Source organism: Trichocoleus sp. FACHB-40 (assembly GCF_014695915.1).
GTDB classification, from domain to species: domain Bacteria; phylum Cyanobacteriota; class Cyanobacteriia; order Cyanobacteriales; family FACHB-T130; genus Funiculus; species Funiculus sociatus.
Genome location: NZ_JACJPF010000060.1, coordinates 1 through 57,671 on the forward strand (window position 1 = coordinate 1; position 57,671 = coordinate 57,671).

A 57,671-nucleotide genomic window follows, 5' to 3' on the forward strand; every position below is an offset into this window, starting at 1 on the left:
ATCACAGATATCTGCAAAGGCTTCGACAATGGCTAATTGAGGCATCTGGTCTCAGGCTTGGGGAGATGACCTAACTACCATATCAGTCACTCAGTTAGAATGAAATAGCCCTGGATTGTCTATGAGGATTTGAAGATTGCCAACATGGTCAAGAATCATCGCTTGGCTAAATCAATTCAGGATGCTAGTTGGTATCAGTTCACTCAATGGTTAGACTACTACGGGAGAATCTGGGATAAAGCAGTAGTGGCATTTTCACCCCACTATACATCTCAAGATTGTTCTAATTGTGGCTGGAGAGTGAAAAAGTCATTAAGTACCAGAACTCATTCATGTCCCTCATGTAGTATTGAGATTTGCCGTGATACAAATGCAGCAATAAATATCCTCAAAAAGGGTATGGGGATTCTAGGCATAGAATGGCAAAACAGTACCTTTGGGCAAAAGGGATCTGCCTCGCAAGAGGGAAGTCCTGGGGAGAAGACCGCCTCTATTGCAGAAGGGAAACCTTCTACAGTAAGCGGATTTCTGTGAACCAGGAATTAGAATCCCCGACCGTAAACGGTCGGGGAGTATGTCAATCTTCACTTAAGCCAAGTAGGAGAGGGTTAGAAATAATTGTAAGTTGGGTTGAGCTGCCTCAACCTACGCAAAATTTGGTACTTTGAGCTTCTATCCCTCCAGTATTGCCCAAGCCCCAGTAAAAATCCCCAAAATATCTTGATATTTTTTTTGTTACTTACGTATAAATACAGTTTATTTTTTAGTAATTACTTAGTTCAACATTAGCCAATCTTGATTTAATCTTTATGGATTAATTAATAAATTAAGGTTATAAATTTAATTAGATAAATTCAACGCAAACAAAGGTTTGTCTATTCTATGAAACTACGGAATATTGCTACTTTAATTGCTGGTATGGCTGCGAGTCTAGGACTGATTTCTATAACTGGACAACAAGCTAATGCGGGAACGTTATATCAAAGTTGGAACTATAGTATTGATGCTTTCAATGATGGCTCTGGTGGCTCGGCTTATGACATCAAAGGCATGGCAGTTAAGGAAACCGCTGACAGCATTTTTGTAGCGCTGACTGGTGGTATGCCATTGACAGGCACTTACGCCAGTGCTGCTGTTGACAAAAACATCGGCTGGGGCGACTTGTTCTTCAACTTTACGGGTAATAATTTTCAAACTGCTAGTGATGCAAAAAGTTTGTTTGGGATTCGCTTTGCAGGGACAAACGATTCTAATGCTTCCAGCACTGGCATATACAAAAATGTCCAAGCAACTAGCGTTACTGGAATCAATAATGGATACAGCAGTTTGCAGCAATACAATGATGCTGGATGGTATAAAACCAATACTCTAGGCACCGATTTGCCAACCAAAGCTGATGCGTATGGATATCTCGGTCAAGGCTCAGTTCTCAATGTAATTGGCTCAGGTACAAAAGTGGGCGATATTACTATGCTCACCGCCGGGGCTTTGACTGCTGCTGGACTTGACTTTGCCCACTTCGCTGCTAGCGGCACTGAAACCATTGGTTTCCAGTTTAGTAAATCTCTCTTTGGTAACGGTGACTACTTAGCTCATGTGTTTGTAGAGTGTGCTAATGATGGCGTTGCACTGGCGGGAGAACTTAAAGATGTGCCAGAACCAACTGGGCTTGGAGGTCTTGCTGTAGTAGGTTTAGTTGTGGGTGGCTCTCGACTAAGCAAGCGTCACCGGGTGAGGGTGAGTGTAAATTAAGCTTCTTAAGAAACCCAAAACGTAGAAACCGGGTAAATTAAAAGTTACCCGGTTTTTGGCATTTGATTTATCTGCCCTTAAACACACACAGAGGAAACCAGCTTGACGATATGCGTTAGCGTAGGAAGAAAGAGTTGTTTTCCAGTGTGCTGTGTTACTTCATAAACGTCCTGCTATACGTGTCGGGTTAATCGGTTGCTTGTTGATTTCGTTAAGTGCTTGCGCCAACAGCGCTAATCAGGAAGCGCTTGAGCGATCGCTCGCAGCAGACCCTAAACTTAAAGAAAACCCTATTACTCTGGGAATGCCTGCTCCCAACAATCCTCAGAACGATAAACTGGCAGGTTTTCCAGCAGAAATACCCCTTTATTCAGATGCTCAGGTGCAAGAAGTCACACCAGCGACACCTGACTCTGGTCAAGGTCAGACAGCCCGTTTTACAACCGATGCTCCCAGTAATTCAGTTCTAAGCTTTTACCAGCAACAGTTTCAATCTAATAACTGGGATTTAGTCAGCGAGTCCGAAACGGGTGGCACAGAAAACACATTGGTAGCTCGTCAGAATAACCTGCAAGTTACGGTGTCCGTCGAGTCAGTTTCTGGCACTAGCAACCCCACGCCTACGCCCACTCAATCCGCTGTTGGTAACAATTCAAACATAGCCACAGAATTTACTATCAGCTATAGCCGCGATGCCAGCGTTGCCACAACACCTCAAGGGAGTAATTTAAAAGATATTTTCACTCAGCCAGCTAGTGAAAATCCCGCTCCCTCAACTAGCTCATCAGTATTCACTGATATAAATAAAGCACCCCAAGAATTACGTCAGTACGTAGAAGACCTAGCAGCATTGGGGGTACTTACTCAAGAGCCAGCTGGCTCCAAAAATAACTCAACTGCCAGCGGACAGTTTGAACCGAATAAAACTATCACCCGCCGACAATTTGCACGGTGGCTAGTTGCAGTTAATAATCAAATTCATGCCAATAATCCAGGCAAACAAATCCGTTTGGCATCAGATAGCGCTCAACCAGCTTTTCAAGACATTCCCCGAAATAACCCAGATTTTTCAGCTATTCAAGGTTTAGCGGAGTCGGGGTTAATTCCCAGTCGATTGACAGGTGATGCTACCGCTGTTCTATTTCGCCCCGATGCACCTCTAACCCGCGAAAATCTGATTCTCTGGAAAGTGCCTCTAGATACGCGCTCCTCTTTACCCACAGCTTCAGTTGACGCGGTGAAGCAAACGTGGGGATTTCAGGATGCAGGCAAAACTGAACCAAAGGCTTTGCGGGCGGTGTTGGCGGATTTCCAGAATGGAGATTTAGCGAATATCCGGCGAGTTTTTGGGTATACGACGTTGTTCCAGCCGAAAAAACCTGTAACTCGTGCTGAGGCAGCTGCGGCTGTGTGGTACTTTGGCGCTGAAGGTGAAGGAATATCAGCTCAAGATGCTTTGCAGAGTCAGCGTCAACAAAGCCAGCCATCACCTACACCTTTAAGTTCTCCAAATCAGCAGTAAATAGTGATGTAGGTTGGGGAGCCACCTCTTTCATTGAGGTGCGCTCCCCTTTCAGTTACCTTCTAACGCAACCAACCCCAATTCATGCCTTGAGATTTAGGCACAGGTTGCAAATTTTTAGTTTTACTTGTAGGCAATTTTAAACTTTTAATAAGTTGATCGTTGTCATCAATTATCAGAATTTCCTCCAGCGCCTCATTGATTTTCCAAGAGTTGGGATCGGCATTAATGCGCTTATTTAAAACATCCAACTGAGTATCAAGGATGGCTTGAGCTTCCACATCATTTTTGGCTTTAGCTAATTTTACTTGTAACACTTCTAATCCATCTCGAAGTACGCTAATTTCTGAGGAATTAGGCAGATTTTTAACTAGCTGAGTGATGGCGGCTTGGGTTTCTTGAGCCAATGCAACTTGATTCCCTGCCGATGAAGGCACGTCAGAAACACTTGGTGTAAAGAACATTAAAGCGGAAGTAACAAGACAAGTTACGCACATATTCGCTCACTCCTCAAATAAAGTTCGTTATCTCTGGCGGTTTTGCGGTCTTTGCAGTTAATTTTACAGACATTTTTTCAAATGCCAACCCTGAAGTGATATGATTGCTCTGCTCAATCGGTTCTGGTGAGGAGCAGCCACCAGAGTTAAGGGGAAAGTTCGGTGCAAGTCCGGCGCTGTCCCGCAGCTGTGATGAGGCATTAGTTACAGCCTCTAAGTCAGAATGCCCACCGATGCGAGATAAAGGGACTGGGGAAAATTCCCAATTCCTAATTACCAATCAACAGTAAAGAATTTGATACATCTGCGAGGTACAGATTATGACTAAAATTAAACACTTTAATTTCTTCAAGCTACTGCCAAGATACACAAGCGTCGCTGCTTTAATCGGGGTTGGCTGTTTAATTGCCCAAAAGCCTGCTTATGCTCACCATTCTATGGGCGGTAACGTACCTTCTAATTTCTTTGAAGGGTTCCTCTCAGGGCTGGCGCACCCGCTGATTGGCTTGGATCATTTTGCTTTTGTGATTGCTATTGGGTTACTGGCGGTTGGCCAAGTGCAGGGTGCACTGATACCAGCGGGATTTGTTCTAGCAGCAATGGTAGGAACTGGGATTCATTTACTGAGCGTTAATTTACCAGTAACAGAGATAATTATTGCTGTAAGCGCGATCGCATTTGGGGCGATGCTGGTAAAACAAAATAAACCTAACTGGATTTTACAGATAATTTTGGGTGCGATCGCGGGTTTGTTTCACGGTTACGCTTATGGTGAGGCGATTATCGGTGCTGGGATGACTCCGCTATTTGCCTACTTACTGGGTTTTACTTTAATTCAGTATGGCGTTGCTTTTGGTGCTTTCCGGTTTGGTAGTGCCGCGATTGGGAAATTTAACACTCAACGTTTATCCTTTCTGCAACTCGCTGGTTTGGCTATATCCTCAATTGGTGTAGTATTCCTCGCTTCGTCAATTAGTTAGTCATTATTAAATGACGTTTGAACGTTTCAACTTGACAAATTGACAATTGATATCAAGTCTGGTTGATTAACCGTAATTTTCTGGAACCCGGAACCCCACTCTCAACCCCTCCCCGCAAGCCAACTGGGGAGAGGTTCTTTTATTTTGACCTACAAATTATGTGTGAAATGGCAAACTAACCAAAGGCAGAAACGCCAAAACTAACCACTTCCAAGACCACATATTATTAGGGCATCGTGGCAATGGCTCTTGTGAGAGAAGCGCTTCTATGCGCTCCGTCAAACGATTTGGGGGGGCAACAGAACTGAAAGCAGCACAGAAGTTCTCTGATTGAATCGGTGAACGACTCCCCACCCAAAGCAGAGATTCAGCTAACACTAAAGAATCTACCTTTTGTGCCGCCCATCTATCCGCTCGTAGTTCCCGCAAAAGCAAAAGTTCCTGCCACAAACTTTCTGTATTCGGTAGAAACGATGTAAGCGATCGCATCCATCCGAGCCAGAAAAACCAAAAGGTATCCCGATAATAATAATGTCCTTGCTCGTGGGCAATTACAGCATCGAGATGATCCGTATCCAACATTTCCAATAATCCCCGGCTAACGACTAATTCCGGTTCCCAGAAACCAACCTGGGCGCTAAATAGAACGTTTGCGTCGAGAAAACGAACTGTGCCATCAAGTTCGATTTGGGGATAAGTGCGTGTTTGTCGCACAGAACGCCATCCCTCAATGGCTAATTTGAGGCATAAAACGACAGCATACCCTAGAAAGCTTAGAGCCAGAGAATAGCTGAACCATCCGGTTTGCAACCCTCCCATTTGTCCGTTGGCACCCATGCACAGCAGCGCGATCGCTGTCATTATGAGTAACAGTGGCCCAAATAGAAATGACCAAAGCGCTGTTTGCCAACGTTCTTGCCAATTTCCTACAGGATAAGACCATCGCCATCTCAGAAACCAAATCAACAAGAGCGCAAAAAGAATCATCACTAAGTGCATTACTTTTACTCCTCTCTAGCTTGGCGTGCAGCTGCCAGACGAAGCGCGATCGCTTCTATTTGCTCTAAACTGGCAGAGTCGAGACTATCTGCGAAGGCGGCCACTACATCGGGGTTTCCCACTGCCAAAAATTTGTGTAACTGATCGTGAGCTTCTATTACCTGCGCCTGGGAGCGAGAAACTAAAGCTCGCCAAGAAAATGTACGTTCTTTTTTATCACAAGCAAGCCAACCTTTCTCAGTCAAGCGACGCAGTACCGTTGTGACTGAAGTATAAGCTAACTCTCGCTCAGGATCTGCCAAAATGCGTTCGTGTACGTCCTTTACGGTGGCAGAACCAAGTTCCCAAATGATACTCAAAATCTCTCTTTCCAAAGGCCCCAAGGACATTTGTTTAGGGCGGTAGTTGGGCATCGAAGCCATATTATCAAATCCAATTAAATAGTTATCTTGTCGGTAAGGTTGCTAATCACAATTAGTTAATAATTGTACCATTTGTCTTAAATCTTAATACCCAAAAGCAACTTATTCCTAAATAAATTAGTCCCTGTATAATCAACCCTTCATATGTAACCTGTAGGACAGGCTCTCATAGCCTGTCGCTCTCGTAACTAGGGAGCGCTACAAACAAAGATATATTTCAAACTTGTTTAGGGGTTATATAACGCTCTTGTGTCACTCTGGGAAGAGCATAATCAGGAAAAATCTCTGAAACCCCAATTCTGCCTATGATAGCGCCTAAAGTAGAGTGACAAAAGAGCGATATAAAAGTAAATAAAGTTGATATTACTGATACTTCAAATCAAAAAGCAGGTAAAAGATGGAAAATCTCGACTTTTCAAAAGCTTTCCAACAAGGACAAGTCCTCAATACCAAATTTGGTATCAGGGTGTTGAGATCCTATCAAGTCGGGAAACTGCGCTTAACTTCTGGGCGTTTAGTAGCTTGCGATCCCTTAGCTTTCCTCTTAGGGACAGTTCCCTTTGCTACCCATTTTAATCCAGGGTTGTATCCAGTTATTTTAAGCGTTGCATATAACGAAAATAATGAGGAACCTCAACTTGCTTATGCGATGCTACGCCTTGATGAACAAACCCCTGTGCGGTGGGAAATGGCTACTAGACCTGGTGAGAGCTTAAGTTTTCTAAAAGAAGGAGAAATATTTGGCTACGGCGTTGATAGTGGAATTGGTTGCTTTATGGATGAAGATGCTGCTGAAATTCTTGTTGAAAGTACATGGGAGGCAGAAACAGAAGAAGAAGAATTGGTTACAAAGCTAGAAAATTTATTAGATGAAAACATAAGCCTTGGTTTTCTATTGGCTAATCTCATCGTAGATCAAACCACTGGAGCAAATATTATTGCATTTACATCGGGTTTAGGCGACGGTTTTTATCCTAGCTACTTTGGCTATGACGCAGAGGACAAGATTGTTAATGTTATCACTGATTTTTGTTTTTTTAATAGCGCAAAAATTACATATAGTAGTTATAGATGAGTTAAGAACAATGTGCATACTAATGCAACGCTCGGAAAATTAAATTTTTGGTGATTAGTAAAGAACTTAAACAGCCACTTGACGACAGAAAACGATTTGCTCCAGATGCCAACATTTTCTCAAAATGTAAAGTTGGCGATTACAAGTAGTTAATAATTGGATCATTTGTCTTAAATGTTAATCCCCAAGAGCAACTTATTCCTAAATAAATTAGTCCCGGTATAATCAACCTTTCTTATGTAACCTGTAGGACAGGCTCTCATAGCCTGCCGCTCTCGTTACGAGGAAGCGCTACAAACGAAGATATATTTCACAACTTATTTAGGGGTTATATAGCAATCCTCGGCAGAGTTTTGAGCCAGCCGTTCAGATAGCCGACTTCGTAAGCATTGTCGGCTATCTTGCCTTCACGAGTTATTTAGGACTGCTATAGCTTTACCCAGTCAGTGTGCTGGGTTTCGTTTTCTAAGCTCAGGCGTGACCGATCTCCGTAATCTTTTCGCTACCCCGGTTTTTTCTGAAATTAGCAAAAGCTTTACAGAAAATTCACACAAACTATGTATATTTTGTGTATAAATACACAGAAAAAGTTTTAGAGTTAAAAAATAGCAGAAAATAAAGGAAGGAAAATGGCCATGCAAAAACAAATTCTCGCCGCAGGATTTTTCCTCTTATCTTTCATGTTGCCGCTGAAGGCAACGGCAGCAACATTATTTAGCGGGCTTTACGTATTTGGCGACAGTATCTCGGACACGGGTAATGTTTTCAATGCCTCGACGGGTCTAAACGCAAGCAATCCCAATATCCCAATCATTCCTCCTAGCCCTTTCTACTCTAATGGACGTTTCTCCAATGGCCCGGTATGGGTAGATTATCTTGCCCAAGATTTAGCTTTAAGCCTGACTTTGTACACTGATCCCACTTTGGGTACTCAGCCAATTCAAGGCATAAACTTTGCTTTCGGCGGTGCTACCACAGGAACTGATAACACTATTTTTCCTCTTTTACCAGGATTGCAGCAACAGATTGGATTTTTTTCCAGTCTGATACCAGCTTCTCAGACTGCTGACAAAAATGCTCTCTATATAGTCTTGGCTGGGGCTAATGATTACTTGCCTACACAAAGCAGTTTTAAGCCTTATACAGAACCTGACCAAACCATCGAAAACATAACTTCTGCGGTTAGATCCCTGGCTGCACTTGAAGCTAAAAATATTATGGTAGTTAACTTGCCAGATTTGGGCAAACTGCCGGGTACCCTCCCAACTCCGGATGCTGATAGGCTCAACGCTTTGACACAAAAGCATAACTCCAGTTTGTTCAAAACTCTGGATAATTTGAGTGACGATTTAGCGCCCGATGTTAACCTAATTTCCCTGGATTTTAATTCGGCATTTAATGACGCGATCGCAAATCCAGCAAAATATAATTTCACGAATGTCACTGACCGTTGTTTATTCAACCCTCAATGTACGAATCCTAACGAGTATTTGTTTTGGGATCAGATCCACCCGTCAACTGCAACTCATAAAATACTGGGACAATTAGCCTATTCAAGGTTGACAGCACCAACCGAACCTGGAAAGAGCGTTCCAGAACCGGCTTCGGCGCTTGGTATATTAGCTTTTGGTGCTTTAGGTGCGGGTTCGGTGTTGAAAGGTAAACAGAAAAAAGTCAGAGTAGGTGCGACTGAAGTATAAATGTTAAATGGGTAGAAGCATCCCATTTTTGGCAACGCGATGCTCCAAAAACAAAGCCTGTCAACGCAACGGCTAGAATAAAGCCGACGCACCGTCTAGGCTTTGTTTGTTCGCCCTTAACTTTAGTTGTCAGGCGTTTTTACTTGTAAGCATGACTTTGTTGGATTACGACAATCTTTTCCAAACGATTGAAGAATTAGTGCTGCACCATTCTCCCAGCGGCGCTGAGGGAGAAATTGACCAGTTGTTAATCAGGCGATTTCAGGCGGCTGGCGTGGAAGTTTGGCAGGATAGTGCAGGTAATGTAATTGCCAAGATTGCGGGACAAAATCCACAAAAAGCGATCGCTATCACCGCCCACAAAGACGAAATTGGTGGCATTGTCAAACAAGTTGGCAAGGAGGGACGGGTAGAAGTTCGCCGTCTTGGAGGCGCGTTTCCTTGGGTTTATGGCGAAGGCGCTGTAGACTTACTCGGAGACGAGCAAACGATTACCGGAATTCTCTCTTTTGGATCGCGTCACATTTCCCACGAATCCCCCCAAAAGTCCCAGCAAGAAGATACTCCGGTGCGTTGGGAAGATGCCTGGGTGGAAACTAAATGCACTCTCCCAGAACTAGAAGCAGCAGGAATTCGACCGGGAACCCGAATGGTAGTCGGGAAGCATCGCAAGCGCCCGGTCAGAATGAAGGATTGGATTGCCAGTTATACGCTGGATAATAAGGCATCTGTGGCGATTTTGTTGGCGCTGGCGGAAACTGTAAAAAAGCCAGCAGTTGATGTTTATTTGGTGGCTTCTGCTAAAGAAGAAGTTGGCGCAATTGGCGCGATGTACTTTACCCAGAAGCAGCACGTAGATGCTTTGATTGCCTTGGAAATCTGCCCATTGTCGCCGGAATACCCAGTTGCAGACGGAGTAACACCAGTATTGCTTTCTCAGGATGGCTATGGCATCTATGATGAAACGCTCAATTGGCAGATACGGCAAGTAGCGCAAAAGCTGTTTATTCCGGTGCAATTGGCGACGTTGAGTGGTTTTGGCAGCGATGCCTCAATTGCGATGAAGTTCGGTCATGTTGCTCGTGCAGCTTGTCTCTCCTTTGCGACGCAAAACACGCACGGTTACGAGATTGCTCATTTGGGAGCGATCGCTAACTGCACCCATATCCTTTGCGCCTACTGCGAAACAGAATTTGCTAATAGCTATTGATCCCCGCAATTACCTACAATGAAGCTACCCATCCTGTGACAGATGTGAGCCACGTATGTCGAAAACTGTAGCCGACGTTATGAGCCGCGACCCTATTTTGGTGCGGACTGACACGCCTCTCAAAGAGGCTATCCAAATCCTGGCAGAACGACGCATCAGCGGTCTGCCAGTGGTGGATGAAAATGGAAAATTGGTGGGGGTAATCTCAGAAACCGACTTGATGTGGCAAGAAACCGGGGCGACTCCCCCCGCTTACATCATGTTTCTAGACAGTGTGATTTATCTGCAAAACCCAGGCACTTACGAACGAGAACTGCATAAGGCGCTGGGGCAAACAGTCGGGGAAGTAATGACCTCTGATGCAATTACAATTGCACCTGATAAATTCTTGCGGGAAGCCGCCGCGCTAATGCACGAGCGAAATGTGCGCCGTTTGCCAGTGATTGATCAATCAGAGCAAGTGATTGGTATCCTCACTCGTGGGGATATTGTGCGGGCAATGGCGGCAGAAATGTAGTACCTGTCATTACTCACCCTAAAGTAGGAAAGTAAAATCCTCACCCAACGTTTTAATCCAACCTTCAGACATCTACGACAACTAACAACAAATAATAATGAGCATTACCCCTGAGTCTGTTAAAGAATTGCTAGGTTCAGATAATTTTGGTGATCGCATCCGTGCGATTAACCAGTTGCGCCAGTTGGAAGTGGCGATCGCATTTGAACTAATTCAACCTGTTGTTACTGACAGTAATACCAGAGTTCGATATGCAGCTGTCAGCCAGATGGATACGCTGGGACACCAAGATTTAGAAAAAAGTTTAACAATATTACGCGATCGCCTCTTCCACGACCCTGAAGCCGACGTACAAGCTGCTGCTGCTGATGCGCTGGGAGCGCTGAAGCTAAAAGATGCCTTCTTAGACTTGCAGCAAGTTTACCAGCAAAGCCCTGAATGGCTCGTCAAATTCAGCATTATTGCCGCCTTGGGGGAGATGGGCGACGAGCGAGCTTTTGACCTATTACAAGAAGCCCTCACCTCCGATAACGACCTGGTACAAACAGCTGCTATTTCCTCACTGGGAGAACTGGGAGATCCGCGAGCAGTTTCCCTCATCGTTCCCTATGCTACCCATCCAGACTGGCAAATCCGCTACCGAGTAGTACAGGCGCTTCACAGGCTAGGCGGATCAGAGGCACGCTCTACATTAGAAGCTTTGGCAAATGATCAAGTCGAGCAAGTAGCCGAAGAAGCCAAAACTTCTTTAAAATCCGTCTCCTAGCCTGTCTAATAGCGTTTGTAGTGTTGCCGATCGCACCGATTTGAGCAAGCGTATACTAACCTAAAAAAGTTTATTTTCACAGCTAGGGCGAAGCATTTACCAAGTTAACCAGAGCTTAATCTCCAAACTTGGATACAAGTGCTTCGCCTGTTTTTGCAGCTATCTAATTAAGTATTTTCCCATAGAAATTTTTAATTACAGTTACTCGTTGAGCAAATATCTCAGTGTTTTACGAAAAAATATGATTTGAGCATCAGTAATTTGACGGATATTTTTATTAGTTTTATTTATTCCCAAACAAGGAAAATTGAAATAATTAAATATGGACTTATTTCATCCCCCTTTTACCCCAACTTTATAAAAATCTCCCCAAAGTACGAAACATTTTGAAGAGTAAGTGAAGTTACATCCGCATTCTTGCCAACCTCTAGTAGTAACCCCTATAGTGAGAATAACAAAAGCAATCAAGCTTATTTACGCGACCTACTGAGTTGAGAATTCAAAGCTAGAGTGATCCCTTAGATAACTGAGTTTCGTCCATCAGGTGCTTAAGTAGTTTCCAAGACAATCATCCTTAACACTCAAGCAACTTGCCCGGTTCTACTAAAAAAATAGTCACTCAACTCAAACGCTAAATATGCGGAGATTGAAATCTTGAAAACCACCTCGATCCTCAAACAGAACCTCATGAAACTCAAGCAAGCTTCAACTATCGTTGGTTTACTCGCTAGCAGCGCCCTCGCGCTCTCTGTAGCTCCCGCTCAAGCATTTAACTTTAATTCCGGCGCTGATTTGGGAGGCTGCGCGGCTGTTCCCCTGGAGAATCTCGGTAACAATACGGCTTCTGCTTCTGGTCTTTCTTCATGCACCACTGATGACGGCATTACACTTACAGCTGGTGCAACTAACCCGGTTTCCGGTGGTGCGAAACTGACCAAGAAAGAAGTTAATGGAGTCAAGGGTGTAGGTGTATACAACGATTCCAGCAAAGCAAATCTTGGAAGTCAGCAAGAAACTGACTTCGGCGAAACCCTCACCTTATCGGTTGAGAAACCTACAATATTTGAATCCCTCGATTTGTCTTTCCTGTACAAGAGAGGCGAGTTCGGCGACTTCCTCAACGAAGTTGCTCAAGTTACAGCAGGTGGGTTTACTGGAACCCTAAAGGTTCTTAGTGCTACTCAGGCTCAGTGGAACTGGAACGGTATAGAGCAGTTAGTCACCGCATTAAGCCCCTCTAATAAGTCTGGCGGCGGCTTGTACAGTATTCTGAATCCTTTCGGAAATGCAGCAGTTTCCAGCATTGTATTGACATCTCCCCAGGAAGCTGGAACAAGTTACAGATACAGTGACTTTGCTCTAGCAGGAGCCAAAACAGCTTCAGCTTCCGTTCCTGAACCAACAACTCTTGCTGGTCTGGGACTTGTAGGTGGGTTGTTAGTTGCTTCTCGTCGTCGCAAACGTAGCCAAGCTAGCTAGTTTTGAATTCTCAAGCAAATTAAATATAATTGGGGTGAGAAGCAGAAGTATGTTTCTTGCCCTGATTTTTTGAGATTATTTCTCAAGCAAGCGAATCTAATGTAGGGTGATTGATTGACAAAACTCTATCACCCTCACCCCTAATCCCTATCCCTCTGGGAGAGGGGAGCGAATCCGAATCTTGTTCCCTCTCCCTGTAAAAGAGGGCTGGGGGGAGGGCGGTTTGGGCAAGAGCTATCTTTGATTTATCAGTCAACCAGCGAAAGTAGGGTGGTTTCTTCCCACCCTACTTTCTTATCTTCAAAGATTGACTCCACAGGTAAAAAGGACTGATTAAACTACTCAGTGAAAACTCCATGTCACAAGCAGCAGCAATATCTGCTTTCTGAACTACTTGATACTTGACGAACAGGTAGATGAATTTCCGCAAATCGTTAATGATATAGATGGGAAAAGCAAAAGGTCTCTGCCAAACTTTTAGCCGAATCATGCGGATATGGTGTCGAGCTAAGCCAATCCCGCGTACAACAGAGATTAAGTAGTTTCGCTCCATTCGCCAATGGGGAATTTTATGAGCAATCTGCATCTGTGGGTTGTACCAAATCTCCCAACCAGCATTCTGAATATATGAGAGTGCTTCTAAGTCTTCACTAGCTAACATGGATTCCCCCACTCTCCCCTTGAGAATAAGTTGGCTAGGTACATTTTCAAGCCATGCTTGCTGGCGGACGACTAATCCTGAACCAGGAGGCAACATTTTGTTATAACGTTCATATATAAATGCTTTTGAGCCGCGATCTACAATTGCTAGGAAGCAGGCTACTTTTTCAAAATCTTCAGGAGGATTAACCTCAAACTCACCCTTGATGCAACCGTTGTAGGCTCCAGCTTTTGGATGCTCCTGACCAAAACTATAAGCTACTGCAACCCATTCAGGGTTCGGTAAGTTATCGTCATCGAGAAACCCGATGAATCTGCCTTTAGCTTCGGTAACGGCTCGTTGTCTGGCAAATGCCAGTCCTTTTTGAGGTTCAAAACTGTATGCTATTGGATACGCTGAAGACCAGTTAGATTGGTAGTCTTGAACAACTTTTGCTGTACGATCAGTACTATTGTTGTCGATTACAAGAATTTCCCAGGAAATCTGCTCTGTATGAATTTGCGATCGCAGTCTTTCCAAAACTTCTGGTAATCGGTTTTCTCCGTTGTGAGTACAGATTGCCACCGTAAAGTCAACCATTATGAAAAAATAACTGTTGTTTAACGGGAATTACACGATACAAAGCTTTCTGAACTCTACTATATTATAATCTGTTAACTATTAAGCCTGCCTACTTAGCTAGAAGTAATATTTTTTGAATTAAAATTAAATATATTTTTTACTTAAATTTTATTGGTTTATATTATTCGTTAGGAATTAAACCAAAACCATCTACAATAAGTGCCAGCCAGCCTGACAGCGATATCAAAGCGTAGTGCCTCAACAAAAATCATACATATATGAATGTTTCCCCTCCTGAAAACCTTAAAGATATTCTGCATAAATCGTTGGCTAAACTAGAAAGATTTGAAGAGTGTGCCTTACTAGACTATCCTAACTACTTAAATCTAGGCGACCATCTCATATGGATGGGGACTATACTTTACTTAAATGATATTTTAAAGACAAAAATTAAATACGTCGCCAATCTTACAAATTTTTCTGGAGAAGCAATGGAAAAAGAGGCTGGAAATGCTCCTATTTTCCTCAGTGGGGGCGGTAATTTTGGCGATCTCTGGCCTAATATACAAAAGTTTCGAGAAAAAATAATTACTCAATACAAAGATAAACCAATTATAATTTTACCTCAAAGCATATACTTTGCTAATCCAGATAACTTAAAAAGGTCAGCAGAAGTCATTAACCAGCATCCAAATTTAATTTTATTTACTCGCGATAATTATAGTCATAAAATCGCTATTGAAAATTTCTATAACGCTCAGGTAATTCAAGCGCCTGACATGGCATTTGAAATGCTGGGAATGCCTGGGTTACAATTAAATTATAAACCTAAAGACTCAATATTATATCTCTACAGACAAGACAGAGAGCTGAATGAGAAATTTTCTCCAGATGCGATCGCTATACCAAATTTAGTTGTAGAAGACTGGGTTTCATTCAAGTGGGTGTATGGACATCCAGACTCTAAATTGCATCAAAATATAGCTACACTTGTTCGAGAATTCTGGCAAAGAGGTTTAAAAACTCCTGACGACTGGATATCCCGGCAAAAATGGCAACAATCCCATCCATATATCGCGAAATTCAACGGGATGTATAATTCTGCTATTCATCGCAAATCATGGAGTTTTATCCATAGTGGAATTTATCAATTTTATCAACATCGTCTAATTATTACCAATCGCTTGCACGGTCATATTCTTTGTATTCTATTAGGCATTCCTCATATATTTTTGCCTAATTCTTATTACAAAAATGAAGGATTTTATGAGAGCTGGACTAAACTTATTCCTTTTTGCAGATTTGTTAAAGAACCAGGAGAAATAAAATCTACTGCAAAAGAAGTTATGGAACTATTTCCGCGAGGGATGTTATAGCCATTTTCAATTGCAGGAGATACTAAGATTCGGCTGAGCCATAGAGAAATCCAACCTACAAGAGACTACAAAAGATTAGGGTTATACTAGATAGCTAATAATTAAATTATGAATGCTGTTATTTCTAAACCTGTACGCATAGCTATTCTGGCGAATCCGGCTGGAGGTGGGGGGATGACAAAGGTAGTAATAAATTTGTTAAAAGGGCTGGTTATACGAGGATATGTGCCAGATTTAGTATTAGATTTTGCCCTGGATAAACCATACATAAAAGATGTTCCAAAGCAGGTAAGAATAGTTGATTTAAAAACTAAAATTGCTTACAAAACGCAAAGTGCGATAAGACTTGTACCTCCTTTAGTACGTTATTTAAGGGAAGAAAAGCCGGATTTATTAATTTCTCACTTAGTGTTTACTAATGTAGTTGTTGCGATCGCGCGGAATTTAGCCTTCGTTCCGGTATGCTTAGCATTAGTCGAACACCTGCCCCTAGCCAATAGTAGCAGTTCCCTGCTAAGGATATTTAGGCGATCGCTTTACGCGCAAGCGGATGCAGTTATAGCTGTATCAAAAGGGATGGCGCAAGAGCTTGAAACATATTTAAGCATGAAACCGGGGACAGTGCAGGCGATTTACAACCCAGTTGTAGATACCAATCTATTTCTAGATGCACAAGCACCTTTAGCTCATCCTTGGTTTCAAGCAAATCAACCACCTGTGCTATTAGCTGTTGGACGACTAACAACACAAAAAGATTTTCCAACTTTGCTTCATTCTTTTGCTCGTTTGCGGTTACAACGACAGGCGCGGTTGTTAATTTTAGGAGAAGGCGAGTTGCGAAAAAAGTTACAAGCTTTGGTTGTCGAGTTGGGTTTAGAAAACGATGTTTCTCTGCCGGGATTTGTGAAAAATCCTTATGCTTATATGAGTCGGGCGGCTGCTTTTGTGCTGTCGTCTCGTTGGGAAGGTTTGCCGACAGTTTTGATTGAAGCGATCGCTTGTGGTTGTCAGGTGGTTTCCACAGACTGTCCGAATGGCCCTAGTGAGATTTTGGCAGAGGGAAAATATGGTCGTTTGGTGCCAGTGGGAGATGTTACTGCATTAGCTCAAGCGATGCAACTTGCTCTAGAAAATCCAATTGATGCGCCCCAGTTGAGGAAGCGATCGCAAGACTTTAGCATAGAACGATCTGTGTCAGAGTATTTGCAGCTAATTGGTCAGTAGTCCCAAGTTCCCAAGTTCCCAATCCCCAATCCCCTACAGTAACCCTTCCAGTTCTATCGTTTCAATCAGCTGAAGACCTCGTGGATCGCCGACTCTCAAAAGTGCGGCTTTGGCATCTTCTCGGACACCCATTTCTTCATCTTCTGCGAATGCCTCAATCAAGGCATCAATGGTAGTACCGTAGACAGCATTAGAAGGCATTTCCCGGCACAGTTGTCCCAAAGACCAGGCACAGTTGCTGCGAACTGCGGCGATCGGGTCTTGCCTTAAGGCTTCAATTAGGGATGGAATTGATGCCACAATAGCCTCGTAGCCCAATCCAGCCATTTGAGCTAGGCCACTAGCTGCCCACAGACGGACGGCGGAAATATCGGTTTTTAAGGCATCTGTGAGGGGTGCTAAGGAACGGCGATCGCGGCAATTTCCCAAAGCCCAGACTACGCCTTTGCGGACATAGCCGTTCCAATCAAGGGATAGCCGAGAAATTAATGGCTCTACGGCGCTGGGACTGGGATTGCGCCCCAAGCCATAAGCCGCACTCACCCGCACCAACGGACAGGGGTCACTCAACAGGCGAATCAAATGGGGAATAGCTCGTTCATCCTGAAGTTCGCAAAAAGCTCGCGCCGCCAGCATCCGTTGCTGCGTTCCCGGTGCCTCCAGCAGCGCCAGCATCGCCTCTGGATCTGGCTTAGCTTCTTCCAGGGCATCAAGCGGCTCTATTTTGTCCAGAGGGCTTTCTAGCTCAGTTTCTGGATCGAGTAAGCTTAGGTCATCATCGTCTTCATACATAACTCTATAAAGTATCACTAAGGATCTAAATTCCTCTAGTCTCTATCAGCATTACCTGCTCTGGAGACGCACGAAAGTTAAGAAAACTAACATTATGAGTTTGTTACCCCGATCAAAAAGTTGAATTTGGTATAGTACACGACACCAAGAACCTTTAATTTTAATGCTAGATAACAGGGGGAGGAATGTGACAGAACACCTAGAGCCATATCGACGCATGGTTCGTTCCATGCGGTTTGTACCCGCACTTGGGCGACAATACGAATCGCACCAGTCACAGATGCCATCGCCGCCGCCGCTCAACTTTTCGTCGTCGGTGCCATCTACGGTGCCACCTGTACGGGAAGCAGTCCCCGATCCATCTGAACACGTTGCTGCCTTGGTGCGGGAGGCTGTCTCGAAACCAACGGTGCTTCCAGTCACCTATGCGATCGCAGAAAATATAGGCGATCGCATTAGCCGCATGACTACTCCTAAAAAGAAGCGATCGCCGGAAATTATAGCATTCAAAATTCCCCAACCTGACCCCAACTGGAAGCCTGCTACTACAGTGTCTGATTGGCAAAAGCCAGAAGACCTCAGCCATCAGGCTTCCTCGGCACCTCTTGAAGTTGAGGAAACACCAAAAATTGAAGTTTCCCCAGCCGAAGCCGAAACATCAGATGCTGTGGGTGTTGAGGAAACACCAAAAGTTGAAGTTTCCCCGGTCGAAGCCTCAACACCAGATGCTATCGGTGTTGAGGAAACACCAAAAGTTGAAGTTTCCCCAGTCGAAGCCGAAACACCTGCGGCTGATCCAGTATCAGACCAATCAACAGAGGAGACTACTGCTGCGGATGCTGTTGTTGAGGAGATGCCTGAAACGCCCTCAGATGAACCCGAAGCAATCCAACAGCCTACTCTTTTAGACAAAGCGGCATCGGCAATTGAGGCAGTTTTATCTGTTTTCCAGAAGCCAGAAACCGACCAGAACGAGTCTGATGCTACTGTAGAATCCTCGCCGACCAAGGTGGAAGCCGAAACACCAGCCTCTGTATCTCCAGCGTCAGGGGAACCGACTCAGGAGGCTACTGCTGCGGATGCTGTTGTTGAGGAGATGCCTGAAATGCCCTCAGATGAACCCGAAGCAACCCAACAGCCTACTCTTTTAGACAAGGCGGCATCGGCAATTGAGGCAATTACCTCTGTTTTCCAGAAGTCAGAAACCGACCATAACGAGTCTGCTGTCGCACCCTCACCCGCAGCCGACCAGAAAGCCGCAGAAAGTGAGATGCCTCAGATTACCTGTCCTAAATGCGGAGCCACTGAGGTCAGGAAAAATGGGCATTACAAGGAAAAGCAAAGGTACGTTTGCAAAGAGTGTGGTAAGCAGTTTATGCCTTCTGATTCTGTTGAGGTACCACAGCAGCCGCAGACATCTTCTGTGAAATCTGATAAGCCATCTTCAGGAATTTCTCAGGCTAAAAAAGGGAAGAAACAAGCAAAAGGCTTCGGTCGCCCGAAAAGTTAATGCTAATTTGGTGTGAGTAGGCAGAGCCTCTATTTAAGGGTTCCCGGGCTGAGCCTGGGAACGAGGAATTTTTCTTTTTGGAGTATCTTCTTTAAAGTGGTTTGAGCATGCACAAAGACTGGGTTTGGTACCCAAGCTGGCGGTAAAGATTTAAAGCGGGTTGGTTGGTTTGAAAGACTTGTAGACCCATTTGGCGATCGCCTCTTGCTCTTGCCCAGTTTTCGGCACTATCTACCAAAGCTTTCCCTATACCACGACGACGGTGTTCTGGCAAGACGTAGAGCAAAAAAATGTGAGCATGGCGATCGCCTGTAACCTGATCTACGGCATTTCCCAGCCACAGACAAGCTACAGGGGAAGGACGATCCTCTTTAGGTTCAACCCACCACAGCGGCGTTTTGCTAGAAAAGTAACTTTCAACAGTCTCAGCTAGATGAGAAAAATCTTGCTGTGGGAAAAGTTCGTGGTAAGTCAGCTGCATAAACTTGAGCAGCTTTGCTCGATCTAGCCCTGACCCTGCACGCAACCCGTAACCTGGAGGCAGCATTTAAGTTTAGGAGTCGCTTGGCAGCAAGAAGCTGATTGCTGCTGGCAACTGGGCTTTCTCCGGCTGGGGATTTACTTCCTCAATCGGTGCTGGTGCTGCCATATCTGATGGTAAAAATATCCTGGCGCTGACTGCGACCAGTGCAATCAAAAAGATAAATATTGCTAGGAATGGGGCAATGTATTCGCGAATGATAGCCATATTTGTAGCTCTAGGAGCAGGAGAATTTTCCGAAAACTAAGTTGAAGAATTGTTAAGCTTTCTCATTCTATCCTACAACTAATAAGGTTCATCGTCTTGTTCGTCGAGTCCCGGTATTGACATATCTGGAATGGAACGAGGATTCCAGGGGGCAAACACTGGCAAAAGGACTAATCCAGGCAAGGCAGCGGCGATACTAATCAGGAAAAACAAAGGCCAACCAGTGACTTCTGCTAACCTACCTGCTGGAGCAACCAAAATATCACGGCTGACTGCCATCAAACTTGAGAGTAAAGCATACTGAGTTGCTGAGAAGCGCTGATTGCAAAGACTCATCAAAAATGCAACAAAAGCGGCATTTCCCAGTCCAGCACAAAAGTTTTCAATGTTAATGGTAAGTACCAATAACTGATAGTTTTTACCAACTTGTGCGAGTATCAAGTAAGCTAAATTGCTCACCGCTTGCAAACCGCCAAATACCCAAAGGGAGCGATTAACACCGATTTTGTTGAGAATGGCACCTCCGGCAAGAATGCCAACAATGCTCGCCAGTAGTCCCAAAGTGTTCTGAATCGTACCTACGTCTGTGGGACTGAAGTTTAAGCCTGTCTTCTCTAACAAAAAGGGCGTAGACATATTATTAACTAGCGCGTCACCCAGCTTGTAGAGGACAATAAAAACTAGAATTAAAAGTCCTTGGAGTTGACCATTACGTTGAAAGAATTCGATAAATGGCAACCTCACGGCATCAGATAAAGAAGCGGGTGGGCGATCGCGTTCTATAGGTTCCGGTGCCAAAATCGCACTTACTAACCCAACTCCCATTAGCAGTGCCATCAACAAGTAAACCGTCCCCCAAGGCATTTTATATTTATCTGCCAAAACCAGCGCCAGACCACCAGTGATGAGCAAAGCAACGCGATATCCTAAAACAAAAATGGCTGCACCGGCTCCCATTTCCCGTTCTTCTAAAACATCAGTACGATAGGCATCGGCAGCGATGTCCTGAGTCGCACTGAAGAAGGCAATCAGCAAGGCATTAATGGCTAACAGTTGCAGGGCTTGCGATGGCTTTTGCAGAGCCATTGCTGCGATCGCTACCAATAACGCCCCTTGAGTCAGTACCAGCCAGCCACGACGCCGCCCCAAAAAAGGTGGTATAAAGCGGTCAAGTAAGGGCGACCAAATAAACTTGAGCGAGTAGGGCAACCCGACCAAGCTAAACAACCCAATCGCGCCCAAATTCACGTTTTCAACGGTCATCCAGGCTTGCAACGTCTTACTCGTTAAAAACAAAGGCAAACCTGATGAAAAGCCCAAAAACAACAGCGCTGCCATCTTGCGGCTTTGAAAAACTTTTAAAAAAGATTGGGTTTCTTTCACGACTGAAAAAGGCTCCTCACAATCTGATTAGTTATTAGTCATTAGTCTGTAGTCATTAGTCAGGAAAGAATTGTCAAGTTTAAAGCTTGAAACGTTGTCAGGTTATAACAACTTTCCAACTTGACAACTCCAACGGACTAATGACTAAAAACTCAAAACTAATGAGTTATGACTCTTTTGTATTGTGTCATCATCCCATAGAGAGAAGCCTTTTCCGGAAAAGTAGCGCCTTGGTTAATGCGATCGCCTTCGAGATGTCGATTTCGTAGTAGCTTCACAGCCGCGCCAGACACCTACTAACACACCCTGTACCTGAACCCTAGTTGCCTTCACCTTAATTGGGTCGTATTTGGGATTAGCTGGTTTAAGCGTAATCTGCTCTCCTTGACGGTGATAGCGTTTTAACGTTGTGCCAACTCCTTCCACTCGCGCCGCGACAATGGTGCCATTTTTTACCCGGTCTGGCTCTAGTACGGGTCGCATGATGACCATATCACCTTCGGCAATTTGGTCTTCTATCATGCTGTCTCCCACCACGCGGAGAGCAAAATAATCTGGCTGACGGAATAAGTCAGATATATCCAGATGCTCTACAGTGTCGGTGAAGGGTTCTACAAGACCGCCAGCAGCGATCGCTCCCAAAACTGGCACTCCATTCCCCCCAGAGCGGACAATCCTAATTGTGCGCGCTTTTCCCTCCGCCCAATCGATATAACCTTTCGCACGCAAATGTTCCAGGCGACTCTGAACTGGCGCTGGCGACTTTAGTTTCATCGCCAGCATCATCTGCCGAATTGAAGGCGCGTGTTGATGTTGACCAATGTAATCCACCAGCCAATCATAAAGTTGTTGCTGAGCATAAGTGAGAGATTCCATAAAACAAACTAACGGAATTAGTAATGTACGTCCTATAGAACATTCGTACTACTAAAACTTGCGTCTGTCTAGTAGTTAATGGCGTTTGCACAATTAGCAATTAGGAATGATTCCATTAGCCGCAATCAATTTGTGCCCAAAAGACTGACTAACAAAGCTTTTTGAGCGTGCATTCGATTTTCCGCCTGATCCCAAACCCGCGACTTTTCACCTTCCATCACCTGATCAGTAATTTCTTCTCCCCGATGAGCTGGTAAACAGTGCAGCACAATTGCACTAGGATCGGCAATACTCAACAGTTCATCGTTTACCTGGTAAGGTTGAAAAACTGGAATTCGAGCATTAGCTTCATCCTCTTGTCCCATACTTGCCCAGACATCGGTATAAAGCACGTGAGCGTCTTTAGCTGCTGCTTCGGGGTCGTTAGTAATTGTAACCTCAGCGCGATCGCCTGCAATTTTCTTCGCCTGCTCTACAACTGTCGCATCCGGTTGATACTGCTGTGGTGTCGCAATTCTTACATTCATCCCCACCAGCGCGCCACCCAAAAGCAGCGAGTTAGCCATATTATTGCCATCTCCCAGATAAGTCAAAGTCAGCCCAGCCAGACTCCCAAAACACTCCTGAACCGTTAACAAATCAGCCAAAACCTGACAGGGATGCTCTAGATCCGACAAAGCATTAATAATCGGAATCTTGGCATAATTAGCAAAGGCTTGCAGATCCTCCTGCTTAAACGTCCGAATCGCCAGGATATCCAAATATCGATCCAACACCCGCGCCGTATCCGCCAACGGTTCCCCCCGGCTCACCTGAGTAACGTTAGGATTAAGGTCTATCACCTGACCGCCTAGTTGGTACATCGCCACCGAAAAGCTGACGCGAGTGCGTGTAGAAGCCTTGTAAAACAACAATCCCAGCACCTTATTGCATCGCAGATTCACTGTATGGGACTTCAGTCCAGCTGCCAGATGCAAAAGTTCTTTAATTTCCTCAGCACTGAGGTCTGCCAGGCTCAGTAAATCTCGTCCTTTCAATGCTTCCATGTTTATACCCGATGATTAAAGTGAAATACGTAGCAGGAGCGTCTGCTCTCGCAGAATCGGCTTCGGTGAGTACCAACGTATCGCGCCGTCTTGACTCAGCTTGGTGTTATTTATACCGTTTTAAAACCCTACCAGATTTTTATCGAATCAGTTCTGTGAGTCTCTGGTTAAGAGTCTCTGGCTGGGAATGCTGAGAATTGGTTAGTGTCAGCGGTGCTGTTTCTAGTTGTTGAGGAAGCGATCGCCTTCCTAACGCGCGTTCTCCGTCTCTTACTCGTCACGAGAAAAACAATCCAAAATTGATAGCGAAGACGCATATGCCCAAAAATTCCGACCTCTGCAAAATCCCAAATCGATTGACTGAGGAATATAAAATACAAGAAAGACAAAATCAACCACAGTAAAGGCGTTGCTACAGTTGCGATTAGCTTGAGTTTCTACCATCAACAAAAAACTGCCTTAATCCTCAGCTTATTTACCTTGGTTAAAAAAATGGTTGCAATAATTAACAAGCTGAAATATTGTCGATTAGGTCTGTTACGCATAAAATTTTCAATATATCACTTTAATAATTTCAGTGTATTTACTAAGCTGTTGTGCATTTAAGAGGACTAAATTTAGGCTAGGGAGAGAGGTTTATTGTCCTCAGTCAGTAGCAACGGACAACAAGCCCCGGACGAAGGAGAAAAAGCACTTGGTTAATATGGCAATTAAAATACGTGACAGCTTATACCAGGCTAGTTCAAAAAACTAATTATATTTTTCAAATAATTCTAAATTTTATGGGATAGCGTTATGAGATTTCCCTTTGCTTTGAAGATAGGAATGGCTATCTCGATTCTGTCAGTAGGAATTACTAGCACTAGCGTCTATTTTTATTATGCTAAAACCAAACAGATTGTTTTAAATCAAATGGCAGAACGGCTTAGAGATGTAGGTCGTTCTGCTGCCTTTTTAGTTGATGATGAAGACAAAAAAAAGATTCAGCGGCTAAGTTTGGCTATCGAGCGAGATTCTTTTCCCATAGAAGAGATAATTACCCAGCTAAAACCAGGAGATACTGCCGAATCATTGCCACCGGAGATTGCTCAAAAATATATGCAGTCTCAGGACTTCCAAGACCTGATGCAAGTCTTGAAAAACATTCAAAAAAGTAGCAGTCAAAAAGTATATCCTCTAACTTTTTTTAAGGAATTAACAGAAGATACATCTGATATACCGTTAATAAAATCAACTTCTCTTATAGTTAAAGTAGGTGAATCACAAAATGGTAATGTGGTAAAGTTTATTGCCGATACCGATCGCGAAGAAAGCCAAGACAAAAAAGGAAAAATCATTGGTCAGTTATACGCAACTAAGCAAGAAGAACTGCAAAAAGCTTTTGATGGGAAACCACAAGCAGGAAAAAAATTTTATACAGATATATGGGGACAATTCCTGACAGCAGCTATTCCCATTAAAGATGACGATGGGAAAGTCATCGCAGTTATGGGATTAGAGTACGACGGGAGAATCGAAGCAAATCAGGTACAAAGATTGCGCTATATCTATCTTAGTATTATTAGTAGTAGTTTCCTTCTTTCACTGTTAATAGCATTTTTACTAGCGCGTTGGTTGGGACACCCGATTGATAAATTACGCGAAGGCGCGGAAAAAGTACGTGATCGCAACTTTGACATATTTATTGATGTTCAAAGCAAAGACGAGTTGGGACTGCTAGCTAATGCCTTTAATTCGATGGTAGCTGAAATCCACGATTACGCCCAAAATCTGGAATTAAAAAATAAAACATTGTTACAAATAAATCAACTCAAAGATGAGTTTCTAATCAATACTTCCCACGAACTGCAAACACCTTTAGATGGAATAATCGGCATTGCCGAGTCTATGCTAGATGGAGCCGCTGGGCAGCTATCAGAAATCCAAAAGCAAAATTTATACATGATTGTACAAAGCAGTCACCGACTGGCAAACATGGTAAATGATATTGTTGATTTGGAAAAATTAAAGCACAAAACGCTAGAACTGAAAATAAAACCTGTGGGAATGCGAGAAGTCACGGATATTGTTTTAGCACTCTCCAAACCCCTCACAGCAAACAAATCTTTGCAGTTAATTAATCAAATCGATCCAGCCGTCCCACTGGTAAAAGCTGACGAAAATAGAGTGCAGCAAATTTTGTATAATCTAGTCTGCAATGCGATTAAATTTACTGAATCCGGTGTTATAGAAGTTTCAGCTTCATTACGGACTGGGGATAGGGGATTGGTGATTGGTTCGATTCTTCCCCAGCCCCCAGTCCCCAGTCCCCAGTCCCTAATGCTAGCTATTACAGTTTCTGATACTGGTATCGGTATCCCAGAAAATAAACTGGAGAAAATTTTTGATGCTTTTGAATTTGCCGAAGAATCTACAAATAAACGTTACTTGGGGACAGGCATTCGCCTTGCCGTTACAAAACAACTGGTAGAGTTGCATAGTGGCACAATTCGCGTAGATTCTACTGTAGGGAAAGGTTCGCGTTTTACCTTTACTCTGCCACTGTCTCAAGTTCAATCTACACAGAACCTAGACCCTAAGCCAAAGGAACAGCTTAGCATAGGAAACAAGAATGAATCCCTGAACGGAGCTTCGCCTCCGTTCAAAGCAAATTACCAGCAAGAGGCAAACAGTGTCTACAAACTGCGTACCACCGCCAAGGGAATACCCATAGGATTGCTGGCGTTGAGGCAAGTAGCTAGTGAGTGGGAAAATTCTTCAAATTTGCCTTTTCCCTATTGCCCCTTGCCTGCCAAAAGTGAAACTTCTGTTGCTTCTTCCCCTAAAAAGAAAGTCTCTTCCGGCAATTTTACCATCCTGATTGTGGAGGACGATCCGGTTAATCTTCAGATACTGACTAACTATTTATCTTTAGAAAATTATACTGTTTTTCAAGCTAGCGATGGTATAGAAGCACTAGAAGCAATTGAAAATGGTTTGAAGCCTGACCTGATATTGCTCGATGTAATGATGCCAAAAATGTCTGGTTTTGAAGTTTGCAAAAAACTTCGCAAAACTTTTCCTGCTAATGAATTGCCGATTTTTATTGTTACATCTGCTAATAATGTTTCAAATGTAATTGAAATATTTGAGTCTGGCGCTAATGATTATTTGGTTAAACCTGTGGCAAAGAATGAGTTGTTAGCTAGAATTAAAACTCATATTGAACTTTCTAAAATTAATATTGCTTACAGGCGATTTGTCCCCCATGAATTTATCAGTTTATTGGGAGAAGACAGTATTGTTAATGTTCAACTTGGCGACCAAGTACAGAAAGAAATGACAATTCTCTTTTCTGATATTCGCGCCTTTACCACTCTTTCTGAGGGAATGTCGCCTAAAGAAAATTTTAATTTTATCAATTCTTACTTGAGTCGAGTTAGCCCGGTTATTCGCCAGAATAACGGCTTTATTGATAAATATATTGGAGATGCAGTGATGGCGCTTTTTCCGCAAAGTGCTGAAGACGCTTTGCAAGCAGCTATTGAAATGCAAAAACAGGTGAGTCTATATAATGTAGAACTCATAAAAAACGGTTCTCGGCCCATAGCCATCGGCATTGGCATCCATAGCGGTACTTTGATGCTGGGTACGATTGGGGATGAACAGCGTATGGAAGGAACGGTGATTTCCGATGCGGTAAATCTGGCTTCTCGCCTAGAAGATTTGACCAAAGTTTACGGAGCTTCTATTATTATTAGTGAAAAGACTTTGCTTGGTTTGGAAGATCCCACAAAATATAATTATAGGTTTTTAGATAGAGTTAATATTAAAGGGCGCAAAGATTTATCACCAGTTTTTGAGGTTTTTGATAGTAATTCTGCGGAAACAAAAGAGGTAAAAAGCGGAACTAGAAGCCATTTTGAATTTGGCATTCATCTTTATTACAGTAAAAAGTTTGCTGAAGCTGAGCAAGTTTTTAGTAATGTTTTAGAGCAAAATAACCAAGATAAAGCGGCTAGATTATATGTTAAACGTTGTCAAAGATTGCAAAAGCGGGGGACAGATGAAGGATGGCACGGGGTTGAGCCTTTTGATGAGGAATTTTAGGGACGGCTATCCACTTAAGCCGGGACAGTCCTTGGTAGGACTCTCGCCTTGCAGGGGAGGGCAGTTTCAGCCTCGATTTGAGGCGAGGCGGAGTCTCCCGGTTGGCATTCCCAAGCAGAGCCTGGGAACGAGAAAGTTTATTTTATCTTTAGCGTTAGCAATACCTGCAATAATTGCGGCGATGCCTAGCCGCGTGTTGGGAGCTGAGCAAATATTTATTTCCTTAGGCCCTTTGCAGTTGACTCTGCCAGTTTCGGCTTTGGAATTGTATGCCAGGGAAGGCAAAATTAATGATGATTTAGCTTTTTATGCTAGGTATATAAAGCCGGAGCAGCTGGAGCAGTTACGAAATATTTTGCTGACTCGCGCTGATGTGAGTCCTGTAGCTGTGGCACAATTTCTCTACACGCCGCAGGGAGAAGTGATACTGCGACGGGTGGGCGAGGTTATCCAAACGAAAGCTTTTCAACCGGGTTTTTATGCGATTCGAGCGGCTTTGATTCAAGCTGCGGCCGATCCGGAAGGCTTGACGCTGCTGAATGTGCTGCGGAATTTTCCGACTTACGCGGTTCGGATCAATTCAGAGCGTGGTTTTGAGATTCTTGGCGATTTGACAAATGCGATTCGGGAAACGCAGGTAGCGATCGCATCTGTGGAACAGCAAGCGATCGCTGAAGCAGCAACTACGCCATCAGATCAGAGCATATCTGCGCCGTTACCAATGGCGACATCGTTAAATTCCAGCCAAGGGCAGGATTTGCAACAGCAAGGCCCTTTGAAATGGGAAAAGCAAACACTGCTTCTTAATGACTTTAGCCGCTCTCGCGCTTACGCGGTTGATGTTTACCTACCCCAACTGAGCGGACGTTCAGCACCCGTAATTGTGATTTCCCACGGATTGGGAAATGACCGCACTTCGTTTGCTTATTTAGCTGAACACTTGGCATCCTACGGCTTTGCGGTTGCTGTACCGGAGCATCCGGGTAGTAATGCTGAACGAGTGCGAGAGTTATTTAGCGGGCTTGCTAATGAGGCGGGCCCTCCTTCTGAGGCGGTTGACCGACCTCTGGATGTAAAGTATTTGCTGGATCAACTGGGAGCAACGTATCAAGGGCGAATCAATTTGCAACAGGTTGGCGTTATGGGCCAGTCTTTTGGAGGTTATACGGCTTTGGCACTGGCTGGGGCAGAAATTAATTTTGAGCAACTGCAAAAAGATTGTCCGGTGTTGAATGAGACTTTGAATTTGTCGCTGTTGCTTCAGTGTCGGGCAATCAAGCTGCCGCCGGTTGATTATAATTTGCAGGACGGGCGAGTGAAAGCTGCGATCGCTATTAACCCTGTTACTAGCACCATCTTTGGACAATCTGAGCTTGCTGATATCAAAGTTCCGGTGATGTTCGTTGCCAGCAGCAATGATACTGTCACTCCACCCTTAGCAGAACAGATTCTTCCCTTTACTTGGCTGACTACACCAGACAAGTATCTGGTTCTGCTCAAACAGGGAACCCACTTTTCTACTATGGCAGAATCAGTTGCCAATGGTGGTGTGATCCCGATTCCGGTATCAGTTATTGGGCCAGATCCGAAAATAGCTTTTAACTATATGAAACTATTGAGCCTTGCCTTTTTTAAAACACACGTTGCTGGAGAGCAAGATTATCAGCGTTACCTGAATGCTCAATATGCTCAATCTATTAGTCAAGATGTGTTGCCTTTGAGTTTACTTCAATCGCTGACGGCAGAACAGTTGAATATGAGAACTAACAGGCAACAGAGAACAGAAAATAAGGTTTCTCCAACTCCACAGGCAACACCTTAGAATTTATAAATTGCCCAGCGAATGGAGTCATGCGGCTATACAGACAAAACCTGCTTGTGCGGGTTATAAAGTCCGCCTACGCAGACTTCGTTTGTATAACCGCAATTTCTAATCGCTGCGTACTTTACTTTTATAGGATTATTTTGTGCAAGGTTTTTTAAATTTAAACAAGCCAACTGAATTTACCTCTCACGATTGCGTTGCTAAAGTGCGAAAACTTTTGCGCCTCAAGCGGGTGGGACATGGGGGAACTTTAGATCCTGCTGCTACGGGGGTCTTACCAATTGCGCTGGGAAAGGCAACGCGACTGTTGCAATATTTGCGGTCAGATAAGGCTTATTGGGGAACGATTCGGCTGGGTGTGAGGACGACGACTGATGATTTGGAAGGGGAAATTATTAGCGCTGAACCTGTACGGGAATTAACTTTAGAACAGGTGAAAGCAGCCCTTGGGCAATTTGTGGGAAATATTCAACAATTACCACCTCGTTATAGTGCGATTCAAATTGATGGAAAACGACTTTACGATTTGGCAAGAACGGGGGAAATAATAGATGTTCCAGCGCGACAAGTTGAAGTTTACAAGATAGAAATTTTGGAATGGCGAGAAGGCGATTTTCCAGAATTGGATGTAGCGATCGCGTGTGGTGCTGGAACTTATATTAGAGCGATCGCTCGCGATTTAGGAACATCTCTCAACATCGGCGGTACCCTTGCCGCTTTGACTCGCACTTCCAGTAGCGGCTTCCACCTAACAGATAGCCTAACTTTTGAGGAATTAGAAGCACAGCTAAAATTAGAAACCTTTAACCCGATTCCAGCAGTAGCAGCGCTGTCCCATCTTTCCACCCTCACCTTATCAGCAAAAGACGCTAAAGCATGGTGCCAAGGACAACGTGTTTTTCCTCCAGATGCGCCTATTAGTGATGGCGCACTGCGGGTTCATGATGAAGATGGGCGCTTTTTAGGCATTGGTTGTTTAGGGGCAACAGATGTTGGCTATCTGCTAATTTCTCAGATGGTTTTTGAGCCAATATCGTAGAGAATTGGTAGTAATAATATAGCAATCAAAATTCATTTATGAACCTCTTTCTCCTCTCTTCCTCTGCGTCTCGGCGGTTCGTTAAAAAAAGTATCTTTCCCAATTCAAAGAGAATTGCCCTATCAATAAAAACATCATTAATTTATTGCGCCATCGTTACCAGTGTTTTTTCCAGTATAAATAAAGCTTCAGCTCAAGATAATCAATCTTTTGCGGAATTGAGTCAGCAAACCATTAGCAGATTAAACGGTAACTGTCAGGGTTCCACGCAGCTTAAGTATCAATCCCAAATTTTAACATCACCCGATAGTTTGAAATCCGTTTATATTAATATGATTTTGAGGAGGGTGGGTCAGTACAGAAGCCGCAATACCAATGAATTTTTAATAAAATGTAATTCTAATATTGCGGAAAAGATTGCGGAAGAATTAGTAATTGAAAACGCCGATGGCTCAGTTCAAAGAAAGCTGGCTGCGGCTTTGGGAATATCAGAAAGATTGCAAAATTACTATGTTGTAGCCAATCCTATTTCTTTTTCACCGGATAACAGATATTTGATTGTCCGACTAGATGTTTTTGATGGTTTAAATAAATCATGGGTTAATCATATAATATTAGATACGCTCAACAATTATAATGTTTTAGCATTTTCTAATTGCAACGGATTTGAAAGTAATTCCTATTTAGGATTTATTTCTTCTTCAGAAGTTGTTTTTGCCTGCGAGAATACCAGCGAACCGGGGCCGATTGAGGTAGTTGATTTGACTAAGCGATCGCGTCAGAAAATTTCCACCAATACCAATTCCAAAGAATTATTAAAAATTCTTGACCAAGTTCGCTCCTATGGTTTGGTTTCTGCTGAATTTGTCATTGTGAATGAGCAGCAATTTCCTCCAAGATAGTTATTAGCCTGACAATAAACAACTGACAAAAACATGACGCAGCAAGTAAAACCCTATGGTTCTTGGAAATCTCCCATCACCTCAGACTTGATGGTTTCGGAAACGATAGGATTGGGGCAAATTGCCATAGATGGCGAAGATGTGTACTGGATTGAGGGGCGACCTGCGGAAGCTGGACGGACTGTAATTGTGCGAAGTACCCCCGACGGGCAAACCATTGATATTGCGCCGCCTCCCTTTAATGTCCGCACCCGCGTCAACGAATACGGCGGCGGTGCTTACTGCGTCGCTGATGGTATCGTCTATTTTTCCAACTTCGCGGATCAGCGCCTTTATCGCCTGATTCCCGGTTCCCAACCGCAACCTCTGACACCGGAGGCTAAAATGAGCTATGCGGATGCAGTAATTGACCGACAGCGAAACCGTCTGTATGCTGTGCGAGAAGACCACACGGGCGAGGGTCAAGAAGCTGTCAATACCTTAGTTAGCATCAATTTGGAAAATGGCGAAGATGTTCGGGTGTTGGTTTCTGGCAATGATTTTTACTCGTCGCCGCGCCTGAAACCAGATGGTTCTCAACTTGCTTGGTTAACTTGGAACCACCCGAATATGCCTTGGGATGGTACTGAATTATGGGTAGCCCAAATTAATCCAGATGGTTCCTTGGGGGAATCTCAATTGGTGGCTGGTGGTGCAGATGAATCGATTTTTCAGCCAGAGTGGTCGCCAGATGGCATTTTACACTTTGTTAGCGATCGCAGTGGCTGGTGGAATCTTTACAAAAAAGCTTCTCCCGTTGAAGGCGAAGGGTTGGGGTTAACTGAACCTTTGTGCGAAATGGAGGCGGAATTTGGACTTCCTCAGTGGATTTTTGGGATGTCCACTTATGCTTTTGAATCTGCTAATCGCATCATCTGTACTTACACCCAGCAGGGAATATGGCATTTAGCGAGTCTCGACACGACGATCGGAAAACTACAGCAAATTGAAACGCCTTACACTGAAATTACTTCTTTAAAAGCTGTTGCTGGTCGTGTTGAGTTCATTGCTGGTTCGCCAACAGAATTTAGTTCCATTGTTCAGCTGGATTTGACTACTGGGCAGAGTTCAGTGTTGCGGCGTTCTAGTAAGTTGGAAATTGATGCTGGGTATCTGTCCATTGCACAGCCGATTGAATTTCCGACGGAAAATGGGTTAACAGCATACGGCTTCTACTATCCGCCCCAAAACCACGACTTTATGGCACCAGAGGGCGAATTACCGCCCTTAGTGGTGAAAAGCCACGGTGGCCCGACAGCAGCAACTTCTAGCCAGTTAAATTTACGGATTCAATACTGGACAAGTCGCGGCTTTGCATACCTGGATGTAAATTATGGTGGTAGCACTGGCTATGGAAGGGGTTATCATCAGCGTTTAGATGGGCTGTGGGGTGTTGTGGATGTGGATGATTGCGTCAATGGGGCGAAATATCTTTCCGAAAAAGGTTTGGTAGATGAAAATCGGATGGCGATCGCAGGCGGTAGCGCTGGGGGTTACACTACACTTTGCGCCTTAACTTTCCGCGATGTCTTCAAGGCGGGTGCGAGTTATTACGGTGTCAGCGACTTAGAAGCACTCTTAAGAGATACCCACAAATTTGAATCGCGTTACTTCGATCGCTTGATTGGGCCATACCCAGAACGGCAAGATATTTATCACGACCGATCGCCTATCCACTTCACAGATAAGTTATCGTGTCCGATTATTTTCTTCCAAGGGCTTGAGGATAAAGTTGTCCCTCCCAACCAAGCAGAGATGATGGTTGATGTGTTGCGTTCCAAGGGTTTACCCGTTGCTTATGTCGCCTTCGAGGGCGAACAGCATGGTTTCCGCCGCGCCGAGAATATCAAACGTGTCATCGATGGAGAGTTTTACTTTTATTCCCGCGTCTTTGGGTTTGAGTTAGCCCATCCGGTAGAACCAATAGCGATCGCTAATTTGTAAAAATGAATAGTGAGTCTATTGGCATCGAGAGGGGACACTATGACAGACGAACCAATTTTCAGAATTACCGAAGAGTTATTTCAGACACTTGTCGAATTCCAGCAGGAAATAGAAGAAAGTGGAGATGAGCCGCCCCAAATTAGCATAGAATCTCTTGAGCGTGCTTACTTAGCTGAAATTCCCAATAACATAGACGATTAAACAGTAGGGTGGGATGAAAACCCACCCTACTAAATTTGCAGAAAAACGCGCTTCTAACTCACAATTTTATTAACATAATATGTAAAATAAAATTTTTTCTCCCCAACCAGCACAGGAAGATTATGTCTCCTCTGTATCCCGACGAAGAAGATCAAGATGATTTCCGCCTCATACCCCCCCACCGTCGCGAGACAACATGGACTGGTAAGCTACGGAAATTTCACAGTCAATTCGACAGCAGCATCCGTGCTAAGTTTCGGGATTGTCTATTTCGAGAAATAGAAGAAGGCGGGGTAGTCACTTTCCAAATCCTTTGCCCTAATGAAGCGGTACAAAAACGTCTGATCCAGAAAAAACAGAAAATTGGCAACACGGTTAGATGGATCTGGCTGCAAAAAATTGACCGTTTGGCAATATGTGTAGATAATGGAGGATTGCAATGCCAAGTATTTTCCCTCCAGAAATATCTGATTGAATAGTAAATGCAGAAAAAGCTGAAATATCCTCACCTTGTCGGTTCCAAATGGACAGCCCAACAAAAAACGTGGGGTTGGAGACACTTCCAAGTAGTTAATCGGAAAAACCAAGGCAAGTTTGTCTTTGCCGAAATGGTGGCTTCCTGCGACCCCAATGTGCGTTTCTGGACTAACGCCAAAATTTTGAAAAATCCTTCTGAGTGGCAAGCAGGTTGGCAAACCTTACACGAAATGAGGGAAACTGAAGAAATAATGGGAGAGTATTGAGGAGTTAATTTTTATTTTTGAGTTATAAATTAGGGAATTGGAAGTTAAGAATTTTAAATTCTTAGTTGCTACTCCTAAGTTCTAATTTTTAGCTCAAAACTCAGAATTTTTTAAAAAAATAGCAATTATGACTGCGGTTTCCCTGCAAAAAGTCCACAAATTTTACAACAAAGTTCCCGTCGTCAACGACCTCTCCTTTACGATTGAATCTGGAGAAATGTTTGGCTTACTTGGCCCCAATGGCGCGGGGAAATCTACTACAATTCGGATGCTAACAACGCTCACAAAACCTAGCGATGGACGAGTTGAAGTAGCAGGTTATGATGTGGTGCGCCAACCGTTGCAGGTAAAGCAAAATATCGGCGTGGTGTTGCAACAAACCAGTGTGGATATGGATTTAACCGTGTGGGAAAATATGGAACTGCACGGACGAATGCACCACATCCCCACGAAGAAGCGTCAGCAGGATATAGATCGATGGCTGGAGTATGTGGAGTTGCACCAGAGGCGAGATAGTTTGGTGAAAACCCTCTCTGGCGGGATGAAGCGACGGTTGCAAATTGCGAGGTCGCTGTTACATGAACCGAAGATTTTGTTTTTGGATGAACCAACGGTAGGACTAGATCCGCAAACCCGCCGCCGCCTCTGGGAAATTATTCTGGATTTGAATAAGCAGGGGATGACGATGCTTTTGACGACGCATTATATGGATGAGGTGGAATATTTATGCGATCGCATTGGGATTATGGATGCTGGTAAACTGATAGAACTTGGCACCCTGGAGGAGCTACGCTCTAAACATGGTGAAGGTTTGGTGATGAAACAAGTAGGCGATCGCTTAGAATATCAGTTCTTCCCCAACTTAGAACAAGCTAACGCCTACCTTGACACCGCACCCAACAAAACTGGTATGATGGTTCGCCCCTCCAACTTAGAAGATATTTTTGTCGAACTCACCGGACGCCAACTAGACTGATTTTTTGTCAGTTGGCAACGGACAATTGACTAATGATGATGCCTAGCCTCGCTACGAAAATTGAAGCTATTCTCTACCTCAAAGGTAAACCCGTCTCTATTGCCGAAATTGCCGAGTATGCAGGATGCGATCGCGATGATGCTGAAGATTCGATTATTCAGCTTATGACCGATTACGCGCACCGTGACAGCGCCCTGGAAGTAGTTGAAACACCTGAAGGCTACACCTTGCAATTGCGATCGCCTTTTCAATCGTTAGTCGAGACTTTAGTGCCGCTAGACTTAGGAATAGGCGCATTGAGGACATTAGCAGCGATCGCCCTCAAAGGTTCCATCACCCAATCTGAGTTAGTAGACTTGCGCGGATCGGGAGCATATCAGCACGTTCAGGAACTCGTCGAGTTCGGTTTTGTCACCAAACGCCGACAAGATGATGGGCGTTCCTACTGGCTACAGGTGACAGAAAAATTTCATCAGTATTTTGAAGTGGAACAACTTCCCCAACTGAGTCAGCTGGATGTCCCTACAGCCGTAAAGAATGACGAATTTCGGTAGTAAATGCGCCGCTGAATACTTTGGCGCGCTACCAGGACACTGTACACCCTACGCCAGAGAGTTGCTAGGTCTTTTTTGAGCCAAAAATCTCTCCATCGACTTAGACAATCCGCGCTAAGGTACGACGTTGCAAAACAACACAATCGTTTAAAGTAGATAAAAGCCAATGAAATCCTTAGAAAATTCCAATGGTATTTAACCCCGATTTGCTTAATGGCGAACCTGAAGATACACAAGTCAATCAGTTGCTGAAATATATTCAGCACCAACCTCCTGAAGTTTTAGCGCGGGTTGCTAAATCCGTCACTCCTGAAATTAAGCAAATTATCTCCCAGAATGTTCAAGGGCTGGTGGGAATGCTACCTTCAGAAAATTTTCAGGTACAAATTACCACTGACAGAGAAAATTTAGCAGGTTTATTGGCATCAGCAATGATGACTGGATATTTCTTGCGCCAGATAGAACAACGCATGGAGTTAGAGGAAACTTTGACTGGATCTTCTACCTTGCCTAAGAAATCTTCCGGCAGCGAAAAATCCACTGATTAAACCCAATCAATTAGCGATAGTAAGCGAATAGCTGCTTTTAGCAGCATGTAGCAGCGATCGCGCTTCTATCTAAATTAAGGGTGCTGTTTTTTTTGAGGTGCTAACAAACAGCTAGCGCCAGGGTTTTTTTCTAGGCTAAAGCCATCACCCTATTGTGGACGTAGGCCGCTTGCTATTCCAATTCAGCCCCCAGCAGCAAAGGCACTCAAAATCAACACAGAGAGTAAAATCCCAGGAGAGAGCATCAACACTAACGTTAACAGTTCATTCGGGGTCATCTTCTAACACACTACCAACGCTAATTTATCTGATTGCTATCCTAGCACGGCAGAAATTTTAGGGAGAGTAAACCCGATGAAGAATAATGTCAAATATTAAGGATAAAGCTGGTTTGCTGATGAAAAGCCTTGTCCAATTTTGCAGGTAAATAGAAATTATATACATTTAATATTCAATAATTTAAAAATTTTTTATTTTATTTTAATTTCGGTATTTCTAATAGTTAATACCGGAAAATCCCAATGCTTATAAAAACGGCGAATAAAATTCGTCTGGTAGATTTGCACGCATCAGGATGCTCCCACCGGGATTTTGTGCTACGCGCGATCGCTTGCTGGATATTCCTACCCGATGTCTATGCTTGTTAAGTAATTGCACCTATATCACTAGGCATAACTTGGACTGGATGTAAATATTTTATCTATAAGAATTTGCAATTCTTAAAACTTATTGTTAAATTGCAGAGAATATTATAAAAAGTCGCAGCCAGCCATGACTAACTTTTTCGGAATTATTCCCTCACCGCCACCAATCGCCGCCCAGTCTCGCGTGTTTGATCTCAAAGCGCGACTGGACTGGGGCGAACCAGCGCTAACAATTATTGATGTAAGCGATCGCAGCTTTTTCAACATCAGCCATATCATGGGAGCTATCCCCATACCGATGAACGAATTAGTAAACCGCGCCTTATCTAGTTTAGAACTACATCGCGATATTTATGTATACGGCGAAACCGACGATGAAACAGCCGCAGCAGCTACACAACTGCGTGCGGCTGGGTTTGAAAATGTGTCTGAACTTAGAGGCGGTGTAGCGGCGTGGAAGGCGGTTGGCTATCCAGTAGAAAGAAATCTATCTATAGATGTTTAAGCTTGACTAGAAAAGAACACTGCTATATCAGTGTTCAAAAATATCTTTATATTGCAGTAAATCTAGAGCTACTATAGTGGGCAAACACTTAAAGCACTCTTGGGCAATTTCCCAACGTTCTTCTCGTTGCAGCATAACAATAAGTTTCTGGCGCACGCTCACTAGGTAACGGACATCATTCGCAGCATAGCGCAGTTGATCCTCAGAAAGATTCTCTGCATTACCCCAGTCGGAACTTTGAGAACTTTTATCAAGTTCCACCTTTTCTAATTCTTGCACCAATTCCTTAAGACCGTGGCGAGGGGAATAGGTTCTAGCAAGTTTGCTGGCGATTTTTGTGCAGAAGATAGGCTGAACGTGGATGCCGAGATGATAACGCAGCTGGGCGACATCGAAACGAGCAAAGTGGAAGATTTTCAGGACGCTTTGGGCTTCCATTAGCTTTTTTAAATTGGGTGCGTCTGTTTGTCCTTTGGCAATTTGCACCACTGTTACTCTATCTTTATCGCACAGTTGCACCAGGCACAAGCGATCGCGCTGCGGTAACAATCCCATTGTTTCCGTATCCACAGCGATCGCTTCCTGTTGCAGATACTCAGAAAGTATATTGTCGGGAAGGTCGCGATCGCAAACCTGAAAATCTTCCAATTTCCTCTCCTTACACCATTACTGAATTAACCCAGCCAACTCCATTACCCGCGTTTGATAAAAATCTGCGTCAAGTAATACTCGCCCTTAGCATTCTGGACAACACCAATCCCAGTTAAATTAAAATCACCTTGAATATTTTTCAGATGACCGGGACTTTTTATCCAACCCTGAACCGCTTGGGTAGCCGGATCGCTGTAGCCTTGATTGTACGCCACATTCTCCGCCGCACTGCGATAGTTTATCGACGTGCCAATTTCCTTGACTCGCCCTTCAAAACCATCGTGACTAAAAGCAACTGTACCATTTGCCATTGCTTGACTGTGCGCCTTCGCCTCTTTGCTGATTTCAGCATTCAGAGTTAAGGGGGGCAAATTCTGGGACTTGCGATACTGATTTATCTGTTCGTGAACAGACTGTTCCAAGGTTGTGTAGGAACCAGAATTTGAGGTTGGTTGAGTCGCAGGCGTACTGGGCGGCGGCTGATTATTTAAGATAGAATCGCAGCCACTCAGCCCAGCAGCCAGAAAAAGCATTCCCAAGGCTATCCGTGCGGATAATGGCATTACTTTTCTAACGATTCCGTGTCTTTGAGCAACTTCGCGACTGTTTGCACATCCTTGTCACCGCGTCCAGAACAGTTGATGATAATGCGGGGATTCCCACTTAGTTCAGGGCAAAGAGTATCGAGGTATGCGATCGCGTGCGACGTTTCCAGCGCCGGAATAATCCCCTCCAACTGAGACATTCGCTTAAACGCCTCCAGCGCCTCAGCATCAGTCACGCTATAATATTCTGCCCGACCTGCATCCTTGAGATAACTATGCTCCGGGCCAACACCAGGATAATCTAGCCCAGCGCTAATCGAATGCGCCTCCACAACCTGACCATCCTCATCTTGCAGCAAATAGCTCATCGCGCCGTGCAATACACCAACTCGACCTTTTGTCAAGGTTGCTGCGTGTTTTTCTGTATTCACACCCTCACCAGCAGCCTCCACACCAATCAGCCGCACGCTAGGCTCATTCACAAACTCGTGAAATAGTCCCATTGCATTTGAGCCGCCGCCGACACAAGCTAGGAGAATATCCGGCAACCCGCCCCATTTTTCCATCGCTTGAGCGCGAGTTTCCTGACCAATGACCCTATGGAAATCCCGCACCATCATCGGGTAAGGATGCGGCCCCGCCACCGAACCCAAGATGTAATGAGTAGTTTCTACATTCGTCACCCAGTCCCGAATTGCTTCCGAAGTGGCATCTTTGAGCGTTCCCGTCCCCGCTGCCACTGGGCGAACTTCCGCCCCCATCAGCCGCATCCGAAACACGTTCAGGGCTTGCCGTTCCATATCGTGAACGCCCATGTAGATGACGCAATCTAGTCCAAACCGGGCGCAAACCGTAGCTGTAGCCACGCCGTGCTGACCAGCACCCGTTTCGGCAATAATGCGTTGCTTGCCCATGCGCTTCGCCAACAATGCCTGAGCCAAAGCATTGTTAATTTTATGAGCGCCCGTGTGGTTCAAATCTTCTCGCTTCAGATAGATTTGCGGCCCCGTGCCGTCTGGCTTAGCATAATGAGAAGTCAGGCGCTCGGCAAAGTAAAGAGGGCTTGGTCGTCCCACATAGTCTCGCAACAGTTCTGTGAGTTCCTGTTGGAAAGCTGGATCTTTGCGATATTCCTCAAAAGCAGCTTCTAGCTCCAAGAGCGCAGGCATCAGTGTTTCCGGCACGTACTTGCCGCCAAAACGTCCAAATCTTCCTAGCGCATCGGGTTGTTGTGCAGAGGCGTTGGCACTTTCTTGAGAATTAGGAGAAATGGGAGTACGTGTCACAGTTATTAAAGGGAATCACAGCATAAACTTCATTATAGTTGTAGGGTGGGCAAAAAAAGGCTCTGATGCAAAAGGTAAAAGGTAAAAAATAATTCTCGATTTTTCCCTTTTTCCTTCTCAACCCCCACTGTACTTAATGGTTAAAGAACCTCATTCCTAACTGCGATGTCCTCTTCTAACCGCAAATCCTCCGATTCCCAAACATCTGCTCAAAAGCGCGTTGTCTACTCGGAATTTGGCAACGGCGATAATTCTGCCGCTTTTGAAAGACCAATTGCCGAATTACCGTCAAATCAGCAAAATCTGAAAGTTCAGGCTTCTCGTAAAGGGCGCAAGGGAAAAACTGTGACGGTGATTAGTGGCTTTCAGGTGAAACCTGAAACTCTAGAAGCTCTCCTGAAGCAGCTAAAAACTCAGTGCGGCACTGGTGGCACTGTTAAAGATAATACTCTGGAAATTCAGGGCGATCATACGCAGAAACTCGTTGAAATTCTTACTAAATTAGGCTATAAAGCCAAAATTAGTGGCGGCTGATTTACTTAATTATATCAATTCAGGTGGCGGATAGAGGTTAGTAGCGATCGCTGCTAACCTCTATCCGTATACCAATTTTTTGCGTTTATTAAAAAATATTAAAATAATTCTAATTATTTAGGTATTTCATGGTAACTTTGCGAGTAAAACAGCATTGAATCTGCTTAAAATCGGTATTTTCTCTGTTTCAATTTTCCATCGCATCAGTATAAATATCTAATTAGGGAATTTACCTGTTCCTGCTAATTAAAAAAGGTATTTTTTGTATTTTAATAACCATGAATGTTCCAGAGAATGCGGAACTGCTACAATTGCTGGCGGAACACACCCCAGCAGCGATCGCGATATTCGACCGCGATATGCGTTACCTGATAACCAGTCGTCGCTGGCTAACAGATTATGGCTTAACTAACCAAGATATCATCGGTCGCTCTCATTACGAAGTCTTTCCCGAAATTCCCGATCGTTGGAAGCAGATCCACCAGCGCAGTTTGGCAGGAGAAGTCCAAAAGTGCGAAGCAGATCCCTTTCCCCGTGCTGATGGAACAATTGGCTGGGTGAATTGGGAACTGCATCCTTGGCGGCAATCTTCGGGTGAAATCGGTGGCATTTTGATGATGACACAGGTAATTACTGAAAGTCCTGCTGTTAAAACGGTTAATAATAGCACAGAAGCAGCGCTAAAACAGGCAAAGGAAGCGTTAGAAATTATTGTTAAGGAGCGTAGTGCTGAACTCAACAATGCTATTGATCAATTGCAAGTTGAAATTGCCCAACGGGCGCGGGTAGAGGAAGCACTAAAAGAGAGCGAACAGCGACTACAGGCAATTTTGGATAACTCCCCAGCCTTAATCTACCTGAAAGATACGCAAGGACGATACTTTTTGGTCAACCGCCAATGCGAAGCTGTGTTCCACATCAACAAAGAAGAGTTAGAAGGTAAAACTGATTACGATATTTTTCCCAAGGAAACAGCAGACACATTTCGATATAACGACCAAAAAGTGCTAGCAGCCAAAACTCCAATGGAGTTGGAGGAAGTTGTGCAAGATGACAAACTTCACACTTACCTGGCGCTGAAGTTTCCCCTCTGTGACGAGAACGGTGTTCCCTACGCTCTGTGCGGCATTTCCACCGATATAACAGAACGCAAAGCTGTTGAGGAAGAATTAATCAAAGAAAGGAACTTCAGCCGCACCCTGATGGAAGCGTGTCCGGCTTTTTTTGTTACCCTAAGCGCAGATGGAAAGGTTCAGATGATGAACCCAGCGATGCTAGACGCATTGGGCTACACCTTAGAGGAGGTAGTGGGTAAAGATTACTTGCCGATGTTCGTCCCCGAAGCTGAGCAGGCGGGAGTTTTAGAGACTTTAGAGTGTCTCCTAAACTTTCGTGGATCAAACGTACATACCAACGAGGTACTAACCAAGACGGGTGAAAAGCGCTTGGTAGAGTGGCATGGTACGTTGGTGTTTAAAGAGACAGGCGAGGATATCTCTCCCACAGTTGACTTTTTTATGGCGGTAGGGATTGACATTAGCGATCGCCAACAAGCTCTTGATGCACTTCGAGAAAGCGAGGAGCAATTTCGATTCACCTTTGAGCAAGCAGCTGTTGGCATCTGCCATATTTCTTTAGATGGACATTGGCTGTTTGTCAATCAAAAAGTTTGCCATCTGCTGGGTTACAGCCAGGAAGAACTAAAGGCGCTCACCTTTAAAGATGTCACTCACCCGGATGACCTTAATAGCGATTTGGAGAACATTCGCCAGCTGCTGGCTGGGGAGATTCAAAGTTACTCGATCCAGAAGCGTTACATCCGCCAAGATGGTTCCCTTGTCTGGGCGCAGCTAACTCCGATGCTGGTGCGCGAGGAGTCTGGCAAACCCAAATATTTTATTACCGTTATTCAAGACATTAGCTCGCGCATTGCCCTAGAAAAAGAATTAGCCCTACGCCAAGCTCGCTTTGATGCCTTTTTCAGCGGTGCAACGGCTGGATTAGCTATAGTAGATGACCAGCTGCGGTTTGTGCAGATAAACGAAATGCTGGCAGAAATTAATGGAATACCAGCAACAGACCATATCGGGAAGACTTTCTCAGACATCCTCCCCGAACTGGCACCAATTTTAGAAGCTACCTATAGGCAGGTTTTGACCACTGGCAAACCAATTCTTAACCTGGAAATCAGCGGTGAAACCTCACAACAACCAGGCGTAGAGCGATATTGCATGTGTTCTTATTTCCCCTTACCTGGGCAAGATGGCACGCTTATAGGTGTTGGTGCAGTGATCTTAGAAATTAGCGATCGCAAACGCGCAGAGGAAGCATTGCAAAAGAGCGAATCTAGAAATCGCGCCTTGATCCAAGCGCTTCCAGATTTGTTATTTCGCATGAGCTTTGATGGTACGTATCTCGACTTCCACGCGCCGACAGAAGATTCGCTCTTAATGCCTCCCAGCTTATTTATGGGCAAAAAGATACATGAGGTGATGCCCCCAGAGGTAGCTGAGTTTACGATGCAAAATCTTTTAAAAGCGATCGCTACTGGCGAAGCTCAAGTTTATGAGTATCAGATGCAGGGGATGGACGGCAAAATGCGCGATTACGAAGCTCGGTATGCCGTCAGTGGGGAAACTGAAGTCCTGGTAATTGTGCGCGACATTACCGACAAAAAAGCCGTCGAACAAGCCTTAAAAGCATCGGAAGCGCAATTGCGAGAACAGGCGCAACAGTTAGAAAAAACTTTGCGAGAATTGCAGAAAACCCAATTCCAGCTGATTCAATCAGAAAAAATGTCTTCTCTCGGTCAGCTAGTAGCAGGTGTAGCTCACGAAATTAACAACCCGGTAAGCTTCATCTATGGCAACATCACTCCCGCCACTGAATACGCGGAAGATTTGCTGCGTCTGCTGCAACTTTATCAAGAACAATATCCCAATCCCACCCCAGAAATCACAGAAGAAATACAAGCTATCGACTTGGATTTTCTCAAAGGAGACTTTCCCAAAGTTCTCTCTTCAATGAAAATGGGAGCTACGCGCATCTGCGACATCGTTCTGTCATTACGAACTTTCTCCCGCCTCGACGAAGCCGAAATGAAAGAGGTAGATATCCACGAAGGTATCGAAAGTACGCTGATGATTCTGGAAAATCGCCTGCGAGTTCAACCAAATCGTCCCGAAATCCAAGTAATCAAAACTTATGGTAATCTGCCCAAAGTTGACTGCTACGCCGGACAACTCAATCAGGTATTTATGAATATTATTAGTAATGCTATTGATGCCTTGGAAATGGGAATTAGGGACTGGGGACTAGGGACTGGGGAAAGAGGTATAGACCAGGAAGAAAAAGCCTTCTCCTCCTTGTCCTCAGTTCCTACGATTCGGATTTGCACTGAAGTGCGAGGTAGCAATCATGTATCGATTCGGATTGCAGACAATGGTTCGGGAATAAACGAAGAAGTACGACGACGAATTTTTGATCCCTTCTATACCACAAAACCTGTTGGCAAAGGCACTGGTCTAGGATTGTCGATTAGTTACCAAATAGTAGTCGAGAAACATTCTGGATCTTTGCGCTGTTTTTCTCAGATGGGGAAAGGTACGGAATTTGTTATTAAAATTCCCATCCATCAGCTTGAGTGTTAGTTATAAAGCAATACAGTTCACTTAGAAGCTCAAAATCTCAAACCTGCAATTTGTTAGGTGAGGTGACTCAAACGCCACGCCACAAGGCACTCACCCAACAAATGCGTCTGATTGTTAGGTTTGAAGACTGAAATCCAATGTTTTATGGAAATATCTTTAGGGACTCTATAACCCATAATTTACCTCTTCAAAGTTCTGAAGGTTTTAGCGGCAAAGACACTGTAAAACAAGTTTGATTTGCACTACTTTCCAGCTGAATCGTACCTCCTAAAAGTGCCACTCGCTTTTGCACCAGCGCCAGTCCTAATCCAGTCCCACCCTGCTTCCAAGGATCGGTGCTGGGGATGCGGTAGAATTTCTCAAAAATCCGCTCCCTCTCGCTTGCTGGAATTTCCACCCCAGTATTATTCACGCTCACTTCTATTCTTGCTTGTGCGGTACGAGCTGTGACGATAATCTTTTCTTGGGTTGGCGTATACTTGCAGGCATTGGTCAGCAACTCGCTTAAAATTCGCCCTAAACTGGCGTGGTCGCAAACTAAGGGAGGCAGTTCCGGCTCGATGTTAATTTCTAAGTTTAGCTGGCGTTCTTGAGCTTGCTGAACAAAAGGCTCGATAACTTTGGGAAGCCATTCGAGCATTTCAATTGTTGTCAGCACTAGGGGTTGAACTTCAGTATCAAGTTTTTGCCATTCCAAGAGGTCATTAACTAGGTTGATTTCTCGTTCGCATTCGTTATGTAAAATATGGAAGTAGCGAGCTACCTTGTTTCTTTTTGCTGGTGGCTTGGATAGCTCTGCGAACAATCCGTGGTCTTTATTCAAGGCAATGCCTAACATCTGAATTGCCATTTTCATGTTGGCAACAGGCGATCGCAATTCATGAGGAACGGTACTTAAGAAGTCATCTTTAAGGCGAGTGAGTTTTTCCAGTTCTACTACTTGGCTTCGGGTTGCTTGGTAAAGTCGAGCTTGACGAATCGCGATCGCGCACCCAGAAGCAACTTGCTGCGCTAATCTGATTTCTAACTCGTTAAAAGCCTCTTCGTGCCGCTTGTATAACCACAGATCCCCCAACATCCCTTGGTTATCAAAAATTGGACAAGCTAAGATAGCCACTTGTCCGCGAATCCCTGGCACTAAGTAACAAAACTGGAAATACTGACCTTGCAACAATTGAGTATCTTCGGCAAACAAGTTGTCGATTGATACGACTTCCCCTAGAGCAGACGGCAATCCTATCGTGTACTCATGGGTAATAGTCGCCGTGCGGTCGGCATTGTATAAAGCTGTATCGCAACCTTCAACACCCAACACCAGAGTTAATTCCTGTACGGCGGTTTGCAAAATCTGGTTTTCGTCGAGAGTATCGCGCAATTTGTCGGTAATAAGTTTGAGCATTGCTTCAAACTTGAGCGCCCGTTGTAGCGCCCAAGTGCGACGCAAAAGCGTTTGGCGAAGTAACATATTGTGGGGCGCTTCGCACTCTGTTTCATCAGCTAGTTCGCCTTCCGGTTCTAGGGATTCTGCCAGCAAGTTTTCTAAATCGTCTTGGACACACTCCAGCTTTCTTTGGTTAAGACAAACCACCGAATTGTATTTAGTCTCAGTAATATCTTGCAGGAACCAGCGCAACCCTACCACTTGATGAGGTTGCTGCACTTGGCGCACTGGCTCTACGCTTAACACACCAGTAAACAGTTCGCCTTGGGCTTTAGCTAAGCCGATTTCCCAATTTTTGACAACCGCTCCTTGTTGCAATGCGCTAAGCTGAGCATGAAAGTCACCACGAGCATCGGCGGCGACAAACTCCACTAAAGAGTTACCCAGCAGGCACTCCTGAGAATTGTCCAACAATTGTGCTGCTGTCCGATTGGCTTCTAGAATTACCCCTTGTGGATTTGTCACCAAGTAGGCAATATCATTACTCGCTGCGATCGCTACTATTGGATCATCGGAATCCGCTTGACGATGTAACTCCTGATCAGATTGATAATGCTGTCCTTGTGCGACGAGTTCTACACGAGTGTTGGTAGCCAATTTTCTTTGGCGTATCTGGTAGCGTGTCACTACTTGCATTTCTTGCAGTTGGCTGGATAATTGCTCCAGAACTTCCACTATCGGCTGCTTTTCCAGCTCCGATAACTCTTCGGTATACTGCCACAACTCCTGCAAGCGTTGTTGGGAATCCTCAAAGAGCTGGTTAAGGTCATTTATCATTGCACCCCTCACTCGCTTGAACCAGGCTGCTCTAACAGCAGAATTACTCATAAAAATGACCGTTCGAGTTAACCGGATATCCTGAAATGATATCCAATGCAATCGCTGCCTTAATTTGTCAATAGGATAACTTCATATTTTGCGATCGCGCCACTCACCTAAAATGACGACCCTCTACCAGCGAAAAAGTTGATTAGTATAACTAATATTTATACTTTTTTACTTTACCAGCCATACACAACATTTATTTTATGGCACCGCTCGGCTGTCGGGTATTTAATTTACCTCCAATAAGCGCCCGAAGGGAAAAGCGACCACTGGCTTTTACAGTTTTTAATTTTTAATTTCTTAGTTTTAATTGCTTAGAGCTGCTTTTCTATCTCAATAGAGATGGCTCAGCCCAGTATCGATGCTACTGTTGAGAAGTATCAACCATAACTCTTATACGGAGGGTATTATGGATTTTTTCCGCATACTCATAGCCATTTTTATTCCACCTCTTGGAGTTTTCTTGCAAGTTGGGATTGGCACAGACTTTTGGATTAATCTCGTCTTGACTTTCCTAGGTTATGTACCAGGGATTATCCATGCAGTATGGGTTATTGTCAGAAAATAGCCATAATTCCTGCTTTTTCCTAACATTTGCATTCCCACAATAAAACAAAAAAGGAGCCTTAAACAATCAGGCTCCTTAAATTAAGTTTAATTTCCAGCCAGGAAGGAAACTTAATCAACCGTACCAGGTAGTTTTGGTGCCAATAAAGCTTGAGAATATAGAGGCGCTTGTTTTTGGGCAACCAGCGTCAGCACATTACGCGCCTGGGCTGCAACTGCAACAGTCTTAACATCATAGGTTTGAGTCGCCACCTTGGGATACAAACCAATTCCGATGATGGGTATTAACAAGCAAGCAGTGATAAAAACTTCACGAGGCTTAGCATCCATCGCCACTGATGTCGCCAATTCTGGATTAGACTGCCCGTAGAATACTTGACGCAGCAAATCCAGTAAATACATTGGTGTAAGAATCAATCCCACCGCCGCCAACAGCACCACCACAACTTTGAAAATTGGGCTGTAAACATCGCTTGTCGTCAAGCCTAAAAATACCGTCAGTTCGCCCACAAAACCGCTCATTCCCGGTAACGCGAGGGAAGCCATCGAACCTACTGTGAACAAGGCAAACACCTTGGGCATTTGTTTGGCAAGTCCGCCCATTTTGTCCATCATCAAGCTGTGGGTACGGTCGTAGGTAACGCCTGAGAGGAAGAATAACGCTGCCGCAATTAAGCCGTGGGAAACCATTTGCAGCACCGCACCATTCAAACCTAAATCTGTGAACGAGGCGATACCAATCAGCACAAAGCCCATGTGGGAAATTGAAGAATAAGCCAACCGCCGTTTGAGATTGGTTTGGGCAAAAGCGGTCAAAGCGCCGTAGATAATGTTAACCATGCCCAGAATTACTAGCACTGGCGCGAAGTAAGCATGGGCATTAGGTAGCATTTCCATGTTCATGCGAATCAGCGCATAACCGCCCATTTTCAGCAACACCCCAGCCAAAATCATCGATACTGGCGCTGAAGCTTCGCCGTGGGCATCTGGTAGCCAAGTGTGCAGGGGGAAAATCGGCAGTTTGACACCAAAGGCAATCAAGAATCCAGCATAAGCGGCTAATTCTAATGCTTTGGGATAATGCTTGGCTGCTAGCGTCGCCATGTCAAAGGTGACTGTATCGCCTGAAAATGCCATCAAGAAGGCTGATACCAGAATGAATACAGACGCCAAGGCGGTGTAGAGGATAAACTTGGTGGCTGCATATCGGCGCTTTTCTCCGCCCCAGATAGAGATCAGCAGGTACACTGGCACTAATTCCAGTTCCCACATCATGAAGAATAAGAGCATATCCTGGGCAGCAAAGACACCAATCTGGGCGCTTAACATCACCAGCATCAGGAAGTAAAACAAGCGCGGCTTTTTGGTAACTTTCCAACCCGCAAATATAGCTAGGGTAGTGACTAAGCCAGTTAAGACAATTAGTGGCATTGACAACCCATCGACCGCCATTGACCAGTTCAGTCCCAACTGCGGTACCCAGGCGTAGTTTTCTACCAGTTGAAAGCCTGGGTTATTTAGGTCGTAGTGATACCAAAAGGCATAAACCATCAGGGCAAAGTCTACAAACGCTACCCCAAGAGCGTACCAGCGAACAGTTTTGCCTTCTTTATCAGGTAGTACCGGGATGGCAAAAGAAGCTAGTAAGGGCAGCAGAACAATAGTGGTTATCCACGGGAATTGTGCGTTCATTATCTAGAACCTACGCAAGGTTGAGGGGTATACCAGGGGTTTCAGGTTGCGTATGGCAGGTACTTGCTTTGGCTACCTGTACTTGTCCCGTAAAATTTTCCTTAATTGACTGAACTAAAAAGTGACGTCTTAGGAATAAATACTTACAATATGAATATATACCTTAAATAACTAAAGTAACAAGCTGTTAATTTAAATAAATTTATGTTAAGCCCCAAGGGATAAAAAAAAGACGTGTGCGTTGACACCCCACACCTCCGAACTTCTATGCTCTGCATGGGAATTCGGAGGTGGAGGGTCTGTATTCATTACAGGGTGAGCATTTCTGATGAAGTGAGGTATGGGAGTAGAGCCTAGATATTCTATGTATGCGTTCCCAGCCTCACCCTAGAAACGAGACAAATGTAATATTTAGGAAGGTCAACCGTTAGCATCACAAAGAACAGGCTTTCCTGTAGATATAGCCTGTTCAATAATATCGGCAGCTCGACGAACTCCTCCAGCACGGTGAATTGCTGCTTGTAACCTGGTAGCATTCTGCTTGTAAGAATCTTGAGTCATCACCCCTTGTATAGCTGCTCGTAACTTGGGAACGCTCAACCGAGACAACTGCACAACTTCCCCACAACCCGTCCAAGCTATACGCGCTGCTACTCCCGGCTGATCGTTGGCAATCGGAATCGCTACCATTGGCACCCCATTACTCAAGGATTCCAAAGTAGTATTCAGGCCTGCATGGGTAATCGTCAGGGTGGCTTTTTGTAGTAACTCTAGTTGGGGTGCATATTCTACAACCAAGGGTGAACCAGGCAGTTCTGGGAGCGATTCTGGGGTAGTTGAACCACCCAGAGAAAGCACTAACTGAGCATCTAATCCCTCACAAGCTGCGGCAATATCGCGGAAAATATCCAGCAGGCGATTTTGTACAGTTCCCATAGAGGCGTAAATTAAGGGTTTTCCCGTTAACTTTTCAAAGGGAAAAGATACAGGTTCTCGGCTGGCTGAATTGTGGTATGGGCCAGTAAAATGAAAGACTTTAGGTAAATGCTGTCTTGGGAAGTCAAACTCAGCTGGCTGTTGACTCAACTGCGCTAGTTGGGAGTATTGATCGTTCGAGTGAACGTAGAGGGGTAAATTCCACTTTTGGCGATACTCGCTTATCACGTCCCGGACTGGCTTAGTGATGCGATTGAATAGATTGTAAGCTGCTTTGTTCCGCAGACGCGCCCACAATGCAGTGTTATAACTCCAAGGTGAAGAAAATGGGGGAACGCTGTCTTCTTGATTAACCATCATGGCACTGCACACAGTAATGAAGGGAATCTCTAGGAAGTCTGCTACCGTCCCTCCCCCATATGAAATTTGGTCTACTAACAATGCTTCTACACCTGCTGCTTTGAGGGCTGCCGGAGCCTCCCGAAGCAGCATAGCAGCACTCTGTTGGATCAGACTGATGGTATAGCGCAAGGCAGCCAGTCCGCTTAGTTTCCCCAATTCTCCCAAAGATTGCTTAGTTATCCCCTGTGGGAACTCGGATTCTCCAATTGCCCAAAAGTCCAATCCGGCTGCAAGTGCCTTGGGTTGAGCATCCTCAATCCCGAAGAGAGTGACGCGATGACCGCGAGAAAGCAGTTCGCGTCCTAAAGGAGTTATTGTGTTGAGGTGTCCTGTTGATCTAGGACAGATGATGCCATAGTGAGTCATATCAAATAGTGGTAATTGGTAATTTGTATTAGCTACTTATCTGTTGCAGCACTTGTTTTATCACATCCCGTGGCACCTGGTCGGTTACAATTGCTGCTCCAATTTGCGTCGGGAGGACAAAGCGCACTTTTCCGGCTTTAACTTTTTTATCGGTCGAGAGAGCGTCTACAATTGCTTCAATATCTAGTCCTGGTGGTAACGCAGTAGGTAATCCGGCTTTTTGGATTAATGCGTTTTGACGCTCTGAGGCTAACTTATCCCACATCTGTAGGTTTACGGCAATTTCACCCGCCGCTACCATGCCAATAGCTACAGCTTCACCGTGATTAACTACGCGGTATTCGGTTAAGCTTTCGACTGCATGACCGATGGTGTGACCGTAGTTGAGAATTGCTCTGAGTCCAGCTTCTTTTTCATCTTTGCTTACTACATCAGCTTTGGCTTGGCAAGAGCGAGCCAGGATTTCTTGTAATAAACCTGGGTCTAGATTGTCCAGACAGTCGAGATATTGCGATCGCTCCATCTGAGAAAATAATTCTGCATCCCAGATAATCCCGTACTTAATAACTTCGGCGATTCCAGCCCGAAACTCGCGCACTGGCAAGGTTTTTAGCACTTCTGGATCGATTAAAACTTCTCGCGGTTGATGGAAAGCACCAATTAAATTCTTCCCTTGGGGATGATTAACTCCCGTTTTCCCGCCAATTGACGCATCAACCATCGCCAACAGCGTTGTCGGTACTTGCACAAAGTTAATCCCGCGCAACCAAGTGGCAGATGCAAAGCCAGTCATATCGCCAATTACGCCACCGCCCAAAGCTACCATAGTTGAGGAACGCTCTAAACGATTTTCTAAGGCAGCGTCGTAGATTTTTTGTAGTGAGTCGAGAGTTTTGTAGCTTTCCCCAGCTGGGAGAGTAATTTGTGCGACTTCAAAACCAGCCTCTTTGAGGGATGCGATCGCCACTTCCCCGTAATATTGAAAAATTACCGGGTTAGAAACGACTAATACTTTCTTACCCAGGTTTAGCGAGATCATTCTGTCGCCGAGTTTTGCCAGATTGCCAGATGCGATCGCAATCTCGTAAGATTCCTGTGGTAAATTAACTCCAATAACCGATTCCATAAGTCTTCCCCATCAAAGAGCGATCGCTTGTCGGCTGTATTCTACTCCAGTTGATGATTCAATAGTTCATAGTCGATATTAGGTTAACGCGAAAAATGGATATCTCTGCTGCGATCGCTTACATTTTGATTTTGGGTGCTGCCTTTGGTGCAGCTTTAGCGCTATATTTCGGCCTTCGCGCCATCAAGCTAATTTAACAAGGGCTGGGGGCTGGGGAGTAGGGACTAGGTAAGATTCTTTCCAATCCCCAATCCCCAATCCCTATTTTCCTCAGGCTGTTACCTGTTGCAAATTTCGCTTCTTACTTTCTACTTGATTGTCAGTCGCTAGACGCGCCATCTGGATTGTTTTTGGGAAAACTCCTACCAACTGAGCCAAAATCTCATCCGGCATTTGGGTAGTTGCTTCGGGGCCAAAGTATCTCTCAAATAGCCTTAAAATCGCCACAGCACGGTGCAACGGTACGCAATGCTCCATCGCTTTTTGATTCAAGCGAATCCATTGCTGCCGGATGACATAAGCTTTTTGACGTTCTGCAAGAGACTCTGGGTAAACCACAGACGGATTGCCGATGGGGATTACCCGACGACAATTGATATCAAACAAACTGCCAACAGCTGCGCCTGGGCCTGCCATTTCCGCATGATGCCGATGGCAGATGATTATCGCACTACCAGGAAAACCGTTGACCTTAAGCAGTTGCCCACTCTTCAACTGATTTAAGATTTCTGTGGGTTGAGCGATCGCGATGGGGACGAGAGCTTTGTCTGGCATCGTAGGTCACAGAATCTTCTATTTTTAGTTTTATACATTTCTTTATATACGGAAGTGATTAAAACCGTGTGAGGGGTGTGATACCCATCTTTCTTTTAAGTGATCCTCCTCACAACATTTTTGTTACAAACAGAATATTTGTGCAATAAATGCAGTTAGCAAGGGAATTATGCCGCCCAACCTGTACTCGTCTCTACATGATGCCGAGGACGCGCGAAAAACTATGCCTGTGTTCTCTCTCTGATTAAGTTCGTCTGGCGGCATCCAAGAGCGCCTGAAATTACTCTATTGTCGCCAGAGGTAATATTGCTGTTTTAGCGTTCTGGTTGAGGAGCAGTTTGCCTGTAGCACTGACACTAAAATCTTTTCCTGGTATGAATCCTTTGCCAATCAACTGCTTGCAGACAGCGACTGAAGTAATTCTGCGGATTTGTTGCATCACATCGCTAGGAATCAGATGTTTTATAGTCCAGATAACTGATTCGGTGTCAAACCACATCAAACGCTCAATACTCACCAGCATCACACCAGCTACATCTTCAAGCGTCATCTGAGTTTTGAGATTGGCGATTAGGTCTTCCCCTATCTGGCTGTTACGGGTCATCATTGCCGCAGCCATCTTGCCAATTTCTTGTTCCAACTCTAAACAGTTCATTTCTGCCATTTGAGTTTTCTTCCTGATTGTTTTCGCAGTTCTGCCAAGTATACCCAAAGAAAGACGTAAATATTCCGTTAGATGGATGTAAAGAAAAGTTTTTTTTCTAAAATTATATGAACCCTGTTTATAACTCGACCTAAAAAAGCAAACAGTAGCCTTTAACGGGAGAAGCGATCGCTTAGTCCATAGATTGGCATAAATCTCAAAGCTTCCTGACCGAGAAGGGAATTGGGAATTGGGAAAAAGTCTTACCTAGTTCATAGTTCCTAGTCCCTAATCCCCAGTCCCCAGCCCCCTTAGTTAAAAAAAAACCCCTGGATAGGGGTAGTTGTTGTCTCTACTGGTGAATACTTATCGATGTTGAGTCCCAGGTACTGTGGAGTAAGTCTAATCTGGGTTTTTAATCAACATCACTTGTAAAATCTGGACAATGGAACAAACTCATAGCAGTCTTCTTACAGGAAGTGGGTATTAGCGTGTTCTACACGGTCAATGCTGACGATTCCGAAAATCTGTAACCGTTGAGTGCGACGCCAGTGTTGAGTGGGTACAACTCAACTGTCAAATACTGTGAGAACTGTCTAGCGAGAACCGAATTGCCGTGTTGGGTTGTCGTCAGATTTTTCCATCTTTTCGATGGCTGTCAAACCGATGTATGAACCCGCCAACAGCAATCCTGCTGAAACTAGATAGGCGTTTTCAATAATCCGAAGTGCGGTTTCAAAGGTAATGTAGGTAGTCATTGGTTCGTCTTTTCAGCTTTGGGCTGTTGTTTATCTTCCCTTATTACTCCACACCTTGGCTATCAATTTCCTCAGAAAGATCACTAGATTCTGCTTTAACCCAAAAAATTTCCCCGTAATTATACGGCTACGACTTGACCGCCTGAGAAGTAAAGGTAATATAAGGTAACTACAAAGACCGTAAAAACACTTAGGTTAACTACCAGGGGAGTTCTTTCCTAAAGCAGCATCAAAGAGAAGCTTCGCGCTTTTATACCATCTCGTTACTAGCTTTCGTCTCAAAAAAAAGCGTTCCCAGGCCACATAGCCTGGGAACGAGAGCAAAGGTAAAGGCTGAGACTGGGGACGAGAGGAAGGAGAATGTCTTCCTTCTAGACCAAACACCTTTCGATAGTCGCTAGGACAGACTCAGATAGCGCCGAGAGATCATAACCGCCTTCAAGACCAAAAAGGATGCGACGGGTTACTTGCAGACAATAATCTGTGAATACGCCAAAATCTTGCGGTTGCAGGTTGATGCTGGCTAACGGATCGTCTGCATTTGCGTCGTAGCCTGCACTGACAATCAACAAATCTGGCTGAAAGTCGGTTAAAAAAGGCAGGATTTTTTGTTCAAAACGCGGTTTATAATCAGCGATCGCGCTGCCTGGAGGTAATGGTAGATTTAATACGTTGTTGTAGTTTCCTCGTTCAGAGGCTTTTCCGGTGCCGGGATAGCAAGGATATTGATGCAGGGAACAGTAGGCAATTTTGGGATGGGTTTCGACAATATCTTGCGTACCGTTGCCGTGATGAACGTCCCAGTCGAGGATGGCAACGCGGTTGATTCCCGGTTGTTCAAGGGCGTGGTAAGCTGCGATCGCGGCATTCGAGAATAAGCAAAACCCCATCCCGGCGATTCTCTCGGCGTGATGTCCGGGGGGACGGGCTAGCACAAAGGCTGGGTTTCCGGTTTCGAGTACCCTATCCACTCCATCCAGCCACGCACTCACGGCTAATAAGGCGACATCGTAACTCTGGGGGGAAACCAGGGTATCGCCGTCCAAGTGTCCGCCGCCGTTTTGGGCGATACGCTGGACTCTCTCGATATGATCTTGAGTGTGAACTTGTTGTAAGATAGGCGCGATCGCCCTATCTTTCACTGGTGTCGGCAGCTGCCAATCAATTTGAGATGCCCAAGGAGCAGCATTTATTGCTTGTACAATTGCTGTTAGGCGTGCTGGTCTTTCGGGGTGAAATTGTCCAGTGTTGTGATTGAGAAAGTCATCCGAGTAGATTACTGGCAGCATAGTCGGAGAAAATTACGCAGGATTGATGCTTTCTGGCATTGTATCTATCCTGGTTATTTGTCTTCCTCCGATAAATCTTGCTTATAAATATTGTCTATCATATCTGTTCCGCCTGGGTCGTTAAGCGATTGCATTTGTGGTGCCACAGCAGGGTTATTGATCAGGTATTGTGGATCTTCTTCCATCAGAGTTTCGTTGATTGATGGAGGCTGTTTGATTTTAGCGATCGCTTCTTTGACTTCTGGCTCTAATTCTTTGTCTTGTTCGTTCATGTTTTCTTCTTGTGCGCTCATAGCTAATTCCACGCTTCTACTTGCATTTCTCTGTTTCAGCTTAAGCTTGCCTCTGGTAAGGTACCCACTACCTTGAGGCTTAAATTGAAATCAAATATTTTCACCCTATTACGTTTTGATATCGCTAAATTCAATAAATTAAAATTCTGCTGTCCGCTTCTAGAGTTAGCTTAGGATAAGCAGCTCTTTCGCTTACGATATCAAGGAAACAAGCCGTGTCACCCAGAAATCGCCCTCCAAATAATGAAACTCAACGCTGGACATTTCCTCAGCTTTTTGGGCTGGTAAAGCGTAATCCGTTAATGATTTCCCGTTGGGTCTTCCGCTGGGCGATTGTTGGTACTGTTTGCGGATTATTCGCTGGGTTGTACTGGAACATTCTAGAGTTGATGATTCACGTCCTACACCAGGTTGAGGGGCCGAGACTACTCCTATTGATGCCCCTGGCTGGTTTACTTGTTGGCACCGTAATTCATTTTTTAGGAAATCCAGGGGAAATTGCGGTAATTGTCGATAATATCCACTTTCGCGGCGGACGGCTGGATGCAACTAAAAATCCGTCAATGATTCTGGCATCTCTACTCAGCATATCGGCTGGCGGTAGTGCTGGCCCAGAAGCGCCACTGGTACAAGTAACCGGATCTTTTGGTACGTGGGTAGCGGATCGCTTGCATCTGGAGGGGGAAGACCTGAGAACGATGAGTTTGGCGGCGATGGCTGCTGGTTTCACTGCTTTGTTTGGCGCACCTCTTGGTGGTGCAATATTCGCTTTGGAAATTTTGCACCATCAACACGTTGTGGAGTATTACGAAGCAATGCTTCCAGCGATTGTTGCCAGTTGTGCGAGTTATCTCGTGTTTGCTGTAATTACTAAACTGGGTATTGCACCGACTTGGCATTTTCCCCAGTACCTTTTAGAAAACGTTGATGATTATGGCTGGGCAATTTTGTTCGGGGTTATTGGGGCGATCGCTGCATGGGTGTTTATGGCAATTTTTCGCGGGTGCGATCGCATCTTTGCCCGCATCGGTGGCCCGATTTATTTCCGCACCACACTCGCAGGTCTGGGATTGGGCATTTTAGCGGTATCTTTCCCCCTAACTCGTTATTTTGGTCACGAAGAGTTAGATACCGTCTTGGTGGGTAACTTTTCTGCTGTTTTCCTCTTTACTCTAGCTTTGGCAAAGATGGCTGCGATCGGCGTTACTGTCACTGGAGGTTGGCGGGGTGGGTTTATCATCCCGCTATTTTTTACAGGTGCGTGTTTGGGGAAAGCGATCGGAATTTTAATTCCCGCACTCAATCCTTCTCTTGCCATGATTTGCACAATGGCAGCGTTAAACGCAGCAGTGACGCGAACACCTATAAGTACCACTTTATTGCTGTCGAAACTTGCCAATATCAGCCCTTTAACGCCAATCTTGTTCGCTAGTTTAATTGGCTTCTTTCTCGCACCCAAAGCACCTTTGATTGCTTCTCAACTCAAGACTCAACAAGAAGCGATCGCAGAATAGTCATTGGTCAATATTCATCAGCAGCTATTGTGTCAGTATGCGATCACGCACTAGGCTGATCCATTTTCTCGCCATAGCGACCAATCAATAAAAACCCTCATTCCCCGCACGCACAGCCGACGTAAGATAATCCTGTTCGGTTCCTGTTTCGGGGAGGGTTGGGAAGGAGTTTTTCGACACACCAATTGTCAATGACTAACGCCCAATAAAAGCCAAAATGTGATAAAATTTTCATATAATTTGTCATTCTTTAGAATTAAGGCGGAAATAATCGCAATTTTTTGCGTATTATCTGCCATTATTCTACATTTTTGGAGCTTTTTCATAGTATGACCACTTCCCAGGAGCGGATTATCCCAACGGATTTAGGGAATGAGATGTCCCGGTCTTACCTGGAATACGCAATGAGCGTAATTGTCGGTAGGGCGCTGCCAGATGCCAGGGATGGTCTGAAACCCGTACATCGTCGCATTCTCTACGCAATGCACGAACTGGGGCTTACCCACGATCGTCCTTTCCGCAAGTGTGCAAGGGTGGTGGGGGAAGTGCTGGGTAAATACCACCCCCACGGTGATACTGCGGTATACGATGCTTTGGTACGGATGGCGCAGGATTTCTCCATGCGCGACCCCCTGATTAACGGACACGGCAACTTTGGTTCAGTTGACAACGATCCGCCCGCGGCAATGCGATACACTGAATGCCGCCTAAGATCCCTCACAGGTGCCGCCCTTTTACAGGATATTGAGTCGGAAACTGTAGATTTTGGGGATAACTTCGATGGTTCCCAGCAAGAACCGCTGGTATTACCGTCACGCATTCCCCAAATGTTGCTCAATGGTTCCAGTGGTATTGCGGTGGGGATGGCAACGAACATTCCACCGCACAATCTGGGAGAGTTGATTGATGGATTAATGGCGCTAATCCAGAATCCAGAAATAACCGACCTCCAGTTGATGCAGTATATTCCGGGGCCAGATTTTCCCACAGGAGCGCAGATTCTGGGAGTATCTGGGATTAAGGAAGCTTATACAACTGGGCGCGGATCGATTACGATGCGGGGTGTCGCTGAAATAGACACCATTGAACATCGGGGACGACCGGATCGGGAAGCGATTATTATCACTCAGTTGCCTTACCAAACGAATAAGGCAGCGTTGATTGAGAAAATCGCCGACATGGTGAATGATAAGAAGCTGGAAGGGATTGCAGATATTCGGGATGAAAGCGATCGCGATGGGATGAGAATCGTGATCGAACTCAAGCGAGACGCT

At 44.7% G+C, this 57,671-nt stretch carries 52 protein-coding genes, 2 pseudogenes and 1 riboswitch (1 of these 55 running past the window's edge); of the genes and pseudogenes, 32 read left to right on the top strand and 22 right to left on the bottom strand.

The window, feature by feature from the left end:
• Positions 1–114 precede the first annotated feature (114 nt).
• The 3 genes and pseudogenes from H6F63_RS13660 to H6F63_RS13670 all read left to right on the top strand — a co-directional run.
• Positions 115–534, top strand: a pseudogene (locus H6F63_RS13660) (transposase); the annotation flags it as partial.
• Positions 535–882: 348 nt separating this feature from the next.
• Positions 883–1,752, top strand: coding sequence for an XDD3 family exosortase-dependent surface protein (locus tag H6F63_RS13665; RefSeq protein WP_199298014.1), 870 nt, complete (start codon positions 883–885; stop codon positions 1,750–1,752).
• 151 nt (positions 1,753–1,903) lie between these two features.
• Positions 1,904–3,274 (top strand): S-layer homology domain-containing protein, encoded by a 1,371-nt coding sequence (locus H6F63_RS13670; RefSeq protein ID WP_190638134.1) that lies wholly within the window; start codon positions 1,904–1,906, stop codon positions 3,272–3,274.
• A gap of 62 nt (positions 3,275–3,336) precedes the next feature.
• Here the strand turns inward: H6F63_RS13670 and H6F63_RS13675 are convergent, their stop codons facing one another.
• Positions 3,337–3,771 carry a hypothetical protein gene (locus tag H6F63_RS13675; protein ID WP_190638136.1) on the bottom strand — a complete coding sequence of 145 codons (435 nt, stop codon included), beginning with the start codon at positions 3,769–3,771 and terminating at the stop codon, positions 3,337–3,339.
• A 101-nt stretch (positions 3,772–3,872) separates the two neighbouring features.
• Positions 3,873–4,021, top strand: a riboswitch (cobalamin riboswitch).
• A gap of 70 nt (positions 4,022–4,091) precedes the next feature.
• On the opposite strand from H6F63_RS13675, the gene H6F63_RS13680 reads away from it, so the two are divergent.
• Entirely contained in the window at positions 4,092–4,751 is a 660-nt protein-coding gene (locus H6F63_RS13680) for a HupE/UreJ family protein (RefSeq protein WP_190638138.1), read from the top strand.
• A gap of 156 nt (positions 4,752–4,907) precedes the next feature.
• Here H6F63_RS13680 and H6F63_RS13685 read toward each other — a convergent pair whose 3' ends face one another.
• Positions 4,908–5,750: a M56 family metallopeptidase gene (locus tag H6F63_RS13685; protein ID WP_190436320.1), complete on the bottom strand. Its 843-nt coding sequence runs from the start codon at positions 5,748–5,750 to the stop codon at positions 4,908–4,910.
• Positions 5,751–5,755: 5 nt separating this feature from the next.
• Entirely contained in the window at positions 5,756–6,172 is a 417-nt protein-coding gene (locus H6F63_RS13690; protein ID WP_190425258.1) for a BlaI/MecI/CopY family transcriptional regulator, read from the bottom strand.
• 397 nt (positions 6,173–6,569) lie between these two features.
• On the opposite strand from H6F63_RS13690, the gene H6F63_RS13695 reads away from it, so the two are divergent.
• From H6F63_RS13695 to H6F63_RS13720, 6 genes are all read left to right on the top strand, one after another.
• On the top strand, positions 6,570–7,247 hold the full coding sequence (locus tag H6F63_RS13695; RefSeq protein WP_190638139.1) for a DUF4241 domain-containing protein: 678 nt from the start codon (positions 6,570–6,572) through the stop codon (positions 7,245–7,247).
• Positions 7,248–7,882: 635 nt separating this feature from the next.
• On the top strand, positions 7,883–8,947 hold the full coding sequence (locus H6F63_RS13700) for an SGNH/GDSL hydrolase family protein (RefSeq protein ID WP_190638141.1): 1,065 nt from the start codon (positions 7,883–7,885) through the stop codon (positions 8,945–8,947).
• 151 nt (positions 8,948–9,098) lie between these two features.
• Entirely contained in the window at positions 9,099–10,157 is a 1,059-nt protein-coding gene (locus H6F63_RS13705; protein ID WP_190638143.1) for a M20/M25/M40 family metallo-hydrolase, read from the top strand.
• 55 nt (positions 10,158–10,212) lie between these two features.
• Positions 10,213–10,674: a CBS domain-containing protein gene (locus H6F63_RS13710; RefSeq protein WP_190436315.1), complete on the top strand. Its 462-nt coding sequence runs from the start codon at positions 10,213–10,215 to the stop codon at positions 10,672–10,674.
• Between the two features lie 97 nt (positions 10,675–10,771).
• The gene (gene nblB, locus H6F63_RS13715) at positions 10,772–11,440 is read left to right on the top strand and encodes a phycobilisome degradation protein NblB (RefSeq protein WP_190638145.1); all 669 of its coding nucleotides are present in this window, start codon (positions 10,772–10,774) and stop codon (positions 11,438–11,440) included.
• A gap of 687 nt (positions 11,441–12,127) precedes the next feature.
• Positions 12,128–12,919 carry a PEP-CTERM sorting domain-containing protein gene (locus H6F63_RS13720; protein ID WP_190638153.1) on the top strand — a complete coding sequence of 264 codons (792 nt, stop codon included), beginning with the start codon at positions 12,128–12,130 and terminating at the stop codon, positions 12,917–12,919.
• A 286-nt stretch (positions 12,920–13,205) separates the two neighbouring features.
• On the opposite strand, the gene hpsE is transcribed toward H6F63_RS13720, so the two are convergent.
• On the bottom strand, positions 13,206–14,159 hold the full coding sequence (gene hpsE / locus H6F63_RS13725) for a hormogonium polysaccharide biosynthesis glycosyltransferase HpsE (RefSeq protein ID WP_190638155.1): 954 nt from the start codon (positions 14,157–14,159) through the stop codon (positions 13,206–13,208).
• A 260-nt stretch (positions 14,160–14,419) separates the two neighbouring features.
• Here hpsE and H6F63_RS13730 point away from each other — a divergent pair, with 260 nt between their 5' ends.
• Positions 14,420–15,517 (top strand): polysaccharide pyruvyl transferase family protein, encoded by a 1,098-nt coding sequence (locus tag H6F63_RS13730; RefSeq protein ID WP_190638157.1) that lies wholly within the window; start codon positions 14,420–14,422, stop codon positions 15,515–15,517.
• A 108-nt stretch (positions 15,518–15,625) separates the two neighbouring features.
• Positions 15,626–16,741, top strand: a complete 1,116-nt coding sequence (locus H6F63_RS13735; protein ID WP_190638159.1) for a glycosyltransferase — start codon at positions 15,626–15,628, stop codon at positions 16,739–16,741.
• Between the two features lie 33 nt (positions 16,742–16,774).
• Here H6F63_RS13735 and H6F63_RS13740 read toward each other — a convergent pair whose 3' ends face one another.
• Complete coding sequence (locus H6F63_RS13740) at positions 16,775–17,533, bottom strand: HEAT repeat domain-containing protein (protein WP_190425152.1); 759 nt, start codon at positions 17,531–17,533, stop codon at positions 16,775–16,777.
• A 1,282-nt stretch (positions 17,534–18,815) separates the two neighbouring features.
• Here H6F63_RS13740 and H6F63_RS30055 point away from each other — a divergent pair.
• Positions 18,816–18,908: pseudogene (locus tag H6F63_RS30055) on the top strand (IS1 family transposase); the annotation flags it as partial.
• Positions 18,909–19,134: 226 nt separating this feature from the next.
• On the opposite strand, the gene H6F63_RS13750 reads toward H6F63_RS30055, so the two are convergent.
• From H6F63_RS13750 to argF, 5 genes are all read right to left on the bottom strand, one after another.
• A complete protein-coding gene (locus tag H6F63_RS13750; RefSeq protein ID WP_190638162.1) occupies positions 19,135–19,590 on the bottom strand; it encodes a GNAT family N-acetyltransferase in 456 nt (151 codons plus the stop codon).
• Positions 19,591–19,596: 6 nt separating this feature from the next.
• Complete coding sequence (locus H6F63_RS13755; protein ID WP_190456133.1) at positions 19,597–19,791, bottom strand: hypothetical protein; 195 nt, start codon at positions 19,789–19,791, stop codon at positions 19,597–19,599.
• Between the two features lie 78 nt (positions 19,792–19,869).
• The gene (locus H6F63_RS13760; RefSeq protein ID WP_190456135.1) at positions 19,870–21,174 is read right to left on the bottom strand and encodes an MFS transporter; all 1,305 of its coding nucleotides are present in this window, start codon (positions 21,172–21,174) and stop codon (positions 19,870–19,872) included.
• A gap of 234 nt (positions 21,175–21,408) precedes the next feature.
• Complete coding sequence (lexA, locus tag H6F63_RS13765; protein ID WP_190638163.1) at positions 21,409–22,050, bottom strand: transcriptional repressor LexA; 642 nt, start codon at positions 22,048–22,050, stop codon at positions 21,409–21,411.
• Between the two features lie 125 nt (positions 22,051–22,175).
• The gene (argF, locus tag H6F63_RS13770) at positions 22,176–23,096 is read right to left on the bottom strand and encodes an ornithine carbamoyltransferase (RefSeq protein WP_190638165.1); all 921 of its coding nucleotides are present in this window, start codon (positions 23,094–23,096) and stop codon (positions 22,176–22,178) included.
• Positions 23,097–23,891: 795 nt separating this feature from the next.
• Here argF and H6F63_RS13775 point away from each other — a divergent pair.
• From H6F63_RS13775 to H6F63_RS13830, 13 genes are all read left to right on the top strand, one after another.
• A complete protein-coding gene (locus H6F63_RS13775; RefSeq protein WP_190638167.1) occupies positions 23,892–27,185 on the top strand; it encodes a response regulator in 3,294 nt (1,097 codons plus the stop codon).
• The gene (locus tag H6F63_RS13780; protein ID WP_242019773.1) at positions 27,172–29,007 is read left to right on the top strand and encodes an alpha/beta hydrolase; all 1,836 of its coding nucleotides are present in this window, start codon (positions 27,172–27,174) and stop codon (positions 29,005–29,007) included. Before H6F63_RS13775 ends, H6F63_RS13780 begins: the two co-directional genes overlap by 14 nt.
• Positions 29,008–29,152: 145 nt before the next feature.
• The gene (gene truB / locus H6F63_RS13785; protein ID WP_190638169.1) at positions 29,153–30,049 is read left to right on the top strand and encodes a tRNA pseudouridine(55) synthase TruB; all 897 of its coding nucleotides are present in this window, start codon (positions 29,153–29,155) and stop codon (positions 30,047–30,049) included.
• Between the two features lie 38 nt (positions 30,050–30,087).
• Positions 30,088–30,951: a hypothetical protein gene (locus H6F63_RS13790; protein ID WP_190638170.1), complete on the top strand. Its 864-nt coding sequence runs from the start codon at positions 30,088–30,090 to the stop codon at positions 30,949–30,951.
• Between the two features lie 33 nt (positions 30,952–30,984).
• Complete coding sequence (locus H6F63_RS13795) at positions 30,985–32,934, top strand: prolyl oligopeptidase family serine peptidase (protein WP_190638172.1); 1,950 nt, start codon at positions 30,985–30,987, stop codon at positions 32,932–32,934.
• A 39-nt stretch (positions 32,935–32,973) separates the two neighbouring features.
• A complete protein-coding gene (locus tag H6F63_RS13800) occupies positions 32,974–33,135 on the top strand; it encodes a hypothetical protein (RefSeq protein WP_190638174.1) in 162 nt (53 codons plus the stop codon).
• 122 nt (positions 33,136–33,257) lie between these two features.
• Entirely contained in the window at positions 33,258–33,614 is a 357-nt protein-coding gene (locus H6F63_RS13805; protein ID WP_190425186.1) for a hypothetical protein, read from the top strand.
• A 3-nt stretch (positions 33,615–33,617) separates the two neighbouring features.
• Positions 33,618–33,878, top strand: coding sequence for a TIGR02450 family Trp-rich protein (locus H6F63_RS13810; protein WP_190425189.1), 261 nt, complete (start codon positions 33,618–33,620; stop codon positions 33,876–33,878).
• Positions 33,879–34,002: 124 nt separating this feature from the next.
• The gene (locus tag H6F63_RS13815) at positions 34,003–34,854 is read left to right on the top strand and encodes an ATP-binding cassette domain-containing protein (RefSeq protein ID WP_190638272.1); all 852 of its coding nucleotides are present in this window, start codon (positions 34,003–34,005) and stop codon (positions 34,852–34,854) included.
• Positions 34,855–34,892: 38 nt separating this feature from the next.
• Positions 34,893–35,408 carry an SMC-Scp complex subunit ScpB gene (scpB, locus tag H6F63_RS13820; RefSeq protein WP_190425267.1) on the top strand — a complete coding sequence of 172 codons (516 nt, stop codon included), beginning with the start codon at positions 34,893–34,895 and terminating at the stop codon, positions 35,406–35,408.
• 188 nt (positions 35,409–35,596) lie between these two features.
• Positions 35,597–35,956 (top strand): DUF760 domain-containing protein, encoded by a 360-nt coding sequence (locus tag H6F63_RS13825; protein ID WP_190638176.1) that lies wholly within the window; start codon positions 35,597–35,599, stop codon positions 35,954–35,956.
• A gap of 521 nt (positions 35,957–36,477) precedes the next feature.
• Positions 36,478–36,603, top strand: coding sequence for a hypothetical protein (locus tag H6F63_RS30545; RefSeq protein ID WP_277876414.1), 126 nt, complete (start codon positions 36,478–36,480; stop codon positions 36,601–36,603).
• Between the two features lie 124 nt (positions 36,604–36,727).
• Positions 36,728–37,105 carry a rhodanese-like domain-containing protein gene (locus H6F63_RS13830; RefSeq protein WP_190638178.1) on the top strand — a complete coding sequence of 126 codons (378 nt, stop codon included), beginning with the start codon at positions 36,728–36,730 and terminating at the stop codon, positions 37,103–37,105.
• Between the two features lie 27 nt (positions 37,106–37,132).
• Here H6F63_RS13830 and H6F63_RS13835 read toward each other — a convergent pair whose 3' ends face one another.
• The 3 genes from H6F63_RS13835 to trpB are packed head-to-tail and all read right to left on the bottom strand — an operon-like array spanning position 37,133 to position 39,587.
• Positions 37,133–37,753, bottom strand: a complete 621-nt coding sequence (locus H6F63_RS13835) for a ribonuclease D (RefSeq protein WP_190638180.1) — start codon at positions 37,751–37,753, stop codon at positions 37,133–37,135.
• Between the two features lie 44 nt (positions 37,754–37,797).
• Positions 37,798–38,319, bottom strand: coding sequence for a CAP domain-containing protein (locus tag H6F63_RS13840; protein WP_190638182.1), 522 nt, complete (start codon positions 38,317–38,319; stop codon positions 37,798–37,800).
• A complete protein-coding gene (gene trpB, locus H6F63_RS13845; protein ID WP_190638184.1) occupies positions 38,319–39,587 on the bottom strand; it encodes a tryptophan synthase subunit beta in 1,269 nt (422 codons plus the stop codon). Before trpB ends, H6F63_RS13840 begins: the two co-directional genes overlap by 1 nt.
• Before the next feature lie 165 nt (positions 39,588–39,752).
• Here trpB and H6F63_RS13850 point away from each other — a divergent pair, with 165 nt between their 5' ends.
• Positions 39,753–40,121 (top strand): translation initiation factor, encoded by a 369-nt coding sequence (locus H6F63_RS13850; RefSeq protein WP_190425209.1) that lies wholly within the window; start codon positions 39,753–39,755, stop codon positions 40,119–40,121.
• Between the two features lie 278 nt (positions 40,122–40,399).
• A complete protein-coding gene (locus H6F63_RS13855) occupies positions 40,400–43,771 on the top strand; it encodes a PAS domain S-box protein (protein ID WP_190638185.1) in 3,372 nt (1,123 codons plus the stop codon).
• 187 nt (positions 43,772–43,958) lie between these two features.
• Here the strand turns inward: H6F63_RS13855 and H6F63_RS13860 are convergent, their stop codons facing one another.
• On the bottom strand, positions 43,959–46,040 hold the full coding sequence (locus H6F63_RS13860) for an ATP-binding protein (protein WP_190638188.1): 2,082 nt from the start codon (positions 46,038–46,040) through the stop codon (positions 43,959–43,961).
• A 406-nt stretch (positions 46,041–46,446) separates the two neighbouring features.
• Here H6F63_RS13860 and H6F63_RS13865 point away from each other — a divergent pair, with 406 nt between their 5' ends.
• On the top strand, positions 46,447–46,605 hold the full coding sequence (locus H6F63_RS13865) for a YqaE/Pmp3 family membrane protein (protein ID WP_190425220.1): 159 nt from the start codon (positions 46,447–46,449) through the stop codon (positions 46,603–46,605).
• 110 nt (positions 46,606–46,715) lie between these two features.
• Here the strand turns inward: H6F63_RS13865 and H6F63_RS13870 are convergent, their stop codons facing one another.
• The 3 genes from H6F63_RS13870 to aroB all read right to left on the bottom strand — a co-directional run bounded on the left by H6F63_RS13870 (position 46,716) and on the right by aroB (position 51,126).
• Entirely contained in the window at positions 46,716–48,296 is a 1,581-nt protein-coding gene (locus tag H6F63_RS13870) for an NAD(P)H-quinone oxidoreductase subunit 4 (protein ID WP_190638191.1), read from the bottom strand.
• A gap of 420 nt (positions 48,297–48,716) precedes the next feature.
• Positions 48,717–50,000 (bottom strand): glycosyltransferase, encoded by a 1,284-nt coding sequence (locus H6F63_RS13875; protein ID WP_190638193.1) that lies wholly within the window; start codon positions 49,998–50,000, stop codon positions 48,717–48,719.
• Between the two features lie 28 nt (positions 50,001–50,028).
• Positions 50,029–51,126: a 3-dehydroquinate synthase gene (gene aroB / locus H6F63_RS13880; protein WP_190638195.1), complete on the bottom strand. Its 1,098-nt coding sequence runs from the start codon at positions 51,124–51,126 to the stop codon at positions 50,029–50,031.
• 101 nt (positions 51,127–51,227) lie between these two features.
• On the opposite strand from aroB, the gene H6F63_RS13885 reads away from it, so the two are divergent.
• Positions 51,228–51,323: a cytochrome b6-f complex subunit PetL gene (locus H6F63_RS13885; protein WP_190425270.1), complete on the top strand. Its 96-nt coding sequence runs from the start codon at positions 51,228–51,230 to the stop codon at positions 51,321–51,323.
• Between the two features lie 73 nt (positions 51,324–51,396).
• Here the strand turns inward: H6F63_RS13885 and H6F63_RS13890 are convergent, their stop codons facing one another.
• The 5 genes from H6F63_RS13890 to H6F63_RS13910 all read right to left on the bottom strand — a co-directional run bounded on the left by H6F63_RS13890 (position 51,397) and on the right by H6F63_RS13910 (position 54,883).
• Entirely contained in the window at positions 51,397–51,900 is a 504-nt protein-coding gene (locus tag H6F63_RS13890) for a hypothetical protein (protein WP_190638197.1), read from the bottom strand.
• A 280-nt stretch (positions 51,901–52,180) separates the two neighbouring features.
• Positions 52,181–52,564: a hypothetical protein gene (locus H6F63_RS13895; protein WP_199298016.1), complete on the bottom strand. Its 384-nt coding sequence runs from the start codon at positions 52,562–52,564 to the stop codon at positions 52,181–52,183.
• A gap of 575 nt (positions 52,565–53,139) precedes the next feature.
• Positions 53,140–53,301: a hypothetical protein gene (locus tag H6F63_RS13900; protein ID WP_190638198.1), complete on the bottom strand. Its 162-nt coding sequence runs from the start codon at positions 53,299–53,301 to the stop codon at positions 53,140–53,142.
• Between the two features lie 371 nt (positions 53,302–53,672).
• The gene (locus H6F63_RS13905) at positions 53,673–54,590 is read right to left on the bottom strand and encodes a histone deacetylase (protein WP_190436218.1); all 918 of its coding nucleotides are present in this window, start codon (positions 54,588–54,590) and stop codon (positions 53,673–53,675) included.
• Between the two features lie 53 nt (positions 54,591–54,643).
• Positions 54,644–54,883, bottom strand: coding sequence for a hypothetical protein (locus H6F63_RS13910; protein WP_190451889.1), 240 nt, complete (start codon positions 54,881–54,883; stop codon positions 54,644–54,646).
• A 215-nt stretch (positions 54,884–55,098) separates the two neighbouring features.
• Here H6F63_RS13910 and H6F63_RS13915 point away from each other — a divergent pair, with 215 nt between their 5' ends.
• Together H6F63_RS13915 and gyrA are read left to right on the top strand one after the other, a co-directional pair.
• Entirely contained in the window at positions 55,099–56,397 is a 1,299-nt protein-coding gene (locus H6F63_RS13915) for a chloride channel protein (protein WP_347269470.1), read from the top strand.
• Positions 56,398–56,726: 329 nt separating this feature from the next.
• Positions 56,727–57,671, top strand: partial view of a DNA gyrase subunit A gene (gene gyrA, locus H6F63_RS13920; RefSeq protein ID WP_190638200.1) — the start only. The gene runs 1,602 nt beyond the window's last position; the window shows 945 of its 2,547 coding nt (coding positions 1–945); its start codon is at positions 56,727–56,729; its stop codon lies beyond the right edge, outside the window.

What these genes read in the sequence shown, in the direction of transcription:
- H6F63_RS13750 (WP_190638162.1), bottom strand. Translation starts at nt 19,590, where the DNA reads ATGCTGCCTCCAGGTTACGGGTTGCGTGCAGGGTCAGGGCTAGATCGA.
- H6F63_RS13735 (WP_190638159.1), top strand. Translation starts at nt 15,626, where the DNA reads ATGAATGCTGTTATTTCTAAACCTGTACGCATAGCTATTCTGGCGAAT.
- H6F63_RS13795 (WP_190638172.1), top strand. Translation starts at nt 30,985, where the DNA reads ATGACGCAGCAAGTAAAACCCTATGGTTCTTGGAAATCTCCCATCACC.
- lexA (WP_190638163.1), bottom strand. Translation starts at nt 22,050, where the DNA reads ATGGAATCTCTCACTTATGCTCAGCAACAACTTTATGATTGGCTGGTG.
- nblB (WP_190638145.1), top strand. Translation starts at nt 10,772, where the DNA reads ATGAGCATTACCCCTGAGTCTGTTAAAGAATTGCTAGGTTCAGATAAT.
- H6F63_RS13800 (WP_190638174.1), top strand. Translation starts at nt 32,974, where the DNA reads ATGACAGACGAACCAATTTTCAGAATTACCGAAGAGTTATTTCAGACA.
- H6F63_RS13675 (WP_190638136.1), bottom strand. Translation starts at nt 3,771, where the DNA reads ATGTGCGTAACTTGTCTTGTTACTTCCGCTTTAATGTTCTTTACACCA.
- H6F63_RS13805 (WP_190425186.1), top strand. Translation starts at nt 33,258, where the DNA reads ATGTCTCCTCTGTATCCCGACGAAGAAGATCAAGATGATTTCCGCCTC.
- H6F63_RS13865 (WP_190425220.1), top strand. Translation starts at nt 46,447, where the DNA reads ATGGATTTTTTCCGCATACTCATAGCCATTTTTATTCCACCTCTTGGA.
- scpB (WP_190425267.1), top strand. Translation starts at nt 34,893, where the DNA reads ATGCCTAGCCTCGCTACGAAAATTGAAGCTATTCTCTACCTCAAAGGT.
- H6F63_RS13840 (WP_190638182.1), bottom strand. Translation starts at nt 38,319, where the DNA reads ATGCCATTATCCGCACGGATAGCCTTGGGAATGCTTTTTCTGGCTGCT.
- H6F63_RS13910 (WP_190451889.1), bottom strand. Translation starts at nt 54,883, where the DNA reads ATGAGCGCACAAGAAGAAAACATGAACGAACAAGACAAAGAATTAGAG.
- argF (WP_190638165.1), bottom strand. Translation starts at nt 23,096, where the DNA reads ATGGAAGCATTGAAAGGACGAGATTTACTGAGCCTGGCAGACCTCAGT.
- H6F63_RS13860 (WP_190638188.1), bottom strand. Translation starts at nt 46,040, where the DNA reads ATGAGTAATTCTGCTGTTAGAGCAGCCTGGTTCAAGCGAGTGAGGGGT.
- H6F63_RS13900 (WP_190638198.1), bottom strand. Translation starts at nt 53,301, where the DNA reads ATGACTACCTACATTACCTTTGAAACCGCACTTCGGATTATTGAAAAC.
- H6F63_RS13755 (WP_190456133.1), bottom strand. Translation starts at nt 19,791, where the DNA reads ATGGCTATCATTCGCGAATACATTGCCCCATTCCTAGCAATATTTATC.
- H6F63_RS13700 (WP_190638141.1), top strand. Translation starts at nt 7,883, where the DNA reads ATGCAAAAACAAATTCTCGCCGCAGGATTTTTCCTCTTATCTTTCATG.
- H6F63_RS13685 (WP_190436320.1), bottom strand. Translation starts at nt 5,750, where the DNA reads ATGCACTTAGTGATGATTCTTTTTGCGCTCTTGTTGATTTGGTTTCTG.
- aroB (WP_190638195.1), bottom strand. Translation starts at nt 51,126, where the DNA reads ATGGAATCGGTTATTGGAGTTAATTTACCACAGGAATCTTACGAGATT.
- H6F63_RS13665 (WP_199298014.1), top strand. Translation starts at nt 883, where the DNA reads ATGAAACTACGGAATATTGCTACTTTAATTGCTGGTATGGCTGCGAGT.
- H6F63_RS13810 (WP_190425189.1), top strand. Translation starts at nt 33,618, where the DNA reads ATGCAGAAAAAGCTGAAATATCCTCACCTTGTCGGTTCCAAATGGACA.
- H6F63_RS30545 (WP_277876414.1), top strand. Translation starts at nt 36,478, where the DNA reads ATGCTTATAAAAACGGCGAATAAAATTCGTCTGGTAGATTTGCACGCA.
- H6F63_RS13780 (WP_242019773.1), top strand. Translation starts at nt 27,172, where the DNA reads ATGAGGAATTTTAGGGACGGCTATCCACTTAAGCCGGGACAGTCCTTG.
- H6F63_RS13875 (WP_190638193.1), bottom strand. Translation starts at nt 50,000, where the DNA reads ATGACTCACTATGGCATCATCTGTCCTAGATCAACAGGACACCTCAAC.
- H6F63_RS13825 (WP_190638176.1), top strand. Translation starts at nt 35,597, where the DNA reads ATGGTATTTAACCCCGATTTGCTTAATGGCGAACCTGAAGATACACAA.
- H6F63_RS13855 (WP_190638185.1), top strand. Translation starts at nt 40,400, where the DNA reads ATGAATGTTCCAGAGAATGCGGAACTGCTACAATTGCTGGCGGAACAC.
- H6F63_RS13870 (WP_190638191.1), bottom strand. Translation starts at nt 48,296, where the DNA reads ATGAACGCACAATTCCCGTGGATAACCACTATTGTTCTGCTGCCCTTA.
- H6F63_RS13710 (WP_190436315.1), top strand. Translation starts at nt 10,213, where the DNA reads ATGTCGAAAACTGTAGCCGACGTTATGAGCCGCGACCCTATTTTGGTG.
- H6F63_RS13830 (WP_190638178.1), top strand. Translation starts at nt 36,728, where the DNA reads ATGACTAACTTTTTCGGAATTATTCCCTCACCGCCACCAATCGCCGCC.
- H6F63_RS13680 (WP_190638138.1), top strand. Translation starts at nt 4,092, where the DNA reads ATGACTAAAATTAAACACTTTAATTTCTTCAAGCTACTGCCAAGATAC.
- H6F63_RS13775 (WP_190638167.1), top strand. Translation starts at nt 23,892, where the DNA reads ATGAGATTTCCCTTTGCTTTGAAGATAGGAATGGCTATCTCGATTCTG.
- H6F63_RS13905 (WP_190436218.1), bottom strand. Translation starts at nt 54,590, where the DNA reads ATGCTGCCAGTAATCTACTCGGATGACTTTCTCAATCACAACACTGGA.
- hpsE (WP_190638155.1), bottom strand. Translation starts at nt 14,159, where the DNA reads ATGGTTGACTTTACGGTGGCAATCTGTACTCACAACGGAGAAAACCGA.
- H6F63_RS13695 (WP_190638139.1), top strand. Translation starts at nt 6,570, where the DNA reads ATGGAAAATCTCGACTTTTCAAAAGCTTTCCAACAAGGACAAGTCCTC.
- H6F63_RS13790 (WP_190638170.1), top strand. Translation starts at nt 30,088, where the DNA reads ATGAACCTCTTTCTCCTCTCTTCCTCTGCGTCTCGGCGGTTCGTTAAA.
- H6F63_RS13890 (WP_190638197.1), bottom strand. Translation starts at nt 51,900, where the DNA reads ATGCCAGACAAAGCTCTCGTCCCCATCGCGATCGCTCAACCCACAGAA.
- H6F63_RS13705 (WP_190638143.1), top strand. Translation starts at nt 9,099, where the DNA reads ATGACTTTGTTGGATTACGACAATCTTTTCCAAACGATTGAAGAATTA.
- H6F63_RS13720 (WP_190638153.1), top strand. Translation starts at nt 12,128, where the DNA reads ATGAAACTCAAGCAAGCTTCAACTATCGTTGGTTTACTCGCTAGCAGC.
- H6F63_RS13895 (WP_199298016.1), bottom strand. Translation starts at nt 52,564, where the DNA reads ATGGCAGAAATGAACTGTTTAGAGTTGGAACAAGAAATTGGCAAGATG.
- H6F63_RS13740 (WP_190425152.1), bottom strand. Translation starts at nt 17,533, where the DNA reads ATGTATGAAGACGATGATGACCTAAGCTTACTCGATCCAGAAACTGAG.
- H6F63_RS13850 (WP_190425209.1), top strand. Translation starts at nt 39,753, where the DNA reads ATGTCCTCTTCTAACCGCAAATCCTCCGATTCCCAAACATCTGCTCAA.
- H6F63_RS13730 (WP_190638157.1), top strand. Translation starts at nt 14,420, where the DNA reads ATGAATGTTTCCCCTCCTGAAAACCTTAAAGATATTCTGCATAAATCG.
- H6F63_RS13690 (WP_190425258.1), bottom strand. Translation starts at nt 6,172, where the DNA reads ATGGCTTCGATGCCCAACTACCGCCCTAAACAAATGTCCTTGGGGCCT.